This is a genomic window from Sphingomonas faeni, assembly GCF_040407505.1.
GTDB classification, from domain to species: Bacteria; Pseudomonadota; Alphaproteobacteria; order Sphingomonadales; family Sphingomonadaceae; genus Sphingomonas; species Sphingomonas faeni_E.
Window position 1 is genome coordinate 679,422 of record NZ_JAPZPQ010000001.1, and the last position, 56,607, is coordinate 736,028.

A 56,607-nucleotide genomic window follows, 5' to 3' on the forward strand; every position below is an offset into this window, starting at 1 on the left:
GCGTTCGACCGCGCCGACGCCTAGGCCGTAGATGACGAGGAAGGCCTCGAACTTGGTCTTGATGATGAAAAGGCGAGCAAACCGGGTCCACATGGCGAGCGTATTAGCAAGGTGCGTGCCAGTGGCTGATATGCGCGGTTCTGACGCCAAAAAGTATGGTTACCTGTAAATTAACCCGACGATCTACGTTGGGTTGCGGCGGTCATATGCGGGCGACGTGCGTGACCCGGTCGGCTTCGACGACGCCCAACGAGCGCGCGCAATCCTCGGCCAGCACGACGCCGTCCTCGGTCTTGCGGACCTTGCCGAACGCGGCGCGGAAGTCGGCAAGGTTGCCCGTCGCGACCAAGGCGTCCTTGCCGTCGTCGCCAACGATCCCGACTACATCGCTCTCGCGAGCGTCGGCGATCGAGCGGACCTGATCGGTGCGGGCGGTCATCGTCGGGCCGCCATCGAAGATGTCGACATAGTTCTCGAACGCAAATCCCTCGTTCTCCAGCATGCGCATCGCGGCGCGCCCCGAAGGATGCGGCAGGCCGATCGCGGCGCGTGCGGTCTCGGTCAGCATCGCCGTATAGATCGGATGCTTGGGCATCAAATCCGCGATGAACTGATGCCCGTTGATGGCATTGAACTGGTCTGCGTCCTGGAAATTCATCCCGAAGAAGCGGCCTGCAAGGCCATCCCAGAACGGCGAGCCGCCCGCTTCGTCGATCACGCCGCGCAGTTCGGCGAGGATCCGGTCGGCAAAACGCGCGCGGTGCATCTTGATGAAGAGGTAGCGGCTGCGCGCGAGCAACAGGCCGAGGCCGCCGGCGCGCTCGCCGGGATGGAGGAACAGCCCGCCGACCTCGCTCGCGCCTTCGAGATCGGTGGCGAGCGTTAGCATGTCGGCGCGGAAGGTGCGGTTCAGCTCGCGGCTGTGCTGGGTGAGCTGGCCGATCCGGTAGCTGTAGAACGGGTAGCTCTGGCCGACCTGCGTGAAGATCTGACAAGTGCCACGAACTTCGCGGGTCTCGATGTTCTCGAGGATCAGCACGAACAGCTCGTCTTGGAGGGGGCCGTCGGTGCGCGCGAAGGCCGCGTGGCTGCGTTCGAGCTTGGCGGTGAGCGCGCGGCGATCGGGTGGCAGATTGGTGAAGCCGCCGCCGGTCAGCTTGGCCATCTCGTAGAGATGCTGAAGGTCGTCGTCGACTGCGGCCCGGATCCTGAAGCTCACAAGCGGCCCTCCGCGATACGCAATATGGTGACCGCCGACAGCGCCCCGCGCTCGGCGAGACTGTCGGGGATCATGAATTCGTCGGTCGAATGGATCGCGCCGCCGCGAACGCCCATTGTGTCGACCACGGGAACACCCGCCGCCGCGATGTTGTTGCCGTCGCAGACGCCGCCGGTGGCTTTCCAGGCGATGTCGAGACCGAGGTCCGCGCCGGATGCCTTGACCAGATCGAACAGCCGCGCAGCGCCGTCGTCGATCGGCTTCGGCGGGCGGTTGAAGCTGCCATGGACCTCGATGCGGACGTCGTGCTCGGCAGCGACCATCGCGACCGCGGAGTCGATATGCGATTGCGCCCGCGCGATGTCGTCGAGCGTGGTGGGGCGGAAGTTGATGCGGAGGATGGCGAGGTCGGGGACGACGTTGTTCGGGCCACCGCCCTCGATCCGCGCCGGGTTCACCGCGAGACGGGGGCCGCGGACCTTCGACAAGCGCACCGCGATGTCGGCGGCTGCGACGAGCGCGTTGCGGCCGTCCTCGGGGTTGCGACCGGCGTGCGCGCTGCGACCGTGGACGATGATCGAGAAATTCCCCGTACCGCCGCGTGCTCCCGCCAGCGTGCCGTCGGCGAGCGCGGGTTCGTAGGTCAGCGCGGCGATCTTTCCGTGCGCCGCGCGGGCGAGTAGCGCGGCGGACGAGAAGGAGCCGGTTTCCTCGTCCGAATTGATGACGACGTCATAGCCGATCCGTGCGGCGAACGGGCTGGCCTCGACCGCCCGAAGCGCGGCAAGCATGACCGCCAGCCCGCCCTTCATGTCCGCGACGCCGGGGCCCTTCAGTCTGCCGTCCTCAAGCCACTTTAAGGTCTGAAAGGCGTGATCGATCGGGTAGACGGTATCCATGTGCCCCGTGAACAGCATGCGGACCGGTGCGTCCGGGCGGACGACAAGGTGCAGGTGCTTGCCGTGCTCGATCGCCGAGACCACGCCGTCCGCGCCGACATTGTCCACCGGCGTCGGCTCGACCAGCGTGATCTCGCCCGGCAGGATCGCGAACGCGTCGCCGAGCAGTCCGGCCATCGTCGCCAGCCCGGCAAGGTTGCGCGTGCCGCTGTTGACGGCTGACCAAGCCTCGACCTGCGCCAGCATCGGTGCCGCGCCCGCCGTGTCGACGGCATCGCGCTCTATCGGTGAAAGTCCCCTCATCGCCTAACCCTAGCGAGGCTGGGCGCGCGTGGGAACAGCGTCAGAAGCTGTAGACCAGCGACGCGCGGCTGGTGGTGTCGGTCGAGACCGAACCGACCGGCGGCTCGCTTTCATACTGGACGCTGTACGAGAGCGCGGCCGAGAGCGGGCCGATCAGCTTCGCGTTGAGCGAGGTCGTGCCGCTGAGCGTGCTGTTGTAGCGCTGGACATAGGCGGACGCGACCTGGCTGACAGACAGGCCGCTCAGGATCCGGACGCTGAAATTCGCGGTACCACGCGCGGCGATGCTACTCTGCTCGGTATCGTCAGTAAATTCGGTGTAGCGATACGCTGGCCCGAGTTCGAGATCGAGCTTGGTCCCCGCGGTCTTGATCACGCTGTAGCCGGCACCGACCGAAGTCGAATAACGGTTGAAATAGCCGAGGAACCGATCGCCTTCATATTGCGCGACGCCGTAGATATAGGCTCGGTCGTCGATCTTGTAGTTAGGTTCGTACGAGGCGAGGTAGTGTTCGCGCGTCGTGATGTTCTGGTTCGACTGATAGTCCGCCTGCGCATGGAATTTCTGGCGCCAGCGGAGACCTTCGCGGTTGAGATCGAGCACGGCCGTGCCGCCGGCAGTGTCGGAATTGCCGGTCGTCAGGTAGCCGCCGACCTCGGCCTTGCCGCTCCACAAGTCGAGGAAGCTGGCCTGACGGATGACCTGCGTGCGCTGCGCTGCGCGGTCGGCTTTCCACTTTTCGGCGATCGCCAGCACGGCATCGCCGCTGAGCGGATCGGCGGCGCGTGCGTATTTGGCGATCGTGTTGACGTCCGCTTCGTTCCCCGCCTCCAGCGCAGCGTCGAGCATCGCGCGGATCGTCTCGGGGATCATCACCGACTGCGGATCGGGCGCGTTCGCCAGCAGCAGCGGGGCGAGCAGAAGAGGGGCTAAGCGGCGCACAGCCGTTCCGTAACGGCAGCGTGACGGAATGGGAACTGTTCAGCGTGTCGAGGTTGCGCCGAGATGTGGCGCGAAGGCGGCGAGTACCTGTTCGTAGAGCGCCTTCTTGAACGGCACGATCATCCGCGGCAGGTCGGCGGGATCACTCCAGCGCCATGCACAGAACTCCTCGTGGTCGGTGGCGATGTTGACGTCCGCGTCGGTGCCGAGGAAGCGGTACAGGAACCAGCGCTGCGTCTGGCCGCGCCATTTGCCTTTCCACACTTTCCCCAACAGTTCGGGGGGCAGGTCGTAGACGAATTCGCCTGGGGCTTCGGCGATCAGTTCGACCTTGTCGGGCATGACGCCGGTCTCCTCGCCGAGTTCGCGCAGTGCGGCGGCTTCGGCGTCCTCGCCGGGATCGATACCACCTTGCGGCATCTGCCAAGCCTCCAGCGGCGAATCGTTGCGCTGACCGACGAAGATCTTGCCGTCCGCGTTCATGAGCATGATGCCGGCGCAGGGTCGGTAGGGCAGGGTCGAAACGTCGGTCAAAATAGTCTCCGCAACGCAGGTGCTTGGGGCTAGGGCAACTTGGGGGTCGGGCCGCGCGCTCCTACCTACGGAGCATGATCCATGTCGTCCACCATCCCGACTATGTCACCCCCGCGCCGGCGCGTTCGACCTATCGCTGGAACAAGAACGGGCTGATCCGCGACCTGCTGCGCGAAAAGGGCAAGGCGATCGTATGGCACCGCGCCGAGGCGACGCCGACTGCGTGGCTGGAGGCGGTGCATGACGAGGATTACGTCGCCGAGGTTCTGGAAGCGCGGGTTCCCAAGGAGAAGGAGCGGCGGATCGGGTTTCCGGTGACGGCGGCGGTGGCTTCGCGCGCGGCGATCGTGCCGCACGGGACGTGGCTCGCGGCGTGCCTCGCGCTGGAGCACGGGTTTGCGGCGAATACGGCGGGCGGGAGCCATCATGCGCTGGCGAACACGGGCGCGGGGTTCTGCGTGTTCAACGATCTCGCGGTGGCGGCGGCTCGACTGATCGACGAGGGGCGCGTGGCGCGCGTTCTCGTAGTCGATTGCGACGTTCACCAGGGGGATGGGACCGCGGCGCTGCTCGCCGGGCGGCCGGAGATTGCGACCTACTCGATCCATGCGGAGAAGAACTTTCCGGTCCGTAAGGCGCGCTCGACGCTCGACGTGCCGTTGCCAGATAAGGTCGGCGACGATGCGTATCTGGCGACGCTGGAGGCGACGCTGGTGCCGTTACTCGACGAGTTTCGGCCGGAGCTGATCCTCTACCAGGCGGGGGTGGACCCGTTCGAGGGCGATCGGCTCGGGCGGTTGGCGCTGACCTTGGATGGTCTAGCGCGGCGGGAACGGCTCGTCGCTAGCCTCGCGATCAGGCGAGGTCTTCCGCTCGCGAGTACGGTCGGCGGGGGCTACGGCGACGATGCGCTGGCGATCGCCGAGCGACACGTGGCGGCGATCATGACGCTGGGGGAAACTTTCGCAGCGCCGTGATGCTGGATCGCGGCTTGCTGCGTTGGGGATGCGATGACGACACCTGTTCTTCTCTGGCTGCGCCAGGACCTCCGCCTTCATGACCAACCCGCGCTGATCGCCGCCGCGCAGGCCGGGCCGGTGATCCCGGTCTACGTGCTCGACGACGATGCACCGGGGAAATGGAAGATGGGCGGGGCGCAGCGATGGTGGCTGCACCACACTCTCGATGCCTTCTCGAAGTCGCTGCAGGAAAAGGGCTCGGAGCTGGTTCTGCGACGCGGGGATGCGGTCAAAGTGCTGACAGCATTGATGGAGGAAACCGGCGCTGCCCAGGTGCACGCGATCCGCCATTACGAGCCATGGTGGCGCATGGCCGAGGCGGCGCTTGGCGATCGACTGTGCCTGCATGACGGCAACCATCTTGCCCGCGTCGAGGATGTGAAGACGGGGTCGGGCGGGCAATTCAAGGTGTATTCCTCGTTCTGGAAGGCGCTGAACCAGATGATGCCGCCGGGTGATCCCGAGCCTGCGCCGCGGACGATCCCGGCGCCGTCTAAATGGCCGAAGAGCGAGACTCTGGCGGAGTGGGACCTGCTGCCGACCAAGCCGGACTGGTCGAAAGGGTTCGACGACTGGACGCCGGGCGAGGCGCAGGCGTTGAAGAACGCGAAGGCGATGGCGCCGATCGTCGAGGCCTATGACGTCGATCGCAACATGCCGTCGATCGAGGGCACCTCGCGCCTGTCGCCGCACCTGCATTTTGGCGAAATCTCGCCACGTACGGTGTGGCATGCCGTTGATGGTCACGGCGATGCGACGACGTTCCGCAAGGAACTGGCGTGGCGCGACTTCACCGATGGCGTCGTGCTGACGATGCCCGATTACGGCGACACGAACGGGCGACCCAAGTTCGACAAGCTACCCTGGCGGGCTGGCAAGGAGGCCGAGGCGGATCTGAAGGCGTGGCAAGAGGGGAGGACCGGCTATCCGATCGTCGATGCCGGGATGCGACAGCTTTGGGCGACCGGCTGGATGCACAACCGCGTGCGGATGATCACGGCGAGCTTCCTGGTGAAGCATCTGCTGATCGACTGGCGCGAGGGCGAGCGCTGGTTCTGGGACTGCCTGGTCGATGCGGATTACGGGAATAATTCGGTTAATTGGCAGTGGGTTGCCGGGACCGGGGTGGATTCGAACATGTTCGGGCGGATCATGGCCCCGCTGACGCAGTCGGAGAAGTTCGATGCGGGGGACTATATTCGCGAATGGGTGCCGGAACTGGCGAAGGTGACCGGCGAAGCGATCCATGATCCGGAGGAGTCCGGCTGCCGGCCAAAGGCGTATCCGGCGAAGATCGTCGGCCACCGCGAAGGCCGTGAGCGGGCTCTCGAGGCTGGGCGGCACGCACGCTGAGTAGCGGCCACCATCGCACTTCGTCATCCTGACGAAAGTCAGGACCCAGGGTAAATTGGGGTGACGATTGTGGCTCTGGGTCCTGACTTTCGTCAAGATGACGGTTTGGGAGGGGTGAGCGGCTGGCCTCATGTTCGAGTGTTTGACGCCTGCCTCTTTCCTAGCCGCGGCCCCTGTTGCATGGAGCGCCGCGATGACTGCCGTTCCAGCTTTCGATGATGTGCCCGCCGCGCAAGGTTCCACGGTCGCGCGCCTCGTCGCGCCGATGTTTCACCGTTTGCTCGACCGGATAGATGCAGGGCTGGAGAGCGGCGGCATAGATGCATACTTGCCCGACGGCACCCGTCGGCTGATCGGCGGTCGGGCTCCGGGGCCTTTCCCCATCGTGACCGTGCACCGCTGGCGCGCGTTGGTGCGGCTCGCAACGGCGGGATCGGTCGGCTGGTATGAAGGCTGGGCGGCAGGCGACTGGTCGAGCCCAGACCCGGTACCGCTGTTCGACCTGTTCATGCGCAACCGCCGCTCGCTCGGGAGTTCGGCGCGGTCTGGGGGCGTAGTGCGGCTCGCCGCGCGCGCGTGGCACCGGATGCGGCGCAACGACCCGACTGGCTCGCGAAAAAATATCGCGGCGCATTATGACCTCGGCAACGACTTCTACGAGACGTGGCTCGATCCAAGCCTGACCTATTCCAGCGCGATCTTCGCCGAGCCGTTCGACGATGCCGAACCGCATGAGGCTGCGCAGGCGACCAAGCTGCGTGCGATCCTCGATCGGACCGGCGCGCGGGCTGGCGATACGATCTTGGAGATCGGCTGCGGCTGGGGATCGTTCGCCGAAATGGCGGCGCGCGCGGGGGTTGGCGTGCACGCACTCACCCTCTCGACGGAGCAGAAGCGGCAGGTCGACGACCGGATCGAAGCGGCGGGGCTTGACGGCGTGCGCGTGGCGCTGACCGATTACCGCGACGTTATCGGGACTTATGATGCGGTGGCGAGCATCGAGATGGTCGAGGCGGTCGGCGAGGAATATTGGCCGGTGTATCTCGACGCGATCGCGCGCGCCTTGGAGCCGGGTGGGCGAGCGGCGTTGCAGTATATCTCGATCGATGATGCGATCTTCGACTCTTATTCGCGGAGTGTCGACTTCATCCAGCGCTACGTGTTTCCGGGCGGGATGCTTCTGTCCGAACCGCGGTTTCGCGCGTTGGCGGAGGCGCGAGGTTTGGCGTGGGAGGACCGGCGCGGGTTCGGGCTGCACTATGCCGAGACGTTGCGGCGGTGGCGGGTCGCGTTCGATGCCGCGGTTGCTGATGGGCGGTTGCCGACACGGTTCGACGCCCGGTTTATGGCGTTGTGGCGCTATTACCTAATGTACTGCGAGGGCGGGTTTCTCGGCGGCGGGATCGACGTCGCGCAGGTTACGCTAGTGAAGCGGTAGTGTTTTCCTGCGAACGCAGGAACCCAGGGTAACGGGCGGTGGCGATTGTGATCCTAGGCTCCTGCGTTCGCAGGAGAACGGTTAGCCGACCCGCTCGAAGTGGCCGGGTTCGAAGCCTTCGATCGCGAGAGCCACGATGCGGTCAGCGACCACTGTCGGTTCCTTGACCGAGTTCGGATCCTCGCCCGGATACGCTCGCGCGCGCATCTTCGTCCGCGTTGCGCCGGGATCTACGATCGCGGTACGGATTGCGCTGATTTCGGCCATCTCGTCGCCATACGCGCCGAGGAGCGTTTCGAATGCAGCCTTCGACGCGCCGTAGAGGCCCCAATAGGCGCGGGGTTTGCGGCCGACGCTGGAGGTCACGCCGATCACTCTGGCCGACTTGGCCTTCTTCAGCATCGTGTCGAACGCGGCGATCATGGCCGCCTGCGCGCTGACGTTGAGCGTCAGAACCTGCGCCATTTCCTTCGGATCGATCGCGGGGACCGACGACAGCGAACCGAGCATGCCCGCGTTGAGGACGAGGATGTCGAGCGCATCCCAGCGATCGCCGATCGCCGTCGCCAGCCGGGCGATGGCTTCGCTCTCGGCAAGATCCAGCGGGGCGATCGTCGCCGACCCGCCAGCCGCGTGGATCGTTGCCTCGACCTCTTCGAGACCGCCGGGGGTCCGCGCCGTCAGGACGACATGCGCGCCCTTCGCCGCCAGCGCGATCGCCGTCGCAGCGCCGATGCCGCGGCTAGCACCGGTGACCAGGGCCAGCCGGCCTTCGAGAGGCTTGTCCGTCATATCAGCTCCGCGAGTATCAGATGACGCGTTCGGCGAGCATCGCGAACTGATCGACTTCCGAGCCTTCGTCATGGTCGGTCAGCGTCGTCGGGTAGTCGCCGGTGAAGCACGCGTCGCAATATTTCGGGCGGACATCCGCGCGCTTCGCCTCGCCGAGCGCTTTGTAGAGCCCGTCGATCGAGATGAAGTTGAGACTGTCGGCATGGATGAACCCGGTCATGCCGCCAAGATCAAGCTTGGCCGCGAGCAGCTTCTCGCGCTCGGGTGTGTCGACGCCGTAGAAGCACGAATGCCGGGTCGGTGGGCTGGCGATCCGCATATGGACTTCGGCGGCGCCTGCCTCGCGCATCATTTCGACGATTTTGAGCGAAGTCGTGCCGCGGACGATCGAATCGTCGACGAGGATGACCCGCTTGCCCTTGATCAGCGCACGGTTGGCGTTGTGCTTCAGCTTCACGCCGAGGTGTCGGACCTTGTCGCCCGGCGAGATGAACGTGCGGCCGACATAATGCGAGCGGATTATGCCGAGTTCGAACGGGATACCCGACTGCTGCGCATAGCCGATCGCGGCCGGCGTGCCCGAATCGGGAACCGGGATGACGAGATCGGCATCGACCGGCGACTCGATCGCGAGCTGCGCGCCAATGGCTTTGCGGACCGAATAGATCGAGTGATCGTCGACGATCGAATCGGGGCGCGAGAAATACACCCATTCGAAGATGCACGGCCGCGCCGCCATCGGCGCGAACGGGCGGATCGAACGGATCTCGGAGCCCTGGACGATGACCAGCTCGCCCGGCTCGATCGCGCGGACGAAGGTAGCGCCGACGACGTCGAGCGCGACCGTCTCGGAGGCGAAGATCACCGCGTCGCCGAGCTTACCCATCACCAGCGGGCGAATACCAAGCGGATCGCGGCAGGCGATCATACCCTCCGGCGTCATCACGATCAGCGAGTACGCGCCTTCGATCTGCTTCAGCGCATCGATGAAGCGATCAAGCAGCGTGCGGTAGTTCGAGGTCGCGACGAGGTGGATGATCGTCTCGGTATCGCTGGTCGACTGGAAGATCGAACCGCGGCGGACGAGTTCGCGCCGCAGTCGCATCGCGTTCGAGATGTTGCCGTTGTGCGCGATCGCGAAGCCACCGGTCGACAGCTCGGCATAGAGCGGCTGGACGTTGCGCAAGGCCGTCTCGCCGGTCGTCGAATAGCGGACATGACCGCAGGCGACGGTGCCCGGCAGCGACCGGATCACGTCGTCGCGGTCGAAGTTGCCGGCGACGTGGCCCATCGCGCGGTGCGTATGGAAATGCGCGCCGTCGAAGGTCGTGATGCCGGCGGCTTCCTGGCCGCGGTGCTGCAACGCGTGCAGCCCGAGCGCCACGAGTGCGGCCGCGCCATCGGTGGCCGAAACGCCAAACACCCCGCATTCTTCGCGGAGTTTGTCGTCATCATAAGGGTTTGTCGTCAGCATGCCGGTTCTCACGTCGTGCGGAAGCTGCCCTATACGAGCGGATCGCCGTCTTGTCGCCTGTTTGTAATAACATTGCGCGTCGCCCGTCGCATCGGGCCAGCTTTGGGGTATATCGAAGTGATGACACACAGCCGCGACACGGGCTTGACGCTCGATCCGAAATTCGATTCCGCCGGGCTCCTGACCGCGGTCGTCACCGATCGCGTATCGGGCGACGTACTGATGGTCGCGCACATGAATGCGGAGGCGCTGGGAGAAACGCAGGCGACCGGCGAGGCGCATTTCTGGTCGCGCAGCCGCGAAAAGCTCTGGAAGAAGGGCGAGACGTCGGGGAACGTGCTGCGTGTCGCCGAGCTGCGGATCGATTGCGATCAGGACGCGGTATGGGTGATCGTCGATGCCGCGGGCCCGGCGTGCCATACCGGCGAGCGCACCTGCTTCTTCCGTCGGATCGAAGGGGGCAGACTGGTGCCGGCCGAATGAAGCGCGTGCTGCTGCTTGCGCTGTTGCTCGGTGGGTGTGGGCGGGAGCCGGCGACCGCGGCGGCGGACAGCGCGGGGGCTCGGCTCGAAGCCGCGGCCGAGACGGCGGGAATCGTGCCCGACCCGAACGCGCCGCTGCAAGGATCATGGGCGCGAGATACGGACCGCGTCTGCGTCGTCGGCACCGCCAAAACCGCGCGCATTGGCGTCAGCGTCGACTATGGCGAGGATCAGGCGTGCGCCGCGTCGGGAACCGTCGAACGGTCGGGTGATGCGCTGAAATTCGCGTTCGGCGCCTGCAAGTTCGACGCGCGCTTCGACGGCGATCGGATCGTGTTTCCCGCGGAGGTGCCGCAAGCCTGCGAGTCCCTCTGCACCGGCCGCGCCTCGCTCGCGGCACTGACTGTCGATCGGCTCAGCGAGTCGCGATCGGAGGCTGCGACGCTACGGTCGACGAAGGGAAAGTTGCTTTGCGGCAATTGACGTTGACGTAAACGAGAGTTATTTCTCCGGGGATGGCGACACAAGCATCCCCTCGATTGCAGGCGACCCCGCAATCCTACGCGGTGATCGAGCCGCGGCACGATCGCGAAAGCTTCACGATCTCCGACCTTTCCGCCGAATTCGACGTCACCGCGCGGGCGCTCCGGTTCTACGAGGACGAGGGCCTGATCGCGCCGGAGCGTCGTGGCACGCAGCGTATCTATTCGCACCGCGACCGCGCGCGCCTCGCTTGAATCCTTCGCGGCAAGCGCGTCGGGTTCAGCCTCGGCGAAATCCGCGAGATGATCGACCTTTACGATCTCGGCGACGGTCGCCGTGCGCAGCGCCAGGTCGTGATCGAGCGCAGCCAGGCGCGGATCGCGCTGCTGACCGCGCAGAAGCGCGACATCGATCTCGCCATCGACGAACTCACCAGTTTCGTGGCCCTCCTCGAAGTGAGCCGCGCCCAGGACAACCAAGGATAAACCATGCCCCAGTATACGCCCCCAGTCCGCGACACGCGTTTCGTCCTCGAGCATGTCGTCGGCCTCGATCGCTACAATAATCTCCCCGGCTTCGATGCGGCCTCGCCCGACGTCGTCGACGCAGTGCTCGAGGAAGGCGGCAAGTTCGTCGCCGAAGTCCTGTTCCCGCTCAACTTGTCGGGCGATCAGCAGGGCTGCACGCGGCATGAGGACGGTTCGGTGACGACGCCGGACGGCTTCAAGGAAGCGTACAAGCAGTATGTCGAGAGCGGCTGGGCGACGCTCGGCAACCAGCCCGAATATGGCGGGCAGGGCATGCCGCACGTCGTTTCGACCGCGTTCCAGGAATACATGATCTCATCGAACATGGCGTTCGCGATGTATCCCGGCCTAACCCACGGAGCGATCGCCGCGTTGATCGCCAAGGGTTCGGACGCGCAAAAGGCGATGTACGTGCCGAAGATGGTCTCGGGCGAATGGGGCGGGACGATGAACCTGACCGAGCCGCAGTGCGGCACCGATCTGGGCCTGATCCGTACCAAGGCCGAGCCGCAGGCGGACGGCTCGTACGCGATCACCGGCACCAAGATCTTCATCTCGTCGGGCGAGCATGACCTGACCGAGAACATCATCCACCTCGTGCTGGCCAAGACGCCGGGCGCGCCGGACAGTTCGAAGGGCATCTCGCTGTTCGTGGTGCCGAAGTTCATCGTCGAGGAAGACGGGTCGCTTGGCGCGCGCAATGGCGTCACCTGTGGCTCGATCGAGCACAAGATGGGCATCCACGCGAACTCGACCTGCGTGATGAACTATGACTCGGCGACCGGCTGGCTGGTCGGCGAGGAGATGAAGGGCCTCGCGGCGATGTTCATCATGATGAACGCAGCGCGTCTCGGCGTCGGCCTCCAGGGTCTCGGCGTGGCGGAAGTCGCGTACCAGAACGCCGTGCAGTACGCGCAGGACCGTCGCCAGGGTCGCGCGCTGACCGGGCCGAAGGAGCCGCAGGAGAAGGCGGACACGCTGTTCGTCCATCCCGACATCCGCCGCATGCTGATGGAGGGCAAGTCGCTGACCGAGGGCCTGCGCGCGCTGATCCTGTGGACCGCGCTCCAGGCCGATCTCGAGCATCATGCCGAGACCGAGGAAGAGCGCCAGCTCGCGGGCGACATCATCAGCCTGCTGACCCCGGTCATCAAGGGCTATGGCACCGACATGGGCTATGCGATCGCGACCAACGCGCAGCAGGTCTATGGCGGCCACGGCTACATCGCCGAATGGGGCATGGAGCAGTATGTCCGCGATGCGCGGATCGCGATGATCTACGAGGGCACCAACGGCGTGCAGGCGATGGATCTGGTCGGGCGGAAACTCGCGCAGAATGGCGGGCGTGGGATCCAAGCGTTCTTCAAGCTGGTGGCGGACGACGTCGCGGCGGCTAAGGGTGATCCGGCGACGGCATCGTTTGCCGAGGCTCTGGAGAAGGCGAACGGCCAGCTGCAGGCGGCGACGATGTGGTTCATGGCGAACGGCATGAAGAACCCCGAGAACGTCGGCGCGGGTGCGGTCAGCTACATGCACCTGATGGGAATCGTCGCGGTCGGCACGATGTGGCTGCGAATGGCGGTCGCTGCGACAAAGCTGAAGGCGGCGGGCGAGGGCGAAGCCGCGTTCCTCGACGCCAAGCTGGTGACCGCGCGCTTCTATGCCGAGCGGATCTTGCCGGATGCGGGCGCGCTGCGTCGGAAGATCGAGGGTGGTGCGGAGTCGCTGATGGCGCTGCCGCCCGAGATGTTCATGGCTGCCTGATTGGAAGCGGAGGCGGATTGCTGAAGCGGTCCGCCCCTCGTTCGTCATTCACCGGCCCACACCAACCCGTTCGCGCTGAGCGAAGTCGAAGCACCTGCGCGCGAGCCATGCCCTTCGACTTCGCTCACGGGTGGGGGGAGGGAAGCCTCGTTAAAACCACCTGCTAACGGTCGGCAGAGCGGATGCGAGAACGGTTATTTCGGTGCAGATGGTACAGGCGTGGGGCCAGGGACCGGCACCGCGGTCGCCGGCTTGCGACGTACGCCGTTCAGTTCAATCGTTGCGGGTACCGAGGTCGACTCAGCAACCACCGGCGGCGGCACCGCGGTCATCGTCACCTGGACCTTCATGCACTGCGCCGGGTCCGCGCGCTTGAACTGGCGGCAGTTCCACAGCGACTTCTCATACCGGCTCGCCCGATCCCTCAGATAGCTGAAACTGAGCGAGGCGGTCTGTGTAGGGTCGAGCGGCAGCGAGGGCGCCACCTTCGTACCGTCCGTCCACGCCATGTACCGGCAGAACGCCTTGTCGCCGCAAGCTTGAGCCGCAAGGGTCGTGAGTCCATCGGCCGTCTGGTTGCGAGGTAGCGTCACGAGCAGCGTGTCACTGTCGACCGGAGCCGCGGCGGGCGTGGGCGCCGTCTCCGTTGCAGCACCGAACCCCATTGCGATCGACGCCTCCGCCAAGGCCGCATCCGCTTCGACAAGCGCTGCGCCCGTTTTGTGAGCATCCGACAGCTCGGCAAGTTGCGCGATGACCGGCTCGACGGTCTCCGGATGACGCCCGAAAGCAGGCGGCGTGCCCCACCAGCCCGACCAGCGGAAGAACAGATGCGTGTTCACCGCAGTGATCTTGTCGAGGCTCGACTGCCAGTACGGCACCACCCAGTCGGTATGGTAGTGCGTCGCATAGCCAACCTGCTTGAACACCGCGCCCGACAATGACGCCGCAGCAACTTCACGCGCCCGACGCCAAGCGTCGTCGGTGGGATGCCAGCGGGTAAGCGCGCCGTCGCAGCTGAAGCTGAACTGGCAGCCGGTCGAACGGTCCTGCCCTTCGAAAACGACCCCGCACACGGTCTTCGGGAAGGCCGGATGGCGCAGCCGGTTGAGCACGACCTGCGCAACCGCGCGTTCGCCGAGCGTGTCGTCGCCGGCCTCGTAGAGAATACCCGCCGCCATGCAGTCCGTCGCGCGCGCCAGATCCTCCGGCCCACCGGCGAAGCGGAACGGCCGCGCCGCCGGATTCGGATCGGTCGAGAACGGCACGGTCGCGTTGAACGCACGCGCGTCCTCGGGGCTGAGATCGACGAACTTGACCGGCTCGACCTCAGGCACTTCGGCTTGCGGCACGACCCGGCCCGCGGGCAGCTTCACCCGCTTCGAGGCGTGGACGATCGTGGGCGGGTTGGCGACGACCAGCGCAGGCCCGACGATCGCCAGCGCGGAGACGCCGACGAGGATGGCGCGCAGCACCGTCGTGCCGCGCGCGGAAAGCTCTGCTGTCACTGTTCGGGCAGGAAGTCCGGGACCGACAGATAGCGCTCGCCGGTGTCGTAGTTGAACCCAAGAACCCGAACGTTGTCAGGCAGATCGGGGAGCTTCTGAAGGATCGCTGCGAGCGTCGCGCCCGAGCTGATGCCGACCAGCATGCCCTCTTCGGTCGCCGAACGACGCGCCATGTCCTTGGCCACCGCGGCGTCGACCTCGATCACGCCGTCGAGCGCCTGGGTATGGAGGTTCACTGGGATGAAGCCGGCGCCGATGCCCTGGATCGGGTGAGGCCCTGGCTGGCCACCGGCGATCACCGGCGACGCGGCGGGCTCGACCGCGTAGACCTTGAGCGACGGCCATTCCTTCTTCAGCGCCTCGGCGACGCCGGTGATGTGGCCACCAGTGCCGACGCCGGTGATGATCACGTCGATCGGCGTGTCACGGAAGTCGGCGAGGATTTCCTGTGCGGTTGTCGCGACATGCACGGCGATGTTCGCAGGGTTTTCGAACTGCTGCGGCATCCACGAGCCGGGCGTCTGCTCGACGAGTTCCTTCGCGCGCTCGATCGCGCCCTTCATGCCCTTTTCCCGCGGAGTCAGGTCGAACGTCGCGCCGTATGCGAGCATCAGGCGACGGCGTTCGATCGACATGCTCTCGGGCATGACGAGGACGATCTTGTATCCCTTCACCGCCGCAACGAGCGCCAGGCCGATGCCTGTGTTGCCGCTGGTCGGCTCGATGATCGTGCCGCCGGGCTGAAGATGGCCGTCCTTCTCCGCTGCCTCGATCATCGCGAGCGCGATACGGTCCTTGATCGAGCCGCCGGGGTTCGAACGCTCGGACTTCACCCAGACTTCGGATTCGGGGAACAGCTTCGACAGGCGGACGTGCGGCGTGTTGCCGATCGTATCGAGGATCGAGTTGGCCTTCATGGCTTGGCTTCTCCGTGTTCGGGTTCGGTCTCTAGGATCTCTAGGATCTCTGGGGGATCAAAGGTTTTCGCGCGGCCTAGTTCCGGGAACAGTCGTGCCCAGCCGATCGTGATCGCAATAGCACCGACGCCGCCGAACACCACCGCGCCGACCGGACCGAGCAGCGACGCCATCACGCCGCTCTCGAATTCGCCGAGTTCGTTCGAAGCGGAGATGGTGAGCTGCGACACCGCACTGACGCGGCCGCGCATCGCGTCGGGGGTGTGGAGCTGGATAAGCGACTGGCGGACATACACCGAGATCATGTCCGCGCCGCCCGCGACGATCAGCGCGACGAGGCTGAGGACGAAGGCGGGCTGGACGGGGATGCCGCCGATCGTACCGGGCGCGATGCCGAGCAGGTCTACGATCGGCGTGGCGACGCCGAAGGTCAGGATCGCGAGGCCGAACACGACGACGGCGATCAGCATCTTCACGCCGACATTGGTGCTCATGGGGCGGACCGAGAACCAGATCGCCGTCACCGCCGCGCCGATCCCCATGCCCGCTGCGAGCACGCCAAGCCCCTGAGACCCGACGTGTAGGATGTCGCGCGAATAGACCGGGAGCAACGAGGTCGCGCCGGCGAGCAGCACCGCGAACAGATCGAGCGTGATCGTCGCGAGAACGAGACGGTTGCGGCGGACGTAGGTGAAGCCCTCGATGATGCGGGCGAGGGGGCGGTGGTCGGTCTGCGCGGCGGGCTGCGGCACCGGGCCGATCAGGAACATGAAGAGGAGCGCGACGACGAACAGGATCGTCGCGACGCCGTAGGCGACCTCCGGGTGGATCGCGTAGAGGAGACCGCCGACGCTGGGGCCCGCGATGGTGCCGACCTGCCAGGCGATCGAACTGATCGCGATCGCGGTCGGGAGGACGGCGCGAGGGACGAGGTTGGGGGCGAGCGCGGAATAGGCCGGGCCGGAGAAGGCTCGGGCGACGCCAAAAGCGACCGCGGCGACGAACAGGACGCCGAGCGTGAGGTGGCCGGTCCAGGTCAGCAACCACAACGTCGCGGCGGTTAGCACCAGCAGCGCGGTCGTGCCGCGTACGATCCAGCGGCGGTCGAAGCTGTCCGCGACAAGGCCGGTGATCGGGGTGAGGAGGAACAACGGCACGAACTGTGCGAACCCTATCATGCCGAGCATGAAGGCGGCCTGGCGGATGTCCATCGTCTCTCGGGCGATGTTGTAGACCTGCCACCCGATCACGATCGACATCGCGCTGACGGCTATGGTGCCGGTGAAGCGGGACAGCCAATAGGCGCGGAAATTGGCGATCCGTAAGGGATGCTGGTGGGGGTCTGCGGTGGAGTCCATTGCTGTTGGCTTTAGGCGGTGGTGCGAGGGGAGGGCAACCGGAGCTTTGCTTGGGGTAGGGATAGTGACTCGGTCGGACTTAGCATGTTCTCCCGCGAAGGCGGGAGCCCAGTCTGGGCTCCCGCCTTCGCGGGAGAACAAGGAGGCGGGGGTGTCCTATCTGAGCAACCGGCTCGTCGCTACCGTTCCCCCGTCACATAACACCACCCCGGCGAAGGCCGGGGCCCAATTGGGGGACGGCGCCAACTGAGCGATGCACGTCGTTACTGCGACCTCTTCAATTGGGCCCCGGCCTTCGCCGGGGTGGTTTGCTCGCGCGGTAGGGCTCGCGCGACCTGTCGAGCGCCCCATCCCACACCCCGCAAACCAACATACCCCAGACGGGAATTGATGTTCCGCCCCGTCCGCGCCTATAGGCTCCCTCAACTCCCCTACGGAAAACGAGGTTTCCCACATCGTGGCCAAGACCCCCCCACCAGCACGCGCAATCGCCGAACCGCCGATTACGAACCGCGAACGACCGGCCGAACCAAAGCCGTACGAGGCGTCGAAGGACGAACTGCTCGAAATGTATCGGCAGATGCTGCTGATCCGCCGTTTCGAGGAAAAAGCGGGCCAGCTCTATGGCTTGGGCCTGATCGGTGGCTTTTGCCATCTGTATATCGGCCAGGAAGCCGTCGCTGTCGGGCTTCAGTCCGCGCTGAACGGCGAGACCGATTCGGTGATCACCGGCTACCGCGATCACGGCCACATGCTTGCCTACGGGATCGACCCCAAGGTGATCATGGCCGAGCTGACCGGGCGCAATTCGGGTATCTCGAAGGGCAAGGGCGGGTCGATGCACATGTTCTCGACCGAGCATAAATTCTACGGCGGCCACGGCATCGTCGGTGCGCAGGTCTCGCTCGGCACCGGCCTCGCGTTCAAGCACAAATACTCGAACGACGGCGGCATCTGCATGGCCTATTTCGGCGATGGCGCCGCGAACCAGGGTCAGGTGTACGAGAGCTTCAACATGGCCGAGCTGTGGAAGCTCCCGATCATCTTCGTGATCGAGAACAACCAGTACGCGATGGGCACCAGCGTCAACCGCGCGTCGGCCGAAGACCAGCTGTACCGCCGCGGCGAGAGCTTCCGCATTCCCGGTATCCAGGTCGACGGCATGGATGTGCTCGCCTGCCGCGGTGCTGCCGAGGAAGCGCTGGCGTGGGTCCGCGCGGGCAAGGGCCCCGTCATCCTCGAGATGAAGACCTATCGCTATCGTGGCCACTCGATGTCCGATCCGGCCAAGTACCGCACGCGGGACGAAGTCCAGGCGGTCCGCGACAAGTCGGATCCGATCGATCACATGAAGAAGCTGCTCGACGCGCAGGGCGTGACCGAGGCGGACCTCAAGTCCCTTGAACAGGAAATCAGGAAAATCGTGAACGAAGCCGCCGATTTCGCCGAGCAGACCCCGGAGCCGGATGCTGCCGAGCTCTACACCGACGTTCTGGTGGAGAAGTACTGATGGCGATCGAGATCAAGATGCCCGCGCTCTCCCCGACGATGGAAGAGGGCACGCTGGCCAAGTGGCTCGTCAAGGAAGGCGACAGCGTCAAGTCGGGCGATATCCTCGCCGAGATCGAGACCGACAAGGCGACGATGGAGTTCGAGGCGATCGACGAAGGCACGATCGGTTCGATCGCCGTCGCCGAGGGCACCGACAACGTGAAGGTCGGCACCGTCATCGCGACGATCCTCGAAGAGGGCGAGAGCGCGAGCGACCAGAAGCCTGCGGAAGCACGCTCGGGCGATGCGGCAAACGCCGCGCCGAAGGAGACGCCTTCGGACGACAAGGCTCCCCCGGTTCCCGAAGGCGCTTCGCCCGCCAAGGCCGAGAGCGGCACGCAGCAGCTCGTCGCGTCGGCCGAGAAGGTCGGCATCTCCGACCCCGCGATCCCCGAGGGTACCGAGATGGTCAAGACGACCGTCCGCGAGGCGCTTCGCGACGCGATGGCCGAGGAAATGCGCGAGGACGACCGCGTCTTCGTGATGGGCGAGGAAGTCGCGCAGTATCAGGGCGCGTACAAGGTCACGCAGGGCCTGCTCGACGAGTTCGGCGACCGTCGCGTGATCGATACGCCGATCACCGAATACGGCTTTGCCGGCATCGGTGCGGGCGCGGCGATGGGTGGTCTGCGCCCGATCGTCGAGTTCATGACCTTCAACTTCGCGTTGCAGGCGATCGACCACATCATCAACTCGGCGGCCAAGACCAACTACATGTCGGGCGGCCAGATGCGCTGCCCGATCGTGTTCCGTGGTCCGAACGGCGCGGCGTCGCGCGTGGGTGCCCAGCATTCGCACAACTTCGCGGCGTGGTATGCGAGCGTCCCCGGCCTGATCGTCATCGCGCCGTATGACGCGGCGGACGCGAAAGGCCTGCTGAAAGCCGCGATCCGCACCGAGGATCCGGTCGTGTTCCTCGAGAACGAGCTGATGTACGGCCGCAGCTTCGACGTCCCCAAGCTCGACAACCACGTCCTGCCGATCGGCAAGGCGCGGATCGTCCGCGAGGGCAAGGACGTCACGATCGTCAGCTACTCGATCGGCGTCGGCATCTCGCTCGAAGCCGCCGAGAAGCTCGCCGAAGAGGGCATCGACGCGGAGGTCATCGACCTGCGCACGCTGCGCCCGCTCGACACCGAGACGGTGCTGAAGAGCCTCGCCAAGACCAACCGCATGATCATCGTCGAGGAAAATTGGGCGACCTGCTCGATCGCCTCGGAGATCGTGTCGGTGGTGATGGAGCACGGCTTCGACGACCTCGACGCACCGGTGCTCCGCGTGACGAACGAAGACGTGCCTATGCCCTACGCGGCGAACCTCGAAAAGCTGATGCTGGTCGACGTCGCGAAGGTCGTAAAGGCAGTGAAGAAGGTCACGTACAAGTAAGTCGACGGGTGGGGCGAGCGATCGCCCCACCCCAAGAAAAGCGCGCCCGTTGCTTCAGCAGGAAGCGACGGGCGCCTTTTCGTCGTTGTAGATCTTGGTAAGGTCGCGTCGGTCCCTGACCGCCATCGACGCGATCTCGTGGATCGCCGCGCTGGGCATCCATTCGGATCCGACCAGCGGCGTATAGACATAGTGGACTTCGACGAACATCGTGGCGTTGTCGTCAATCGCGGTGGCCATCTGTCCCGCTGGTCCCATGCCCGCCATGTTGGTTGCACCAGCCTTTCCGTATGTCGATGCCAGCGGTTGGTCTCCGTAGCAGCGTTGCCAGCCGATCTTGTACTTCTTGGACGTGTTCGGCGTCGCCATCGGTTCGAGGTCGGATATGATGATCCGGCCGTTCTTTTTCAGATCGAGCGTTCCCGACGACAGCTGCGCGCCAGTCATGACGTCGTTTATATCGGTTTCGCTGACGGTCTTTGCCGCGAGTTGCGCGCCGACCCCGATCCGCGCCGCATTGTCCGCGAGCTGCAGCGCCAATTGGCTGATCCGCATCTTGGTCGTGATGTAGTTGGTCATCTCCGCGCCGCCCAGGCACAGCAAAATTAGGAACGGCAGCACGAGTGCGAACTCCAGCAGGGCGACGCCGCTCTTGTCCGTGACAAGATTTCGATCCCGACGGATACTCACTTGCAGTTCCGAACTATGCTCGAGTTGGCCGCTGCGCTCTGCGTCGTGTAAGGCTGGTTTTGCAGAACCGTTCGCGCTGTCAGCGTCACGTTCGGTCCTTGCCCCAGAAAGCCACCGACCGGCAGTAGGTGAGGGTAGGTGACGGTCACCGTGTAGACCGTGCGATCCTTCGCCCCGCCCTGGCCGTTTTCCGCACCATCGGCGTCCCACACGCCGTTCGCGTTCGAGTCTGTATACGGCTCCCCGTTATCGCAGGTGAGGTCGTGATCGGTATCGCTCCACGTCTCGGCCTTTGCCGCGGCGGCATCCGAGAACGTCTTGTAGAACCGGCGGGCGAAATGCAGCTGCGCGTCGTTCGCCAGTTCGAGGACCTGGCCCTTCACCCGGTCGTCGATGACCTGTTGCTGGTCGACGCCGGTGTTGGTCTCGATACCCGAATCACGCGCGGTCTTCTGGACGATGCCCTCCAACGCGGCTTGCATGTACAACGTATGCGCGATGTCGAAGCTGCCGACGAGGAACAGGCATAATACTGGAGCCACCAGCGCGAACTCGACGATCGTCGTTCCGCGGTTCTCGGCCGCAAGCCAGGCCAAGCCTGGCGAACGACGCGGTGGCATCAGCCGGGTCAATTGGTTAGCCTCAACTGCGAGATCTGGTTGGCGATGCTCCGGAACGTGTTCTGAAGATCGGCTTGGTTCCTCGCTGCAAAATACCGTCCAGGCGTTGCACAATCCTTCATCTGCTTTTCAATCGTGGCGCTCGATGCACCGAACCAGATCACCCAGAGCGTGATGTTCTTGTTCTTGACAGCCGCACAGACCGCGGCGGTCCGTGCGTTGACCTGCTGGGTCAAGGTGCCCGACGAGCCACAACCCGACGTGGGGACAGCGTCCGGATCGGTCTGGCGTCGGTCGAACCAACCAAAGCCGTAAGCCTGGTAGTTGTTGGCGTCGGTGCATGACTCGCCATCCGTCATGAAGATCATATTGCGTTGGATCTCGCCCCCCTTCGGCGTCAGCGCGTTCTCGCTTGCGAACATGCCCGTCGGCGACATGAGGCGGCCGCCCCAGATCAGACCTATGTCGTGATACGTGTTCCCGCTGGCCTGAAGGCTATCGACATATCCATCGAAAGCGTCCGGCTGCCATTCCTGCAGCTTATGGGCCGGGGTGGGGCAAGCATAACTGTCCCCAGTATAGTTCTGCTGGAAATTTGTAACCGTATCGAGCGTGTAGGCACCCGTATTCGTATAGTTGACCTTCCGAGCAAAGACGGCACCCGGCAGCGCCGGCCCCCATAGACTGTCCTGATCGCTGGATGTCGGAAGCGCATCGATATCGAGGTCGCGAGCTTTGGCGGGGATCGGCGTATAAGACGCCTGCCGTACGGTTGCACGCTCCTCGATGCAGCCGTCCCACATCACTGGAACGGTAGTGTGATCGGTGCCGACTGGCAGGCTGACGGAACTGTTCCAGCCATTGCCGCTCTTCAAGCCGGAAATGTTCTGCGTTACCTGCTTGTAAGACCACGCCGGAAAAGCAAAAGAGCCCGATGCGCCCTTATTCGATCTAGCAAACTGCGTATAGCGCTCAATACTGCGCTCTTGATATTGTAGCGTACACATTTTGGTAGTGGCGTTGTAATCTCGGTTGTAGACTCGCTGCGTATAGGGTGCCCATGCCAGCCAACCTGAATCATTCTCGGTATTGTTAGCCGGCCATGAAGGCATGCCACTAGCGGTGAACGTGTCGTTGGGCAGCGGAACCAAGGTGTTGTTACAGTCGGTATTTTTCGCTGCATTCTTTGAAGTTGATGTGTTCTGGGAGCCAGAGAATGCCGAGGCATTTCTCGCGTTGTTCCCCGAGAAGGCGTAAAACGTTCCATAAAGCTGCGCAGGCTCGCGTGATTGATAGGTCCACGAATCTGCTACAAACTTCGTAGGAAGCAGGCGGCCGACGTTGACGTTCGTCGCATAGGGGACGAAGCCGAAGCGCACCTGAACCTGATCGCTGACCCCGCCGCTCGGGGCTCCGCCTATGCAGTTCTCGTCGGTATCCAGCCGGGCGACGATCTCATAGAAGCATTTGACCGAAGACTTGAGCGCTTCGATCTTGGTTTGCGTGTCGCCGCTGACGGCCCTGCTGCCCATCGACCCGGTCGTGTCCAGAACGAACATCACATCGGTATTCGGCAGGCGCATCTCGGATTGGCACGTTACGTTCAACGTCGATTCGTCGAAATCGAGCACGCGCATCAACGTCATTGGCAGGACCGTACTTACGGTGCCGGTGACTTTGCCGGCGTGCTCCGTGAACGCGGTCTTGAGATCCGTGCTGCCATAAGAACCGCTCGCGAAATTCGCGCTGAAGAACGAGTTGGCGGCGGCAAGGTCGTCGCTGCCCCAGATGCCCCCGCCCATCGCTTTTCGTCCAGCCAATGCGCCCGCGTCGCACGCGTGCTGCATCCGCGTCTTCGTAATATATAGCCTGCTCAGATCAATGCCGCCGCCAACGATTCCGATCAGCGGGATCAACGCGGCTGCGACGATCGCAAGCGTGTTTCCACGGACGTCACGGCGCAACCTGCCGAGAAATGTCGCCGCTTTACGACGTGTTGCATGATTAAGCGGCTTTATCACGGTATGAGCGGTTCCCGTCCTGATGGTGGGATCGCAATGCGCCATACGGTGGTAAGCCGCGCTCAAGAAATATGGATAACGCCGCGTTTACGACTTACCCGGGCGAATGCTGTATTGGGGAAACATGAGCCTATCCGTCACACGTCCGGAACGCGCGCTCGCGTTCAGCTACGCCAACAAATCCGCGCGACCGGCACTCGCGGCGCTGTTCGCGCTCGACGATACGCTTGCTTCGATACTGCGTTCTACGCGCGAGCCCTTGATCGGCCAGATGCGGCTGACATGGTGGTACGAGGCACTGGGACGTCTCGACACCGCGCCCGCACCTGCTGAACCCGTGCTGGTCGCGCTTAAGAAGGAGGTCCTGTCGTCGGGCGTATCGGGCGAGATGCTCGCACGCTTGACCGACGGGTGGGACGCGCTTCTGGAACCGGTGCTCGACGTCAGAGCGATCGAGCGGTTCGCACTAGATCGGGGACGGCGTCTGTTCGAGGTCGCGGCCATCATGCTCGCGGTCAGCGATGACCGGATCGGTCGGGCTGGTGAGGGATGGGCGCTCGCAGACCTCGCGCAGAAACTGACTGATAGCGCGGGACGTGACCTGGCACGTGTCCGGTCGATCGCCGCGCTCGATGGCGCATTGCGCGGCCGGTGGCCGTCTGCGGCGCGCGCGCTGGGCGCACTTGCCGTGTCGGCGCGGTTCGACATGATGCCAGAGCATTCCGCGCCGGGAAGTCCGAAGCGCATCGCGCGGTTGGCGTGGCATAGATTGACCGGATACTGACCAATCGAATGGGGATCGTCTGCGGCGAGGCCTAGCGTGCGAGCTGGGCAATGGGGGCGGCGGCGATGTGGCGGTATCTGGCGGGCGGAGCGGCGGTGATCGCGTTGATCGCGGCAGGAATCATGTTTTTTAGCGGTAAGGCGCGGCCGGGGCCGGTGCTACCACCGCAACCCATGGCACAGGTCGGTAGCGGCGCGGTCACGTCCGATCCGCTACCCGATGCCGCGCCCGAGGCGACCGACAAGACGCGCGAGCAGAAGCGGTTCGATCGCTACGACAAGGACCGCGATGCCAAGATCACGCGCGAGGAATATCTGGTCCAGCGGCGCAAGGCTTACGCGCGGCTGGACGTCGATGGCGATGGCAAGCTGTCGTTCGACGAATGGGCGGTCAAGGCGACGACCAAGTTCGCGGACGCCGACCGCGACAAATCCGGCGCGATGACCGCCCCGGAATTTGCCACGACGGCGGTCAAGCGGAAGGGGCCAGCTCGGGTGAATTGTCCGCCGGTTCAGCCTGTTGCCGAGGAGAGTTGAGCCACTCTGCGAGCGCCGCGCGGCCACGGTCGGTATACATCCGCTTGCGATCCGCCTTCTTGGTCCGGCCCGTGATCGGCGGGAACAGCCCGAAGTTGACGTTCATCGGCTGATACGTCTCGACCTTTGCGCCGCCAGTGATGTGGCCGAGCAACGCACCGAGTGCCGTCGAATAGGGTGGTGGCGTCAGTGTCTTGCCGGTCAGTTCTGCTGCGGCGAACAGTCCGGCGAGCATGCCGATCCCGCAGCTCTCGATATATCCTTCGCACCCGGTGATCTGGCCTGCGAAACGAATGTTCGGGCGCGACTTTAACCGCAGCGTCTCATCGAGCAGTTCGGGCGAGCGGATGAAGGTGTTGCGATGCAGCCCGCCCAACCGCGCGAACTCGGCATTTTCTAGGCCGGGGATCGTCCGGAAAAGGCGGACCTGGTCGGCGTGCTTCATCTTGGTCTGGAAGCCGACGATGTTCCACAGCGTACCCTGCGCATTGTCCTGGCGGAGCTGGACGACGGCGTGCGGCCAGCGCCCCGTCTTCGGGTTGTCGAGCCCGACCGGCTTCATCGGGCCATAGCGCAGCGTATCGACGCCGCGCTCCGCCATCACCTCGATCGGCATGCAGCCGTCGAAATAGGGCGTGTCCTTCTCCCATTCCTTGAACGGGGTCTTCTCGCCATCGATCAGGCCCTGGTGGAAGGCCAGATACTGGTCCTTGTCCATCGGGCAGTTGATGTAATCCTTGCCCTCACCCTTGTCCCAGCGCGATGCGAACCAGGCCGTGCCCATGTCGATCGAGTCGCGGTGGACGATCGGCGCCAGCGCGTCGAAGAAGGCGAGCGCCTCGCGGCCGGTCTCTGCGCCGATGCCCGCAGCGAGCGAGGCGGCGGTGAGCGGACCTGTGGCGATGATCGTCGGGCCGTCGGGTAGTGCGTCGATGCGTTCGCGAACGAGCGTGATGTTCGGGTGCTGGTCGATCGCCTCCGTCACGCTGGCCGAGAAATTGTCGCGGTCGACGGCGAGCGCGGAGCCGGCGGGAACGCGGTGGATGTCCGCCTGGCGCATAATCAGCGAGCCGAGCGTGCGCAGTTCCTGATGGAGCAGCCCGACCGCGTTGGCTTCGGCATCGTCCGACCGAAAACTGTTCGAGCAGACGAGTTCGGCGAGGCCGTCAGTCTGGTGCGCGGGCGTCTCTTCGCCGCTGCCGCGCATTTCGGACAGGCGGACCTTAAGGCCGGCTTCGGCGAGTTGCCAGGCAGCTTCGGAACCGGCGAGCCCGCCGCCGATGACATGGATATCGTGGGTCATTCGCGTCAGATAGCGTCGGACGCTTGCCGTGTCAGGTCCGCAATACCACTTCGCCTGCATGACGGACCCGACGAAGATCTTCACGATCGGCTATGAAGCCACGACGATGGCCGATTTCCTCGCGGCCTTAAAGGCGGCGGGGGTGAAGCGGGTGATCGACGTCCGCGCTCTCCCGCTGTCGCGGCGACCAGGGTTTTCGAAGACCTCGCTCGCCGCGTCGCTGCGCGAGGTCGAGATCGATTACGTGCACCTGAAGGCTCTGGGAACGCCGAAGCGTGGGCGCGATGCGGCCAAGAAGGGCGACGTCGCGACGCTGACCGCGGTGTATGACGAACAGCTCGAGCTTCCCGAGGCGCAGGCGGCGGCAGCGATCATGCTCGGGCTGGCGGCCGAGAAGCCGAGCGCGCTGCTGTGTTATGAGCGGGATCCTTGTCATTGCCACCGGACGCTGCTGCTGCGCGCCGTAGGTGAGGGGACGGAAGTCGAGGATTTGTACACGTAATCTGGATGAAGGGCAGCGTTTCTGGACCGAACGTTGCTTTCAGCCTCACGCGCCGCTAACGACCACCCATTCGCCCTGGACCCGGTGCAATTCCGGGTGGCTATTCCGGCCGCCGATCCGCCGGACAACGCAACGACGCCTCTGAAGTGAACCGCCTGCCAAGACAGCGCCGCGGTTCGTGCGTCCTATGCGGATACATCCATGACATCCTTATCTCTTTCCCGTTACCGCGCCGAATGGTTCAGCGGCCCGACCGCCGCACGCCGCGATGTGCTCGCCGGCATGGTCGGCACCTTCGCGTTGATCCCCGAGGTCATCGCCTTCTCGTTCGTCGCCGGAATCGATCCCGAAGTCGGCTTGTTCGCGTCGTTCGTGATCGGCATCGTCATCGCCTTTGCGGGCGGGCGCCCCGCGATGATCTCCGGCGCGGCCGGCTCCGTTGCGCTCGTCGCGGCCGCCTTGGTCTACGCCCATGGCCTACAATTCCTGCTGGTCGCGACGATGCTCGCAGGTGCACTCCAGATCGCGTTCGGGCTCGCCAAGCTCGACGTGCTGATGCGGTTCGTCTCGAAGTCGGTCCGCACCGGATTCGTCAATGCGCTCGCGATCCTGATCTTCTCCGCGCAGGTGCCGCAGATGGTCGGCGTCAGTTGGCAGGCCTATGCGATGATCGCCGGTGGTCTCGCGATCATCTACCTCATGCCGCGCATCTCGAACGCCATCCCGTCGCCGCTGATCTGCATCGTCGTGCTGACCGCGATCGCGATGTGGGTGCCGATGCCCCTCAAGACGGTCGGCGATCTCGGCAAGCTGCCCTCCACGCTGCCGTCGTTCGGGATGCCCGACGTGCCGTTCAACTGGGACATGCTGCGGATCGTTGCTCCCTATGCGTTGGCGATGGCCGCCGTCGGGTTACTGGAGTCGATGATGACGGCGAGCGTAGTCGACGACCTGACGGAAACCACCAGTTCGAAGGCGCGCGAGTGCACCGGGCTCGGGCTCGCCAACATCGCCGCGGGTGCGTTCGGTGGGATCGCCGGGTGCGGGATGATCGGGCAGACCGTCGGGAACGTCCGCTATGGCGGGCGAGGGCGGCTGTCGACGCTGGTCGCAGGCGTGTTCCTGCTCGTGGTCATGGTGCCGCTGAGGCCGTGGGTGGCGCAGGTGCCGGTCGCGGCGCTGGTCGCGATCATGATCATGGTGTCGATCAGCACCTTCTCCTGGGGCTCGATCCGCGAACTTGCGCGGCATCCCAAGATGTCGAGCGTGGTGATGGCCGCGACCGTGATCGTCACCGTCGCGACGCACGACCTGTCATTGGGCGTCGGTGTCGGCGTGCTGCTCAGCGGCGTGTTCTTCGCATGGAAGGTCACGCGGCTGATGGACATCACGGTCGAGCACGACACGGCCAGCGACACGCGAATCTACCGTGTCGGCGGTCAGGTGTTCTTCGCTAGCGCCGATATCTTCGCGGACCGCTTCGATCTTCGCGAGACTGCACGCGCAGTGCGGATCGACCTGACGCGCGCGCATCTTTGGGATGTCACCGCCGTCGCCGCGCTGGAAGACGTGGTGGCCAAGCTGCGGCGTCACGGCACGATGGTCGAAGTCGTCGGGCTCAATACGGCGAGCGAGACGCTGGTCGATCGCCACGCGCCCCTGCTGCTCGACTAACGTCTGGCAGATACAAAATTGGCAGCGCTACCGAAGTAGCGCTGCCAAATCTATGTTGTAGAACGGTTTTGCCTACTGCTGAGGGACGGTGTCGTTCTCGACCGGCGCTTCGTCGCGCGTCACGCGAGCGGTCATGCCTGTCGCATCGGCATCGTCGCGCATCTGCTCGTCGGGCGCGACTGGCGGTTCGCGTTCCGGCTCGACCGCGTTCACCGTCGGGGGAGCCTCGACCGGTGCCGTCTCGACCGGTGCCGGAGCGGGCGTCGGCGCTGCTTCGGACTCGGTCACGCCGGTATCTTCGACCATGTTGGTATCGGTCGGCGGCTGGTCGGGCTCCGAGCGTGAGCAGCCGGCCATGGCCATTGCGGCAAGCAGGCCGCCGGCAATGGCGGTACGCGTGCGGATGGAAATCGTCATGTATGGTCCTCTCAACGAGCGGCGATCGTCTGGCGTGCGGTGCGCGCCTCGATCTTGGAAGCGAGGGTGCCGTCCCAGTTATAAGGGTCGGCGCGGAAGTTCATCTGGCCGTTGCCGCTGGCAAATGCGGTCCAGTAGAGCAAATACACCGACACAGGCTTGGTCAGGCGGGCACGGACCGTGTCACCCTTGGCGACCGCGGCGACGACCATCTCGGGTGTCCATGACGGATCGCCCTTGAGCAGCAGGTCGGCAAGTTCGGCAGGCTTTTCAAGGCGAACGCAGCCGTGGCTCGCAAGCCGGCTGAAGCTTGCGAACTTCGCACGGCTGGGCGTATCGTGGAGATAGACCGAATAGTCGTTGGCAAAATCGAACTTGAACCGCCCCAGCGCGCTCTGGTCGCCAGCCTGCTGCTGCAGCCGCGTACCGTCGATCACCTTGATGCCGTTGCGCTTGAAATAGCCCGGGTTGGCCCGCTCCTTCGGCCACAGCTCCTTCGTCGCGATCGACGTCGGGACGTTCCACGGCGGATTGATGACGATGCTGTGGATCGTCGAGGACAGCATCGGCGTCTCGTCCCCGGGCCGGCCCGTCACCGCGCGCATCGACTGCACGGGCGTATCGCCGTCGAACACCGTCAGCACGGCCGCGGCGATATTCACCTGGATACGATCGCGCGGCAGGTCCTGCGGCAGCCAGCGCCAGCGCTCCATGTTCGCCATGATCTGGCGTACGCGGTCGCCTGCGGTGACATTGAGCGCGGCGAGGGTCTGCGTCGAGACGATCCCGCTCGGGTTGAGGCCATAGCGACGCTGCGCGCGGCGTACCGCTTCCACCAGCGGCGCGTCGAACCGGTCGCCGCTCGTTGCAACGTCCTTGTCCTCCGCCACGAGACGCTTACGCAGCGCGATCACGCGAGGACCGGTCGCGCCGATCGTGAAGTCGGGACCGGAGGCAAGCGGTGCCCAGCCGCCCGCAGACGCGATCGAACGATAATTCTGGAGGCCCTTCCGCAGGCCGTCATACCCTGCATAAGGCGGTGGCAATGATGCGAACCACGCCGCGATCCGGTCGAGCCGCACGGCGTCGGCAAAGGCAGGTGTCGGGTCATAGGCCGGCGGACGCAGGCCCCAATCCTTCTGGAAGTCGGCTTCGTTCAGCCGCCCGGCATGCACCGCGCGCGCATGATCGAGTGCAGCGCGGACCAGTTCGTCCTTGCTCGGCGCGGTAGTCGACGCGGTTGCGGCCGACTTCAGGCCCTGCGCGACGATGTCGCCATTGAGCAGTCTGTCGAGCAGCGCGGCCTGCGCGTCGCTCAGCGGCGGCACGGTGATTACCGGCGGCGCGAGCGTCGGCGTCGGCATGGCGGCGGGCGCGGTCGGGACGACCGGTGGCGGCGTAACCTGCGCGAACGACGCGGTTGCCATCAACAGCGGTGTTGCCGCGAGCACCGACCGGATCACGCCGGTCTTCATTCGTCCATCATCGAAACCGCGAGCCATAATCGTCCTGTCTTGTATCCGGTCGATGCTTTCGCACGACGTAGCTCTCCCTTAGCTGAACCGGACTCGCTAAGCATCGCCAATCGGGCAAAATTAACGGTTCAGGCCAAGGGAGCGGCATTTTCCTGCCGGGCGAGCACTTCGTAGGCCATCACGGCGGTCGCAACGGCGGCATTGAGGCTGTCTGCCTTGCCGAGCATCGGGATCTTGACCAGCACGTCGCACGCCTCGGCCATCTCGGGCGGCATGCCCTGCGCTTCGTTGCCGGTCAGCAGGAAGGTCGGGCCGGTATAGGTCGCCGCCCGGTAATCCGTTTCGGTATCGAGGCTGAGACCCACGAGCTGGCCGGGTCCGCTCCGAAGCCAGGCCTGGAACGGCTCCCACTCGGTCTTCACGACGGGGATCGTGAACAGCGCGCCCATGCTCGCGCGGACCGCCTCGACCGAGAACGGATCGACCGACTCACCGATCAGGATCAGCCCGCCCGCGCCGACGGCATCGCCGGTGCGCAGGATCGTGCCGAGATTGCCCGGATCGCGCAGCCGTTCGGCGACCAGCCAGATGCCGGAGGTGGTGCGATCGAGGTCTTCGAGCGTCGCGTCGAACTCGTCGAAAACACCGACGACCGCCTGCGGGTTATCCTTGCCCGACAGCTTCGAAAGAATGTCCGGCGTGGTCTGGATCGAATCACCACCGGCATCCTCGACGTCCATCGACAGCGCGTGGACCAGCGGATGGTTCGCGCTTGCCGCCGCGTAGAATAGAGTACGGGGCAGGCGTCCTGTCTCGCGCGCCTCGGTAAGGATGCGCAGTCCCTCGGCGAGGAACTGCTTGGCCGCACGCCGATGCCGCTTGTCGCGCAAGTCGCGGACATACTTGATCAGCGGGTTCGAAAAGGCGGTTATCTCGCGGGGCATCTAGCGCCCCTTCCGCTTGCGGGAGGGGTGGGGGAGGGGTTTGTAAACACGCCGTCGCTCATGCCCTCCCCCGACCCCTCCCGCAAGCGGGAGGGGAGAAAGACGGTCAATCCTCGCCGAACTTCGCCTCGACCAGTTCGGCGAGCGCGGCCACCGTATGCTCCGCGCCATCGCCGCTCGCGCTGATCGTGATCGCGTCGCCCCTGGCAGCACCTAGCATCATCAATCCCATGATCGACGTGCCGGTGACGTGATCCGACCCGTCCTTGGTCACGCTGACCTCGACCGGGTGCGACGATGCCAGCGTCACGAACTTGGCACTCGCGCGCGCGTGGAGCCCACGACGGTTGGTGATCTGGACCGTGCGCGAGACCTCGCTCACGCGGCTGCCTCGCCGAGAACCTCGGAGGCTACCGAAATGTATTTGCGCCCGGCCTCGCGCGCCGCAGCAACCGCCGCAACGACCGTCATGGACTTGCGCGCCGAGCCCAGCCGGATCAGCATCGGCAGGTTCATCCCCGCGATCACCTCGATCCGGCCGCGTTCCATTAGCGAGATGGCGAGATTGGAAGGGGTGCCCCCGAACAGGTCGGTCAGCACGATCACGCCGCGCCCGACATCGACCGCCTGGATCGCGGCGGCGATATCCGCGCGACGCTCCTCCATGTCGTCGTCGGGACCGATCGCGATCGGCGCGACGCGTTCCTGCGGGCCGACGACGTGGATCATCGCGCGAACGAATTCCTCGGCCAATCGACCGTGCGTTACCAGAACAAGGCCGATCATGTCAGCGTTTCATACTCATAAGACGACCGGTGATCCTTCGAGCGCATCTTGTGGAGCGGCCCCCAGGTCGCGGTGCGCGATACTGGGCGAAAATCCCGCGTCGCGCAACCGTCGCGCCACGCGGTCAGCGACGTGGACCGACCGGTGTCTCCCTCCGGTACACCCGAACGCGACCGTGACATACGACTTGCCTTCCGCCCTGTAGCGCGGGAGCAACAGAATCAGCAGCTCCTCGATCCGACTCACCGCAGCTTCGTAGGCGGAATCGTCCATGATGTAGGCGGAGACGTCGGCGTCGAGACCGGTGCCGGGGCGCAACTCCGGGTCCCAGTGCGGATTGCGGAGGAAGCGCATGTCGAACACGAGGTCGGCGTTACGGAGCAGGCCGCGTGCGAAACCGAACGATCGGATCGACAGCGTAGGCTCGCCGCGCTCACCGCCTGCAAAGCTAGCACGGATCTGTTGCGCGAGTTCGTTGGCGGTCATGTCGGTGGTGTCGATCAGGCGGTTCGCCCAATCGCGCAAGGGCGCGAGCAGTTCGCGTTCACGGCTGATCCCGTCGTTCGCGGGACGGTCCAGCGCCAGCGGGTGGCGACGGCGAGTCTCGGAATAGCGGCGTTCGAGTTCGGCACCCGAGCAGTCGAGGAAAAGCATTCCGACCTCGAGCCCATGCTGGTCGCGGAGATCGCGGATGCGGCTGACGATCCGTTCGGGATCGAAGTCGCGCGTGCGGGCGCCGATACCTATCGCGAGCGGCTGCGAATCGGCAGTCGATCCTTCGGGAAGCGGCGTTTCCAGCAACCGGTCGAGCAGCAGTAGCGGCAGGTTGTCGACCACCTCCCAGCCGAGATCCTCCAGCGTCTTGAGCACGGTCGACTTGCCCGCGCCCGACATGCCGGTGACGAGCAAGATGTCCTTGGGCCGGGTCATCGTGAATGCATCATTCTAAAGGCTCCGGATTGCGCACTGCGAGTTCGATCTTGATCGGGGCGGAGGCTTCGAACGGATCGACCGCGACCTGGCGAACATCGATGCCGACGATCGTTCGCAGCCGACGTTCGGGCATGCGTTCGACCGGGCTGTCGACACGGACGACCAGACCGACCGGAACGTCCCCGACATACGGCACGGCGATAATGCCGATCCCGCGCACCTCGATGCGGCCGACGATCGTCGTCGGTGCGCGCGCGAGCAAGATCTCACCCGAGCGGACCACCAGCGTCTGGTCATCGCTGACGAGGGTCGCACCGCGGTCGATCAGACGTAGCGCGAGGTCGGATTTGCCGGAGCCGGAAACGCCTTCGATCATCACCGCGACGCCGTCGATCGCGACCGTCGTGGCGTGGAGCCTGTCGGATTGGGTGGCGATCACGACGCTCCCTTACTCCGGCATGTCGGCAAGCGGTAGCCTTACCACGAACCGCGCGCCATCGAGCCTGTCCTCGCGCGCTTCGACGAAGATCGCGCCCTGGTGGCCGTCGACGATCGTGCGCGCGATCGCGAGGCCCAGTCCGGAATGCTGGCCGAACGTCTCGCTGTCGGGGCGGACCGAGTGGAAGCGCTTGAACACGTCCTCGCGCGCCTCCTCTGGCACGCCGGGACCTTCGTCCTCGACCCGGATGACGAGGTCTTCGCCCTCGCGGATTGCGGAGATCGCGATCAGGCCGGCGTTGGGCGAGAAGGAAAGCGCGTTGTCGATGAGGTTCTCGAACACGCGTTCGAGCCGCGCGCCTTCGCCCAGGATAATCAAGCGGTCGTCCGGGTTACGATCGAACCGGAGGCGGATGCCGCGCTCGACCCCACGCGCGTCGCGTTGCGCGACCAGCCCGTCGATCATCGCGGCGATATCGACAGGCTCGAACTTCGCACGGCTGAGCTGGGCATCGAGTCGCGAGGCTTCGGAGATATCCGAGAGTAGCCGGTCGAGCCGGTGCACGTCGTCGCGGACGATCGCAAGCAACTGCGCCTGAAGCGCCGGGTCTTTCACGCGCGACAATCCCTCCACCGCGGACCGAAGCGAGGCGAGGGGGTTCTTCATCTCGTGCGTAACGTCGGCGGCGAATGCCTCGGTCGCGTCGATGCGAGCGCGGAGTGCGAGACTCATGTCCGAAAGCGCGCGCGCGAGCATGCCGAGTTCGTCACGGCGCGAGGGGAGGCGCGGCACGACGACTTCACGTGCACGACCTAACCTGACTCGCACCGCCGCCCGGGCGAGACGACGAAGCGGACGGACGATCGTGCGGGCGAGGAACAGCGACAGCAGGACCGAGACGATCGACACGCCGAGCAGCACCATGCTGAGCCGGAACCGCTCGATCCGCACCGTCTTGGTAATGTCCCGCGCATTGACCGTTGTCATCACGACCCCGCCAGCGCGGAGCGGCGCGGCGGCGGTCAGCACGGGCGTGCGGTCGGGCGCGCGCCAGACCGTCGTGGAGACGGCGCTGCGGCCGCGGACTGCGCTCACGTCGGGCCATTGCTGCGTACCGCTGCGCTCGCGGTAGAGCGGCGGGCGGGGCGCCATTACGATCACGTCGATCGACGCGTCGAGAAAACGGGCGATCGTCTGGTCCCAGTCTTCCTTGTCCGGATCCATCAGCACGAAGTTGCGCAAGCCCAGAGCGCGACTGTCGGCGATCGTGCGCCCTGCCGCATCGAACAGCCGAATCCGTGACCCCGTATCGCGGGCAAGCCGCAGTACCAGCGGATCGCGCAACGCCGGATCGACCGCGGCAATCGCCTCGCCGATCAGCCGTGCTTCGCGCGCCGTCTGCGCAACCCGGTTGTCGACCACCCGGCTGCGATACGAATCGAGATAGAAGAACCCGCCCGCAAGCAGCAGCAGAGCGAAGATGTTGACGGCCAGGATACGCCGCGTGAGCGAAATCTGTCCCGACCACCGCAGCGTGAGGTCGCGGCCGTCGACGCCCAGCTCATTCCTCAGAAAATCGATACCCGGCACCATATAATGTCTCGATCGCGTCGAAGGCTGGGTCGACCTGCCGGAACTTGCGGCGAAGTCGTTTTATGTGGCTGTCGATGGTCCGGTCGTCGACATAGATATCGTCCTGGTACGCCGCATCCATCAACTGGTTGCGCGTCTTCACGATGCCGGGCCGCTGCGCGAGCGTCTCGAGGATCATGAACTCGGTAACCGTCAGCGTCACCGGCTCGCCGCCCCACAGCGTGCGATGCCGCGCCGGATCCATGCTCAGACGCCCGCGATCGAGCGGCCCGGCGGCTTCCGCCTCGGTCTCGGTACCCGGCGACTGCGTCAGCTCGGTACGGCGCAGGATCGCACGGATGCGGGCGATCAGCAGCCGCTGCGAGAACGGCTTGGCGATATAGTCGTCCGCGCCCATCGCGAGCCCGAGCGCCTCGTCGAGCTCGTCGTCCTTGCTGGTCAGGAAGATCACCGGGATCTGGCTCTTCTCGCGCAGCCGCCGCAGCAGTTCGAGCCCATCCATCCGCGGCATCTTGATGTCGAACACCGCGAGATCGGGCGGGTTGTCGGTCAGCGCCTTCAACGCCGTCTCGCCGTCCGAATAGACGCGCGTGACGAAGCCCTCGGTCTGCAGCGCGATCGACACAGATGTCAGGATGTTGCGGTCGTCGTCGACCAGCGCGATCGTTGCCGTCATCTGGGGTCGTTTGCCTCGGTCGTTGGCATGCGGGCGTAGGCCAAACCGCGCCGCCACTCAACTAAGACCGTATCGGCCCGCCCCGCCCGCCCGTATTCGACCGAGGTTACGGCATCGTCAGACACTCAAGGCGTATCGGCGACAGTGATCGAGATATCCCGCTTCATGACTGCCCGCGAGGGAAACGACGCTTTCCCACAGCCAGTTCGGCGCGTCGATGGCGCCGCGGCGGTCCGCATCCAGGACTTTGGCCCAGCCGTGGCGCGTGTCCGCATCCATCTGACGCGCATGCGCCTTGCCGACGACGAAGGCGAGATACCGTGCCGCTTTGACGGCCTGTCCCGCGCTGAACTGCTCGACCTCCAGCTTCAGATCCTGTGGCGACAGTTCGCGGACGAATACCGAACGATCGAGAGCCCGCGCCGCCACCATGCGACTACCGAGATGGGGAGACAGCGCCCGCGCGGCCTCGACCACCCGTGCCGCCTGATCGACCGGCATCTTCGCACCTTTCGCCGCAGGCGCAATCGAAGTGGTCGCTTCCTTCAGGTCGATCAGCGCATAATCCGATCGCCCCTTCGCGTTCTTCAGCCCGACCAGCGCTGCAAAGCGTAACAGCCCAAGCGAACTGCACCCCTTCATCCAATAGGCTGCGTCGACCAGCCTCACGGTTCGATCCCGGTCCTTTTCGTCGAGCGAAAGGACCAGAGCGGCGACGTCCGGCTCCGTGACCAGCGCGGCGAGAGCGTCGCGTTCGGCCTGGTCCAGCGGCCAGAACTTGTCGCCGAGTGGGATCATCGGTTCGCGGCTGGCGAACCGCTCCTTGGCGAGGTGACGCCAGCGCCGTCCCAATGCCCGGCGCTTTACACTGCGAACCGCGTGGGGTTCGGGACCCGCATCGTCACTCGCCGGATCGACCATCGCACTGGCATAGCCGCTCACCATCTCTTCGATCATGTGCGCCGTCGTCACGCCCGGCAGGTCAGAGCCGCGGGCCGCGGTTGCGAGCGACAGGCCGAGGCGGATCAGATCGTGCGCCGGGTTGCCGATGACAGCTTGGTCCAGATCACGAATCTGGATCGCGATCCGTCCGCCGCCGTCGTTGATCGGACCAAGATTGCCGAGATGGCAGTCGCCGCAGATCCAGATTGCAGGCCCTTGCGGAACGCGACGCGACGCCGGCGACTCATCGAGCCATTCGTAGAATTTCGCCGTGTTGCCTCTGACATACGCATGGGTCGATCTTGCCATCTTGAGCTGTCGCTTGGCGGCGAGGATCGCAGGCCGTTCGGCCAGTGTCGGTTTCGTCATGTCGTTCCTTTTCGCCACGACGGAAAGGCACGCCGACGTTCATCATCGACGTACGTCAGTCGATCATACCGGAGAGCCATGTTGTAGCGTTGAAGATCCAAACGTCCGTTCACCCTACTCGTTCAGCACGCCGACCCCGGACCTCGGCTTTTTCTCACTGATCTACGTTGCCATGATCGCATGCGTTAGGCTCTGCTCGCCGCGGGCGTCGATGGCGCAAGCGTTCCGAACACGCACGATCACCGCTAGCATGCGGGCTTTGCTCTATATTGTTTGTGCCGCTACCCAAGACGGCCAGATTAAAAGGATATGCGGTGGCGAGCGTCGAAATATGCGGACTGTCGAAGCGTTTCGGCGACGTGACGGTGCTCCAGCCCAGCGACCTGACGATCGAGCAGGGCGAATTCGTCGTGCTCGTCGGGCCGTCGGGATGCGGTAAGTCGACGTTGCTGCGGATGATCGCGGGGCTCGAGGTGCCGAGCGCGGGGAGGGTGGTGATCGGTGGGCGTGACGTGACCGAGGCGGCACCATCGGATCGGGGGCTGGCGATGGTGTTCCAATCCTACGCGCTCTACCCGCATCTGACTGTGGCGGAGAACATCGCCTTTCCACTCAAGGTCGCAAAGGTCGCCAAGCGCGAGATCGCCGAGCGGGTCGCAGAGGTCGCGGCGATGCTCGACTTGTCGGCCCTGCTCGATCGGCGGCCGCGTGCGCTTTCCGGTGGGCAGCGCCAGCGGGTTTCGATTGCGCGCGCGGTCGTCCGTCGGCCAAAGGTGCTGCTGCTGGACGAGCCGTTGTCGAACCTCGACGCCAATCTCCGAGCGCGTATGCGGCATGAGTTCGCCCGGCTTCACCAGCAACTCGGCGCGACGATGATTTACGTCACGCATGACCAGCTGGAGGCAATGACGCTTGCCAACCGGATCGTCGTGATGAGCGAAGGGCGTGTCGAACAGGTCGGAGAGCCGCTCGATGTCTATCGTCGACCGGCCAGTCTCGCGGTTGCAGCAGCGATCGGGTCGCCGGGCATGAACCTGCTCGCGGGGACTGTGGTTTCCGCCGACGAGACCGGCACGATCGTGCGGCTGGCAGGAGGCGACGCGGTCCGAACCAGCGCGGTCGTTCCTGCAAACGCAGTCGGGGCGGCGGTCACGCTCGGCGTCAGGCCGGAGCATCTCCATGTCGACGACGCAGGGGTGTTCGTCGGTGCGGTCGAGTTGTTCGAGCGGCTGGGGCCCTTATCGTTCGCGCATCTCGGGGCACGCGGGGCGGCGGACACGATCGTCGCGCAATTGCCGGGTGACCGGTCCGTGACGCTCGGCGAGACGTTACGCGTCGGCGTGGCGCCGGAGGACGCGCATGTGTTTGCTGCAGACGGTCGCGCCTATCCCTTCACGCTGCCGCCGAGCAGCCCGGTCAGGTAATAACGCTGCATCGCGAGGAAGAGCAGCAGCACGGGCATCGTCGTGACGACCGCCGCGGCCATCATCAGTTCGCCGTCCGCCGAATGCTCGCGCGCGATCGCCGCGACCGCGACCGGCAGCGTGTAGAGATGCTGGTCGGCCAGCACGATCAGCGGCCACAGGAAGTCGTTCCACGAGCCGAGGAACATGAACAGCGCCAGCGTGACGACGATCGGGGTGAGTAGGGGCAGGACGATCGTCACGAAGATCCGCGCCTCGCTCGCGCCGTCGATCCGCGCCGCGGCGATCATCTCGTCGGGGATCGCGAGCGTCGCCTGCCGCACGAACAGAATCGCGAAGATGCCCGCCAGGCTCGGCAGGATCACGCCGGCATAGCTGTTGACCAACCCGAGTTGCTTGAAGATCAGGAATAGCGGCAGCATCGCGACCTGTCCGGGTACGACCAGCGACGCGATCAGGATCTTGAGCAGTCGCTCGCGTCCGCGGAAGCGGAGCTTGGCGAAAGCGTAGCCGGCGGGCACCGTCAGCAGCAATCCGAACAGGGTCGAGATCGCGGCGATCGCGACGCTGTTGAACAATGCGGGGACGATCCGGTAGTCGAACCACGCGCCGTCGATCAGCCGCCGGACGAGCAACTCGTGGTAGTTCTCCAGCGACCAGTGCGTTGGCCATAGCGGGGTTGGCAGGTTGCTCGACTCGCCGCGCGGCATGAACGAGACGATCACCATGTAAACGAGCGGCGCGATCGTCAGCGCGGTCAGGGCTACCACCGCCGTGTTGGCGAAAATCGTACGGGGTTTTATAGCCATTCGTAGCGCCTTCCGATTCGCGTCTGGACCATCGTCAGCGCGAGGATCATCAGGAACAGCACGAACGCGACCGCGCTCGCCTGGCCGAGGTTCCACCATTTGAAGCCTTCGTCGAACATGAAATACAGGATCGTCGTGGTGCTCTGCGCAGGGCCGCCGAGCGTCATGACATAGGGCTCGGCGAAGATCTGGAGGAAGCCCGCGACGCTCATCACCGCGGCGAGCAGCAACGTCGGTCCGATCGCGGGAAGGGTGACGTGGCGGAAGCGGCCCCAGCGACCGGCGCCGTCGAGCCGCGCGGCTTCCATCAGGTCCTGCGGCACCGCGGACAGCGCGGCGGTGAAGACGATCATGTTGTAGCCGAAGATCTTCCAGGTGACGAAGATCAGGATCGCCGGAATCGAGGTATGCGGGTTGCCCAGCCAGTCGACCGGCGCTGCCCCGACCGTCGCCAGCGCGCGGTTGATGAGGCCCGAGCGTTCGTTGAACAGGAACCGCCACACCACCGCGGTCGCGACGATGCTGGTGACGTAGGGCGCGAACAGCAACACGCGCCACAGCGGCTTCCACCGCACGGTCGCATCGTTCAGCAGCAGTGCGACCGCCAACGACGTACCGATTGCCATCGGCACGCCGAGCACCGCGAACACTGCGGTGTTCGCCAATGCGCGCCAGAACAGCGGCGTCGAGAACAGGTCGACGAAATTCCCAAACCCGACGAAGCGCAGGTTCGCCCAGTCGGCGAGCGCGTAGATCGAGTAGTCGGTGACGGACAACGCCATCGCCAGTGCGGTCGGGACGACGAAGACCAGCGCGATGATCGCGAGCACCGGCGCCGAGAATAGCCAGGCGGCGCGTTCCTGTCGGGTCATGCGAGCGTCCCCGCCTCGACCAGCGCGCGGCGCTTCGCGAGCAGCTGATCAACGCGCGTGTCGAGCCCGGCCAACGCTTCGGGGATTGTCTGGACGCCCCGCACGACGCGCTCGGCGGCGAACTGGATCTCCAGCTTGATCCGCTCCCACTCGATCACTTTCGGCGCGGCGGTGGGAAAGCGCATCTGTTCCTTGAACGGCGCGAGTATCGGCGCGCTGAGTTGCGGCGACGACCACGCGCTCAGGCGGGCCGGAAGATTGCCGATCAGGCGCTGGTAGCGGAGTTCGCTCGCCGGGGAACTGAGGTGACGGACCAGCGCCCAGGCTTCGGCCGGGCGCGACGTCGAGGCGGAAACGCACAGGCTGGTACTCAGCCCCGATACCGCGCCGAGCCCATGCGGACCGGCGAGCCGTGCCGTCCCCCAGCGCTCGGCGGGGATCTCCGCGGCGCGACGGTGAAGATCGAGCAACGTCGTCGGCCCGGTCGGCCAGATCGCGAAATAGCCCTGTGCAAAGGCCGCGACCGGATCCTGGATCTCGGTCGATAGTGCTTTCGGCGCGAGCCCCTCGGCGAAGATCTGGGCGTAGTAGGTGAACGCGGCACGTGCCTCTGGCGTCTGGAAATTCCCCCGCGTATCGTGGTCACGGAGCATCGTCGCGCCGGTCTGACCAAGCATCGTGATGAGCGTGTCCGGCCAGTTGAGCAGCAGCATGAACACGAAATCGTCCGGTCGCTGTCGCTTGATCGCGCGGCCCATGCGGAACCAGCCGTCCCAGTCTTCGGCAGGTGAGGCATAGCCTGCCTTGGCGAGGATATCCCGACGGTAGAACTGGACCTGCGGGGCGACCGACCACGGCACGGCAAAGTCGCGGCCACCGACCCTCGTCGCATCGAGCACGCCGGGAAACATGTCGCCGACCAGCGCTGGCGAGGGGATTTGAGCAATCGCGCCGATCGTCGCGAACTCCTGCACCCAACCGTTATACAGCATCAGCACGTCGGGCATCGCACCGCCGGCTTGCGCAGTCAGCAGTTTCTCATGGCTCGCGGTCGCGGGCAGCGATTGCACGTCGACCGCGATCCCCGTCGCCGCAGTGAAGGCGGGCATCAGCATCGGCGAATAATCGCCTTCGTAGCTCATAGCCCAGAACTTCAGCGGTTCCCCGCGGTGCGTACCGGCGCAGCTTGCGAGACCGAGCGTGGGCAGGAGCCTAAGCGCAGCCCTTCGCGTCCAGTCCTGCGCCTGCTCCCCCATGGCGGGATGGTGGCGCATCCCGGCGTTTCGCGCCACCCCCTTCACGAGCCGATAACGGGCGAAAAATTGCGCTAGGTTAATACCTTGCCGGCAGTTGCTGGGGCGAGATGCTTGCTCCCCGACACGCGATGCGCCTAAGCGAGATGCAACGAATGCCGGCGGGGGCCAATGCCGGCATACAGGGAGAGAAGTCATGCGTAGCGTTCGCCGCCGTTACCTGTTGTCCAGCGTCGCGCTGCTCGCTGCGTCTGCCGCACACGCGCAAACCACGCCCCGCGCGACCGACACGTCCGCCGCGGTACCCGATACCAGTACCGAGATCGTCGTCACCGGATCACGCATCGCCCGGCCAGATTACGAAGCGCCGAACCCGATCGTATCGTTCAGCGCGGCCGACCTCCAGCAGTCGGGCAATACCAACGTCACGACCTTCCTCCAGCGCGTGCCGGCGCTCACGAATTCGCTCGACAGTACGCGCACCGCGGGCAGCAACCAGGCCGACGGCAGCTTCGGGCAGGTCGGCCTCAACCTGCTCGACCTGCGTGGGCTCGGTCCGAACCGCACGCTCGTCCTCGTAAACGGCCGCCGCCACGTGGCAGGCCAGCCCGATACTGCGGCGGTCGACATCAACGCGATTCCAACCGACCTGATCGAGCGCGTCGACGTCCTGACCGGCGCCACCTCCGCGGTGTACGGCGCCGACGGCGTATCGGGCGTCGTCAATTTCGTGCTGAAGCGCAATTTCGACGGCGTCGCGGCGCGCAGCCAGTTCGGTATTTCCGACCGCGGCGATGCCGCCAACCGGTTCGCATCGCTGATCGCGGGCCGCAACTTCGCCGATGGCCGCGGCAATCTGACGCTGGCGTATGAGTACAACGCCGACCAGCCGCTCGCGAACGACGATCGCCGCTATCTGGCGCAGGGCGAGCGCCAGTATTTCGTCAACCTGGACGGCTATGACCCCGCGCGGCCCGGCAGCTACAAGATCGGACCGGTGGGTGACCTGCGTTATCCGTACAGCTCGAACCAGGGCATCGTGTACATCGGCGACCAGGTTTTCCGCGGCGATGGTGCGCTCTACACACCAGGTCGTTTCCTGCAGAACGACGGCTATTCGATCGGCGGCGACGATACACCGGTGGCGGGGTACATCGGCGACATCTTCCCGCGCACCCGCCGGCACGCGGTCAATGCGCTGACGCATTACGACGCGTCGGACGCGTTCAAGATCAGCCTGGAGGGCAAGTTCGTCCAGTCGACCGTGACGAGTTTCAGCGGCTATGGCGGTAATTATCCGGCGACGATCGCGCTCGACAATCCGTTCATCCCCGCGAGCATCCTTGCAGCGGCGACCGCAGCCGGCCTCGGCTCGGTCGACGTCAACCGCAACAATTTCGATATCCCGCGGCGTGGCGAAGAGGATCGGCGTCGTACCTATCGCGGTGTCGTCGACGTCACCGGCCGCATCTCGGAGCACGCCAGCTACGACGTGTCCTACACCTACGGGCAGACCGACGTCCGTGCGACCAAGCTCAACGACCGCCTCAACGATCGCTTCCTGAACGCACTCGACGCTGTGCGAGGGCCGGGGGGAACGATCATCTGCCGTTCGGCCGAGGCGCGTGCGGCCGCCTGTGTCCCGGTCAACACGTTCGGCGGCAGCACGGTGGACCCAGCCTCGTTCGGCTATTTCCTCAGCAACCCGGCCAGCGATGCCCGGATCACGCAACACGTCGCCAATGCCTCGCTGACCGGCGATTTCGGACAGGTCTTCACGCTGCCCGGCGGCCCCATCGCGTTCGCGGCAGGCGGCGAATATCGCCGTGAATCGAGCAGCTTCCGCCCCGCGCAGGCGCTTACCGACAATGCGTTCTACCAATATGACGAATACATCATCCCCACCCCGTCGAGCGGTCATTTCGATGTATGGGAAGCGTTCGGCGAACTCAACGCGCCGCTCCTGAAGGACGTGCCCTTCGCCAGCCTGCTTTCGATCGGCGCGGCCGGACGCTATTCCGACTATTCGACGGTCGGCTCGACCCGCGCCTACCAATTCAACGCGATCTACGCGCCGATCCGCGAGATCAGCTTCCGTGGTTCGTACGGTCGCTCGGTCCGCGCGCCCAACATCGGCGAGATCTTCCGCCCGCAGACCGGCACCAGCAACTTCTTCTCCGATCCGTGCTATCTGAGCAATCGCACGCTCGGCGCTCCGTCCCGCGCTGCGAACTGCCAGGCGCTGATCACCGGCGCAGGCGGCAACCCGGCCACCTTCACGGCGCAGAACAACCCGAACGCAACGATCTTCATCCCCGGCACGCAACAGGGCAATCCGGACCTGCGTGCGGAGGTTGCTCGCACATGGACGGCTGGCGTCGTGCTGCGCCCGGTCTCGGGTCTGTCGATCGGCCTCGACTGGTACGACATCCGCCTGCGCGACGCGATCAACACGCCCGATGCCAACGCCATCGCCGAGCTCTGCGTCGACCAGCCGTCGCTCGACAACGCCTATTGCGGCTCGATCAGCCGCCAGCGTGGCACGGGGTTCATCGACGGTTACGTCGTCCAGCCTCAGAACGTCGCCGCATTCCGCACCGCGGGCGCCGAACTCAACATCGCCTATCGATTCCGTACCGCACGGATCGGCGCGTTCGATATCCGTTTCGTCGGTGGTTATCTGAACAAGCTCGAGCAGATCGCCACGCCGGGTGCGGTGGTCGAGAACAATGTCGACCAGATCTTCCGCCCCAAATACAACTTCAACTTCTCGCCGAGCTGGACGGCCGGCGCGCTGACACTGAGCTACAATCTGCGCTGGCAGGACGGCGTTCGCCGCTTCACCCGGATCGACAGCGACGCCAACCCGAGCCTCGTCGACCCGCGATACTTCCGCTACAAGGAACTCTGGCAGCACGACATCCAGGCGAACATCGCGGTCGACGAGCGTTTCTCGTTCTACGGCGGCGTCAACAACCTCGCCGACCAGAAGCCGGACATCGGCTTCCAGACCAACGTGCCGATTTCACCCGTCGGCCGCTATCTCTATGCAGGCGCCAAGCTGCGCTACTGAGATTTCACGTTACCGAACTGAGAAAACACGCCCGTGCTGACAGACCATATGATGAGCCTGATCACGATGGAGGAGGGCGCGTATATCGACCCGAGTTGCACCGTGGTCGATCCTCATCTCCTGACGCTTCGAAAAGGGGCGTTTGTCGGACCCGAAGGGTTGATCGATGCAGGCGGGACCGTCGAGATCGGCGAAGCGGTGCGCATCAGTTATCGGTGCACGATAATATCGCTCACGCATCATATCACCCGCTCGGTTTGGCGGCGCGGCGTGGATGGTGACCGGCTTCGTCCCGTCATGATCGAACGGGGGTGCTGGATCGGCGCCAACGTGACCATCTACCCGGGTGTGACGGTGCGCGAAGGCTGCGTGGTCAACGCGGGGTCAGTGCTTGCCAAATCCACGGAGCCGAACGGACTTTATTGCCCGCCTTACGCTACCCGCATCAAGGACCTCGACGTCGACTGAATCTCTGACGTCACGTGAAGCTGGAGCTGGTGATGATCGTCATCCCGTTCGCGCTCGTGATGCTCAAGAACAGGCGATCACCGCAACCTCCAAGGAGGGTCGCGGTGATGCTGTATTCACATCTGCCAACGTCGAAACTTAGTGAAAAGCTTTTCCGTCAGCTGCCATGTTCACGGCAGTTAACCGATTTCAGGTCGATTAATTGTCGCGCTCTGCACGCTTGCGGTCGGCCTTGCGCGCACGGCTCACGGCAGCAGCGTGCTCACGTGCGCGCTTTTCCGACGGCTTCTCATAATGCCGACGCAGCTTCATCTCACGATAAACACCTTCTCGCTGCAGCTTCTTCTTCAGCGCGCGGAGGGCTTGGTCGACATTGTTGTCACGGACGATGATCTGCATTCGAATTAGGCTCTCGGCTATCATTGTGTTTTGACGGGCAGCGTCGCTTTATGAGGGGGATGCCAAAAAGCCAAGGCGCAAATAACGGCCTTGCCCGCTCCCATGAGAATTCCCCGCCGAATTTCGACGGGGTGAGCGGTCTATACCGCGGTTTTCCCGGGCGCTCGACGGGAAAGATACGCGGCAACGGCATCGCGCAACTTGGCGCCTCCATGGATGCCGAGCTTGGTCCGCCGCCACAAGATATCGTCGACCGATCGCGCCCATTCCGTGTCGATGAGATAGTCCACTTCGCGAGTCGAAAGACCGTGACCGAGGTCGTCGATACTGGTCGCGTCGCCGAGCACGGCATCGATACGTGTGCCATACGCATGCGCCATGCGCAGCGCGGTCGCTGCATCGAGGAACGGCCAGCGTTTCGCCACCGTCTTTACGAACGCGGCGATCCCGCCAGGCGGCAAGTCACCGCCAGGCAGCGGCGCACCGTCCGTCCAGGCCTTGGTCATTGGGGGAAGGAAAGGCGCAAGCTCCTGCAACGCGTGCTCGGAGAGACGGCGATAGGTCGTGATCTTGCCACCGAACGCGGAGAGTATCTGGGGCGCATCGGTGGTGCCGAGCTTCAGGACATAATCGCGTGTGACCTTGGACGCGTTTGCGTTGCCGTCGTCGAACAGCGGGCGAACCCCGGAGTAACTGGTCACGACGTCGGCCGGGGTCGTCTGGCGCGTGAAATACCGGTTCACGCTCGCGCACAGGTATTCGGTTTCGTCGGGGTCGATGGTCGGCGCGGACGGATCGCCATCGAACGGCTTGTCGGTGGTGCCGACAAGCGTGAGATTGTCCTGATAGGGGATCGCGAAGATCACCCGCTTGTCGTCGTTCTGCAAGATGAACGCGTGGTCGCCCTCGAAGAGTTGCGGCACGACGATATGACTACCCTTGACCAACCGGGGCGGCGGCTCGTGATGCGCCGCCGGCATATTGTCGAGGACCTTGCCGACCCAGGGGCCTGACGTGTTGGCGATCGCGCGCGCGCGGACGATGCTGCCGTCGCCGAGCTTGGCGACCCACCGGTCCGCCTCCCGCGTCGCCCCTTCGAACTTCACGTGCGTCCGGATGTCGGCGCCGCGCTCTGCGGCATCAAGCGCGTTCAGCACGACCAGCCGTGCATCGTCGACCCAACCGTCGGAATAGACGAAGCCGCGTTTCACCGGCTTCAGTCCCTTGCCCCATGCCGTTTGGTCGAGCCTCACGCCGATCGACTTGGGCAGGCGGCTGCGCCCGCCGATATGATCGTACAGGAACAGGCCGATCCGGATCAGCCACGCCGGGCGCATGCCATCCGCCAGCGGCATGACGAACCGCATCCCGCGGATCAGGTGCGGCGCGATGTCGAGCAGCTTTTCCCGTTCCTCGAGGGCTTCTCGTACCAGCCGGAACTCGTACATCTCCAGATAGCGCAGGCCACCGTGGATCAGCTTGGAACTCGCGGAGGACGTATGGGCGGCCAGATCGTCCTGCTCGACCAGCATCACCGATAATCCGCGGCCGGCGGCATCACGGGCGATCCCGGTGCCGTTCACCCCGCCGCCGATGACGAGGAGATCGACCTCGTTCGATCCGCTGCTGTCCGGTCCGCTACTGCTACTCATGCCTTGGTCCTCGAACGTGTTCGATCGACCGCGTCCTGCCACCCCGCCATCAGGGCCGTCCGCTCGTCGGTCTTCATCTTCGGGGTGAACGTCCGATCCTCCTTCCAGGCTCCGGCGATATCGTCCGGACCGCTCCAGATGCCGACCGCCATGCCGGCGAGGAACGCGGCACCTGCGGCCGTCGTCTCGATATTGGCCGGGCGGACCACGTCGGTATCGAGCATGTTGGCGAGAAACTGGCAGAACCAGTCGTTCGCCGCCATGCCACCATCGACGCGGATCTGACGGGCATCGCGCGCACCGTCGGCGACCATCGCGTTCATCAGGTCGGTGGTCTGGTAGGCGACCGACTCCAGCGCGGCGCGGGCGATATGCGATCCGGTCGCGGCAAAGGTGAGGCCCGTGATGCTCGCGCGTGCATCCGGATCCCAGTGCGGCGCGCCGAGCCCGACGAAGGCAGGCACCATGTAGACCCCGCCATTGCCGTCGAGCTTGGTCGCCATGTCGTTGGTATCGGCGGCCCGATTGATCAGCCCGAGCCCGTCACGCAGCCACTTGATCGCGGCACCCGCGACGAAGATCGATCCTTCGAGCGCGTAGGTGATCTCCCCGTCGAGCTGATAGGCGATCGTCGTCAGCATGCCGTTCTTGCTCGTCACGGCCTCCTTGCCGGTATTCAGCAGGACAAAGCAGCCGGTGCCGTAGGTCGACTTGGCGTCCCCCCGCTGGAAGCACGCCTGGCCGACCACCGCGGCCTGCTGATCGCCCGCCATCCCACCGATCGGCACAGCCTTGCCGAGCAGGTCCGAGGTGGTCTCGCCGAAGATCGTACTGTTGTTCTTGACCTCGGGCAGCAGACTCTCGGGAATGTCGAGCATCCGGAGCATGTCCAAATCCCACGCGCCCTTGTGAATGTCGAACAGCAAGGTGCGCGATGCATTCGACGCGTCGGTCGCGTGGACCTTGCCGCCGGTCAGTCGCCAGAGCAGGAAGCTGTCGATCGTCCCGAACGCCAATTCGCCCCGGTCGGCGCGGGCGCGGACGCCATCGACATTGTCGAGGATCCATTTGAGCTTCGTTCCCGAGAAATACGGATCGAGGATCAGCCCGGTCCGCTCACGAACCAGCGGCTCGTTGCCGTCAGCCTTCAATTCCGCGCACAGCTTGGCGGTACGGCGATCCTGCCAGACGATCGCGTTGTGGACGGGTTTCCCGGTCTTGCGGTCCCAGACAACCACCGTCTCGCGCTGGTTGGTGATGCCGATCGCCGCGACCTCGCCGCCGTCGGCGTCGGATGCCTCTTTCAGCGTGGCGACCGTATCATGCCAGATATCCTCGGCATCATGCTCGACCCAGCCGGACTGCGGGTAATGCTGCGCGAATTCGCGTCGCACCGTCTGGCGGGGGACGCCGTCGGTGCCGAACGTCATGCTCCGGGTCGAAGTCGTGCCCTGGTCGATCGCCAGGATGATAGTGTCGGTCACGCCTTGCACTCCTTGGTCGGTACGGAAATCATTGCGGGCCGGCGGCGACGGGCTTGTCGCGCGGGAGGAAGGGCCGGATCAACAGATGCTGGAGCCCGCCACCGATGACAGCGCCGATCAGTGGACCCGCAATCGGCGCCCACCAATAGTTGCCGACCCCCGGAAACGCCGATTTGTCCCACCCCATCAGCCAGGCGAAGGTGCGTGGCCCGAGATCACGGGCGGGATTGATCGCCCAAGCCTCCAGATAGCCCATCGACGCACCGATCACCGCAACCAGCAGGCCAATCACGATCGCGCCAAAATTCGCCTGCGGGGCCATGGTGTTGAACTCGTCGGTGATCGCGAAGATCCCGAAGATCAGGATCGCGGTCAGGATGATCTCGTCGATAAAGCCCTTCATCGTCGTCACCGCGACGCCCGGCGCGGTGAAGAACACGCCTGCACCGCCGCCGCCCGCACGGGTCAACTGCTGCGTCGCGTTGAAGTGATCGATGACATTGTAATACAGCGCATAGACGATCGCCGCGCCGAGGAACGCGCCGACCAGCTGCGCACACCAATAGGGCAGGACCTTCTTCCATGGGAAGCCGCGGTACAGCGCCAGCGCGAGCGTCACGCCGGGGTTGGCATGCGTTCCGGAGACCGCGCCGGTGACGTAGATCGAGATCGAGACCGCCATGCCCCAGGTGATGCAGACCCCCCAATAGGCCGTCTTGTACGGGCTGGGATCATAGAGCGTGTACATCGCCGCGACCGAAAGACCGAACGTCATGACGATGCAGATCGCGACCGCTTCGGAGATGAGTTCGCCAAGATAGGCCTTTGATTCCGGGGTCATCGGCATGGCCCGATCTCCGCAATCGACGTCCGATCGCTCCGATCCGGGCTCGCATGTTCGATTGCCATCCTGCTCTCCTGGTTGGAGGCCGAATCGGTCTAGCCGTCGACCTCTCAAGTTCGTCGCGGACATACTTGCATCAGGCGGCGGCGAGGTAACGTGAATTCATACGCTGCCGGCGCTGGTCGTTCGTCGAACACCGACTGTCATGCGTTGTCTGCAGCCGACACAGTGGCATTGTGAAGTAACAGGAACAACGACGCAGATGGCCGAAACCGATGCCCGCGATGCCACGCTCGCGCTACTCGCCGCGCGAGCCCCTGATGCGTCGGTTTGCCCGAGTGAAGTCGCGCGGGCTCTCGCTACTGCTAGCTCCATCGATGGACGGAAAACAGATTGGCGAGACATGATGCCGACGGTTCACTCCGCGATCGATCAACTGATGATCGACGGTCATCTCCGACTCAGCTGGAAAGGGCAGGCGCTCGAGTCTCGCGCCGGACCCTATCGGATAAGACGCCCGCTCCAGGCATGAGTGGCAGTCGATAGCTGCATTGCGGCGGTCGAACCCCGCCGCCGTGCAACCACCGTCCGATGCGTCAGCTGATGTGAACGGCCTTTGTGATCAGATGCGCGGCAACGCCTTCGGGGCCGTCTTCCGATCCGTGGCCGCTGTCCTTCACCCCCCCGAACGGGCTATCGGGATAGCTGAGGCGGACGTTGTTAATCGCGATCATCCCCGCTTCGATCGCGTCGCCGAGCATGTTCTGGCGTCGACCATTCTCGGTAAAGCAATAGGCGGCCAGCCCGAACGGCAGGCGGTTCGCCTCGGCGACCGCGTCCTCGTCGGTCGTGAAGCGGCTGAGCAGCGCCACCGGGCCGAAGGGTTCCTCGTTCATCGCCCGCGCCGACAGCGGCACATCCGACAACACGGTCGGCTGGAAGAAGAACCCTCCTACGCCACCGTAATCGCCACCCGCGAGCAGCTTGGCGCCGTGGCTCGTCGCGTCGCCGACCAGTTCGGCGATTGCCTCCGGGCGCCGCGCGTTGGCCATCGGTCCCATCTGGCTCGTCGAATCCATACCATCGCCGATCTTCAGCGCACGGGTGCGCTCCGCGAACCCGGCGGCGAAGCGGTCGTAGATGCCGTCCTGCACCTGGAAGCGGGTCGGTGCGACGCACACCTGTCCCGCGTTGCGAAACTTGTGCGCAACCAGCGTGTCGAGCGTCTTATCGAGGTCGCAATCGTCGAACACCAGCACCGGCCCGTGCCCGCCAAGCTCCATCGTCGTCCGCATCATCGTGTCGGCCGCGAGCTTCATCAGCGCCTTTCCGACCGGGACCGACCCGGTGAAGCTCAGTTTCCGCGTGATCGGCGAGGCGAGCAAATGGCGCGAGACCATGTCTGGCACACCGAACACGCACTGTGCGACATCGCCCGGAAGCCCGGCATCCTGGAAGCACCGCAGCACTTCGACCGCGCTACCGGCGGTTTCCTCGGACGGCTTGATGATGATCGAGCAGCCTGCCGCCAGCGCCGGCGCGATTTTTCGCACGACGTTCATGATTGGGAAGTTCCACGCGCAGAATGCTGCGACCGGGCCGACCGGCTGATGCAGGACCATGCTGCGAGTTCCCGACGGACGCGGCAGGACGCGCCCATAGATGCGCTGCGCCTCGGCGGCATGGAAATCGAGCAGCGCCGCCGCGAATGCGACCTCGCCCTTCGCCTCGGCCTGAATCTTGCCCTGTTCGAGCGTGGTGATCCGCGCGATATGATCGGCCCGTTCGCGTAGCAGCTGCGCCGTCCGGATGAGGATGGCGGCGCGCTTTTCCGGCGGAGTGGCACGCCACGCGATGAACCCGCGCTGTGTCGCTTCCAGTGCCCGATCGAGATCGGCGGCATTGGCCAGCGGTAATGCCGCTTGGCCGGCACCAGTCGCTGGATTGAGCACGTCGCGCGTCTCGCGGCCTTCGCCGCCGAGCCATTCGCCGGCGATGTAGAGCCCGAGTTTCGTGTCGTAGGCGGTAGTCATAGATCGTCTCCGTCGATGGCGGGTAGCAGAGCGCACGTCCAACGCGCGCTTCGCCCGGCCGGCACGACGTCCGCACCGCACCGATACGCACCGGATGCCACGGGGCGACCGATCAGCGCGATACCGTATGACCGGCGGGCACGGTGTACACGCTATGTCATGCCTTGGGATCAGTCCTTCAAGCGAATTCCTGCCACGACGGTCGAAGGCTGGGCCCTGCCGAGGCGCTCAGGGGCGCGCACCGTATCTGGCGCGCTCGGCGACGCTGGAGCGGTCCCACCAGGCACGCGCGAGCAGTCGTTCGATACGGTCGGTCGCAGGAGTCCCATACCGGACGAGGACGGCGGGCCAGCCACGATAATGATCGGCTTCCCAGAACGTCACCGGGTCGGTTTCGATCAGGATGGCCTTTTCATCGACCGAAGCATGCAAGACGAAGCTGCCGGGATCCGGTGCAGTCGTCGCGGCAATCATCTTGCCGCGGACCTTCAGCGCCGGCTTGCCGTACGTCGTGCCGAGTTCGACGCCCGAAAATGCAAGACCCGCCGCGACGACGGCGCCCCAATCCTTCATCACGCTCCCTCGTCGTCGCCCATGACGGGTATATCCGCTTGCCGGATCCCGGCAATCATTGGCGCTGTTGAAACGATACCGGATAAGTCACGGTACGGATGGCGAGCATCGGATCCGCGGCGGCGATCCCTGCGGGCATCCGGCCGGGCGAGAATGTCAGCGCACGGTCCGCGGCGGCGCTATTGCCGGCGAGCGCCGCGATCGTGACCGTACCCAGCTTGACCAGTTCGCGCGTCGACGGCCAAGCAATCGACGGATCGTCGACCAGGTCGCCAGCCTCGCCGAGTTGGGCGTACCAGTCGAATCGTATCGGCCCGGCGGCGATGCGCTTCGTGATCTCCGGTTGCAGATACTCGGCCGATGGCCCGGGCCCGGCCGCAAAATACCGTTCGCCGGCCGTCGGGACGAACCGGTAGCGAACAGGATGCGTGCGCCCTTTGCTGTCTGTGAAGGTGACCGCGTTGACGCCGAAATAGGCGGTCGTGGCGTAGCTGATCGGGGCAGGGTGCTGAGTCGTCAGGAACGTCTTGGCGATCGGATGGCTCGTCAGGAACAGATCGAGCGGCGTTGGCGCTGCAACACCTGCACCGCTCGTGCCGATCGCCCGCAGCAGCGCGCCGAACTCGCCGGCGGTCCGCGTCTGGAACCCATCGAAATTGTGCGTGACGATGTCGAGCACGGGGGCGGTATCCGAGCCGAACCGGATCGCCATGCCGCGTGGGTTCGCATTCGGATCATTGTCGGGAATTGCGGGGAAGCCCGTGAAGTTCGAAAAGCGGATGGTGACGTCGCTGGTCCTGGTGAACACGCTGGCATGCGAAATCGAACGTGCGTCTGGGCTGGGATCGAAACGGCCCGTCAGGATGATCCCCTTGGCGTGCACCGCGCGGGCATGGTGCACGCCGAACGCGGTGTGCAGATCGTCGACCAGATGCGTGTCGTCTTGAGGACCCGCATCTGTCGCCATTGCCGAAGCAGGGACCAGGAGCAGCGCGCACGCAGTGGTGAACCGGGCTTGTGTCATGTCATGTTCCTGAAGGCGAGAGATGCGGGCTTGGGATGCGGGCGTACGGCGCGAATGGGCCTCCGATGAGGACTGCGCACCGATCGAGGTAGCTGACACACCCGTCTCTGCCAGTCCCGAGATCTGCGAAAACGACTACACCGTCGTGGTACCTTCGAGCCGACGCTACGCCCTCGATCCGCCGTCGAATGGGGCCGAATGGTATAGCCGTTTCGTCGAGGTTTGGGTCTGGCGCGGTTTCACCCTGCTACTAGGACCCGAGTCTTGAAACGGAGTTGTTGTCGATGACGAGTGCAGAACCGGGTAACCCGACCGTGTCCCGGCACGCGCAGGCCGCACGCGACGCGAAGCGTTCGCACGCTGCCTCGCTGGGTATCGACGATGCCTTCGTCGCGCGGATGATCGACGAATTCTATGCCAGGATCCGCGACGATGACGTCCTGGGGCCGATCTTCGCGGCGCATGTCGTCGACTGGCTTCCGCACCTCGCGCAGATGAACCGGTTCTGGCGATCCGTGCTGTTCAGTTCGGGCGAGTTCGCCGGCAATCCGATGGCGAAACACGTCGTGATCCCTGATCTCACGCGCGTCGAATTCGCGCGCTGGCTCGCACTTTTCGATCAGACCCTGAGTGCGATAGGACCGGAAACCACCCGCGCGCATGTCTACGACCGGGCGCGGATGATCGCCAACAGCCTGCTCAGCGCAGCGATCGTGCACCGGGACGGCGGGCTCGGGCTCGGCAAGGCCGACGGTCTCTGAGCGGGAGCGTTGGGTTTGTCAGCGGCGCGTTGTCCCGCTTTGCTGTGTCCTGAGCGCATCCACCAGCGACCGAACCTGTCGGCGCACGCGCGCGACGATAGCCGGATCGCTATCCAGTCGGGTATCGAAAGTCTCGCCGGCGAAAGCCAACGCGTCGGGCAGCACGATCACGCCGATCTCTTCCAGGACCGCGCGCAGGTCGTGCAACGCCGCGAGTGCGTCGTCGAGGTCATCGGATACCGACATGATCGCCGCGATCTTGCCGCGAAACGGCGTCGGCCGCGCCACGCGGAGCGGGGGCAGGGATCCCCAATCCAGAGCGTTCCTGAGCGGCAACGGCAGCGAGCCTGCATATCCAGGCGTGGCGATCAGCAGGCCGTCATGCGCGCACAGGATCTGGCGGATCACCAGCCCGCCTTGCGGCATTGGCGCTGTGCCAAGAACCGTAGCGTAGATCGGCAGGTCCAGGTCGCGGACGTCCAGGACCGACACGTCTGCGGGAATCGCCAATGCGGCTTTGACAGCCACGTCGAGCAGCCGCGCGTTCCGTGAGCCGGTCCGCGAACTTCCGGAGATCGCCAACAGTCCGACCCGGCCCGTCCAGGGCGCGTCTTCGGAGGGTGTCGTGCGGTCGTTCACGAGGCGACCACATCAGCATGAACGGCCGTGCGTAAGGCCCAAGAGATGGCACAGGGACTGTACCAACATAGCTGACCCGGCTTGGTACACTGGCTTTGGCAAGTCTCGGTGCTCGTGTGCAGTCCGACGCGAGGTTAACACAGATCAGCAGGACGTCATCGGCGTCATGGCCTCACGAGAACGAGCAAAGGGTTGTATCATGAAGATCGTCGTGATCGGAGGAACCGGGCTGATCGGTTCAAAAGTCGTCGCGAAACTGTCCACGCTGGGGCACGACGCACACGCCGCGGCGCCGAATACCGGTGTGAACACCATCACCGGCGAGGGGTTGGCGGCGGCGCTGCGTCCTGTGCAGGCACGCCCATCTGGAACGGCAACGGCTTCAGATAGAAGCCACGCTCGATCCCTTGCATCGGACGCGGGATGTCGACCGCAATGGCGGCCGGCAGGCTGATCGGCTTTTCCGCAACCCGCGTGCCCGCCGCGCCGGACGACACCACGAGTGCCTCGTCGGTCAGCCGTTCATACGCCGTCTTCACCGTGCCGCGTGCCACGCCCAATTGGGTCGCCATGTCGAGCCACGACGGCAGTCGTGCGCCCGGCTCCAGCCGCCCCTCGACGATCGCGTCGCGCAGGTTGACGGTGATCTGTTCGGCGAGCGGCATCGGCCGATCGCGATCGATGACGATCGACGGGGGCGAAGCAGCCGATGGCATGCTCATGTTCGTCTCCCTGAGGTTCGGGTGCAGCTGATGACGCAAACCCGCTATGCGCGCCGCTCGTCCGAATGTCCCGCGATCATTCAGCGACCTCAAGTTACTCCTGGGCAAAACTCAGTAAAAAACCCATGAACACAGTTAGGTTTTGATTTCGAGTTCGATGTAGTGCGCTGCGCCTAAGATAACATTCGCACTTAAAGCCACAGGTGTACTCAATCGGAATTTGAATTTACAGGTAAGCCTGTGCGACCGATCACTAAAGTGCCGAATTTTAATCTAGGGTTCAGATAGGAAGCTGACTTTGCGCGCTTCTCGCCTTACGTTGCCGCCGCCACGCGAGTGACCGGCGATTCAAGTCGGCGAGGTCTGCCTCGCCGGCCAACGCCGCTTCGGCAAGTGCAAGAGCTTGGTCGAGAATTACTCGGTCGGCATGGGCGTAGGCGGGTCGGAGCGATATGCGATCGTACCATACGCCCTCGCATGCATTGTCCAGAAAGATCCGCTGGAAACAATGATCGGCCTGCACCGGCCAGCGGCGTGCTGATGCGGCCGCCGGCAAAATCTCGCGCGTCAGCGTCAGCCAGCGGGCTTCGGTTGCAAGGCGGTCGGCTGTATCCATTCCTGTCGAACGATCGAAACCGCGGAAGGTATCTCTTACCGGGCGGGTGTTGCCACTGTCGCGGCTCCCCGATCGAACACGATCAGCGTCGGCGCGTCGGCAACAAACGTGTCGAGCACACCGTCAGCGATCTTGATCGCCCCGTCGAACCGCGTTGCGCCGGGAATGCTCTGGATCGCCGCGGCTTCGGCGGCCATCCGCTGGGCATCCGTGAAATACCGTCCCGCGGCGCTGCTGCCTTGGTCGGCCGCGTCAAGGCCCGCCGCCGTCAACTGGAGCGCACGCCCCCAATGCTGCATCGCGTCCAGCCACGGCCGCGACTGTGCCGCGAAACCGGGGTCGTTGGTCCCGGACCGGATGATGTCGGGCGCATTCGCGATCTCGTCGGCACGCGCGGTCAGGTCCGCGATCGCTTCACGCCGCGCCGTCGCATCGCCACCGGCCAGCGCCTCCCGAACGCCGTCCAGCACCGCCTTCAATCGCGGCGCCTGCTCCTGCCAGGGCTGGCTGCCGAAGGTCGGTGCCATGTGCTGCGTATCGAAGAACGTCAGCAGCGCGGCGGTAGCGCGCGCGTCACCGCCTGCCAGTTCCCGCGCGGAGAAATGCCACGTCCGTTGCGCATCATACGCCTTGTCGTTCCAGCCGAACGCGGCGACGCCGGTCACCGCCGGGCGGCTGGGGGCCTCCTGGTTCATCGGGTTCGACAGGATGCCAGTCAGCTCGCCCGACAGCCCTGCCTCGCGCCGCGTATACGGCGCCATCAGCAGCCGGCCGGTGGTCTGCGCATAGTCGTTGACCGGATAATTGTCCCATAGCAGCGTCTTGCGACCGAACGCCTTGGTCGCTGCCTTGGCGTCGGGGATCGAGATCGCCGGCGGCACGACGTCGGTACCGGTCCACTGCACGACGATCCGCGGATCGAGATGCTTGCGCAGTGCCGCCTTGTACGGCGTCTCCTTCGCGTCGTAATATTCAGTCGGCACCATGATCAGCGCCCGCGCCGAAGGATCCTTGGCCGCAAGGTTGGCCTGCACCGCGTTCAGCAATTGCGACTGCGCGATGCCTGCCGCCTCTGCACCCGACGGACCGAACGCCGCCTTGTCCTTCTCGCAGTTCCACTTGGTGTATTCGATGTCGTCGAGCGCGACATAGAAGCTGCCGACGCCGATCGAGCGCATCGCGTCGAACTTGCGCTCCAGCGCCTGCACGTCCGCGGGATCGGAGAAGCAGACCGATGGCCCCGGCGAGACCGCGTAGACGAAGTCGACATGGTTCCGCCGCGCCGCCGTCGCGAGCGTCCCCAGCGC

The 56,607-nt window shown here is 64.9% G+C and carries 55 protein-coding genes, 1 pseudogene and 1 other annotated feature (2 of these 57 running past the window's edge); of the genes and pseudogenes, 18 read left to right on the forward strand and 38 right to left on the reverse strand.

The window, feature by feature from the left end:
• The 5 genes from O6X71_RS03200 to O6X71_RS03220 form a co-directional block, all read right to left on the reverse strand.
• Positions 1-93, reverse strand: partial view of a hypothetical protein gene (locus O6X71_RS03200; protein ID WP_056058579.1) — the beginning only. 126 nt of this gene lie to the left of the window's left edge; 93 of the gene's 219 nt are visible here — the first part of the coding sequence; it begins with the start codon at positions 91-93; the stop codon falls past the left edge of the window.
• Between the two features lie 109 nt (positions 94-202).
• Positions 203-1,219: an arginine N-succinyltransferase gene (locus O6X71_RS03205; RefSeq protein ID WP_353464405.1), complete on the reverse strand. Its 1,017-nt coding sequence runs from the start codon at positions 1,217-1,219 to the stop codon at positions 203-205.
• Entirely contained in the window at positions 1,216-2,421 is a 1,206-nt protein-coding gene (locus O6X71_RS03210; protein WP_353464406.1) for a hydrolase, read from the reverse strand. Before O6X71_RS03210 ends, O6X71_RS03205 begins: the two co-directional genes overlap by 4 nt.
• 40 nt (positions 2,422-2,461) lie before the next feature.
• Entirely contained in the window at positions 2,462-3,364 is a 903-nt protein-coding gene (locus O6X71_RS03215; protein ID WP_056481996.1) for a DUF481 domain-containing protein, read from the reverse strand.
• A gap of 39 nt (positions 3,365-3,403) precedes the next feature.
• On the reverse strand, positions 3,404-3,898 hold the full coding sequence (locus O6X71_RS03220; protein WP_353464407.1) for an RNA pyrophosphohydrolase: 495 nt from the start codon (positions 3,896-3,898) through the stop codon (positions 3,404-3,406).
• Positions 3,899-3,972: 74 nt separating this feature from the next.
• Between O6X71_RS03220 and O6X71_RS03225 the strand changes: the two genes are divergently transcribed.
• From O6X71_RS03225 to O6X71_RS03235, 3 genes are all read left to right on the forward strand, one after another.
• The gene (locus O6X71_RS03225; protein ID WP_353464408.1) at positions 3,973-4,875 is read left to right on the forward strand and encodes a histone deacetylase family protein; all 903 of its coding nucleotides are present in this window, start codon (positions 3,973-3,975) and stop codon (positions 4,873-4,875) included.
• A gap of 33 nt (positions 4,876-4,908) precedes the next feature.
• Complete coding sequence (locus O6X71_RS03230; RefSeq protein ID WP_353464409.1) at positions 4,909-6,270, forward strand: cryptochrome/photolyase family protein; 1,362 nt, start codon at positions 4,909-4,911, stop codon at positions 6,268-6,270.
• 193 nt (positions 6,271-6,463) lie between these two features.
• The gene (locus O6X71_RS03235) at positions 6,464-7,708 is read left to right on the forward strand and encodes a class I SAM-dependent methyltransferase (protein WP_435368437.1); all 1,245 of its coding nucleotides are present in this window, start codon (positions 6,464-6,466) and stop codon (positions 7,706-7,708) included.
• Between the two features lie 81 nt (positions 7,709-7,789).
• On the opposite strand, the gene O6X71_RS03240 is transcribed toward O6X71_RS03235, so the two are convergent.
• Both O6X71_RS03240 and purF read right to left on the reverse strand, forming a co-directional pair.
• The gene (locus O6X71_RS03240; protein ID WP_353464410.1) at positions 7,790-8,500 is read right to left on the reverse strand and encodes an SDR family NAD(P)-dependent oxidoreductase; all 711 of its coding nucleotides are present in this window, start codon (positions 8,498-8,500) and stop codon (positions 7,790-7,792) included.
• Positions 8,501-8,516: 16 nt separating this feature from the next.
• A complete protein-coding gene (gene purF / locus O6X71_RS03245) occupies positions 8,517-9,974 on the reverse strand; it encodes an amidophosphoribosyltransferase (protein ID WP_056058607.1) in 1,458 nt (485 codons plus the stop codon).
• Positions 9,975-10,094: 120 nt separating this feature from the next.
• Here purF and hisI point away from each other — a divergent pair, with 120 nt between their 5' ends.
• The 4 genes and pseudogenes from hisI to O6X71_RS03265 all read left to right on the forward strand — a co-directional run bounded on the left by hisI (position 10,095) and on the right by O6X71_RS03265 (position 13,230).
• Positions 10,095-10,457, forward strand: a complete 363-nt coding sequence (gene hisI / locus O6X71_RS03250) for a phosphoribosyl-AMP cyclohydrolase (RefSeq protein ID WP_353464411.1) — start codon at positions 10,095-10,097, stop codon at positions 10,455-10,457.
• A complete protein-coding gene (locus tag O6X71_RS03255; RefSeq protein ID WP_353464412.1) occupies positions 10,454-10,939 on the forward strand; it encodes a hypothetical protein in 486 nt (161 codons plus the stop codon). The genes hisI and O6X71_RS03255 overlap by 4 nt, the downstream gene beginning before the upstream one ends.
• Positions 10,940-10,971: 32 nt before the next feature.
• Positions 10,972-11,424 (forward strand): annotated as a pseudogene (locus O6X71_RS03260) (MerR family transcriptional regulator).
• A gap of 3 nt (positions 11,425-11,427) precedes the next feature.
• Positions 11,428-13,230 (forward strand): acyl-CoA dehydrogenase C-terminal domain-containing protein, encoded by a 1,803-nt coding sequence (locus O6X71_RS03265; protein ID WP_353464413.1) that lies wholly within the window; start codon positions 11,428-11,430, stop codon positions 13,228-13,230.
• A 194-nt stretch (positions 13,231-13,424) separates the two neighbouring features.
• Here O6X71_RS03265 and O6X71_RS03270 read toward each other — a convergent pair whose 3' ends face one another.
• From O6X71_RS03270 to O6X71_RS03280, 3 genes are read right to left on the reverse strand one after another with little or no spacing between them, the layout of a single operon-like run.
• Entirely contained in the window at positions 13,425-14,738 is a 1,314-nt protein-coding gene (locus tag O6X71_RS03270) for a cell wall hydrolase (protein ID WP_353464414.1), read from the reverse strand.
• Positions 14,735-15,655: a cysteine synthase A gene (gene cysK / locus O6X71_RS03275; protein ID WP_056048760.1), complete on the reverse strand. Its 921-nt coding sequence runs from the start codon at positions 15,653-15,655 to the stop codon at positions 14,735-14,737. Before cysK ends, O6X71_RS03270 begins: the two co-directional genes overlap by 4 nt.
• The gene (locus tag O6X71_RS03280) at positions 15,652-17,013 is read right to left on the reverse strand and encodes an MFS transporter (protein ID WP_353464415.1); all 1,362 of its coding nucleotides are present in this window, start codon (positions 17,011-17,013) and stop codon (positions 15,652-15,654) included. Before O6X71_RS03280 ends, cysK begins: the two co-directional genes overlap by 4 nt.
• Before the next feature lie 457 nt (positions 17,014-17,470).
• Here O6X71_RS03280 and pdhA point away from each other — a divergent pair, with 457 nt between their 5' ends.
• The gene (gene pdhA, locus O6X71_RS03285; RefSeq protein WP_056048766.1) at positions 17,471-18,523 is read left to right on the forward strand and encodes a pyruvate dehydrogenase (acetyl-transferring) E1 component subunit alpha; all 1,053 of its coding nucleotides are present in this window, start codon (positions 17,471-17,473) and stop codon (positions 18,521-18,523) included.
• Positions 18,523-19,950, forward strand: coding sequence for a pyruvate dehydrogenase complex E1 component subunit beta (locus O6X71_RS03290; protein ID WP_353464417.1), 1,428 nt, complete (start codon positions 18,523-18,525; stop codon positions 19,948-19,950). The genes pdhA and O6X71_RS03290 overlap by 1 nt, the downstream gene beginning before the upstream one ends.
• Positions 19,951-20,004: 54 nt before the next feature.
• On the opposite strand, the gene O6X71_RS03295 is transcribed toward O6X71_RS03290, so the two are convergent.
• The 3 genes from O6X71_RS03295 to O6X71_RS03305 are packed head-to-tail and all read right to left on the reverse strand — an operon-like array spanning position 20,005 to position 23,347.
• Positions 20,005-20,640: a TadE/TadG family type IV pilus assembly protein gene (locus O6X71_RS03295; RefSeq protein ID WP_353464418.1), complete on the reverse strand. Its 636-nt coding sequence runs from the start codon at positions 20,638-20,640 to the stop codon at positions 20,005-20,007.
• Positions 20,637-21,272, reverse strand: coding sequence for a TadE/TadG family type IV pilus assembly protein (locus O6X71_RS03300; RefSeq protein WP_353464419.1), 636 nt, complete (start codon positions 21,270-21,272; stop codon positions 20,637-20,639). Before O6X71_RS03300 ends, O6X71_RS03295 begins: the two co-directional genes overlap by 4 nt.
• On the reverse strand, positions 21,269-23,347 hold the full coding sequence (locus tag O6X71_RS03305) for a pilus assembly protein (RefSeq protein ID WP_353464420.1): 2,079 nt from the start codon (positions 23,345-23,347) through the stop codon (positions 21,269-21,271). The genes O6X71_RS03300 and O6X71_RS03305 overlap by 4 nt, the downstream gene beginning before the upstream one ends.
• 58 nt (positions 23,348-23,405) lie before the next feature.
• Between O6X71_RS03305 and O6X71_RS03310 the strand changes: the two genes are divergently transcribed.
• Complete coding sequence (locus O6X71_RS03310; RefSeq protein ID WP_353464422.1) at positions 23,406-24,065, forward strand: squalene/phytoene synthase family protein; 660 nt, start codon at positions 23,406-23,408, stop codon at positions 24,063-24,065.
• Between the two features lie 65 nt (positions 24,066-24,130).
• Positions 24,131-24,601, forward strand: a complete 471-nt coding sequence (locus O6X71_RS03315; RefSeq protein WP_353464423.1) for an EF-hand domain-containing protein — start codon at positions 24,131-24,133, stop codon at positions 24,599-24,601.
• Here the strand turns inward: O6X71_RS03315 and trmFO are convergent.
• Positions 24,537-25,904, reverse strand: a complete 1,368-nt coding sequence (gene trmFO, locus O6X71_RS03320) for a methylenetetrahydrofolate--tRNA-(uracil(54)-C(5))-methyltransferase (FADH(2)-oxidizing) TrmFO (RefSeq protein ID WP_353464424.1) — start codon at positions 25,902-25,904, stop codon at positions 24,537-24,539. The two genes, O6X71_RS03315 and trmFO, sit on opposite strands and share 65 nt — an antisense overlap.
• 58 nt (positions 25,905-25,962) lie before the next feature.
• Between trmFO and O6X71_RS03325 the strand changes: the two genes are divergently transcribed.
• Positions 25,963-26,406, forward strand: coding sequence for a DUF488 domain-containing protein (locus O6X71_RS03325; RefSeq protein WP_353464425.1), 444 nt, complete (start codon positions 25,963-25,965; stop codon positions 26,404-26,406).
• A gap of 74 nt (positions 26,407-26,480) precedes the next feature.
• Positions 26,481-26,536: a sequence feature (sul1 is cis-regulatory element that is thought to sense ions involved in sulfur or methionine metabolism; They are found in Alphaproteobacteria), on the forward strand.
• A 71-nt stretch (positions 26,537-26,607) separates the two neighbouring features.
• On the forward strand, positions 26,608-28,080 hold the full coding sequence (locus O6X71_RS03330; protein ID WP_353464426.1) for a SulP family inorganic anion transporter: 1,473 nt from the start codon (positions 26,608-26,610) through the stop codon (positions 28,078-28,080).
• A gap of 72 nt (positions 28,081-28,152) precedes the next feature.
• Here O6X71_RS03330 and O6X71_RS03335 read toward each other — a convergent pair whose 3' ends face one another.
• The 10 genes from O6X71_RS03335 to O6X71_RS03380 form a co-directional block, all read right to left on the reverse strand.
• Positions 28,153-28,497: a hypothetical protein gene (locus tag O6X71_RS03335; RefSeq protein WP_353464427.1), complete on the reverse strand. Its 345-nt coding sequence runs from the start codon at positions 28,495-28,497 to the stop codon at positions 28,153-28,155.
• Between the two features lie 11 nt (positions 28,498-28,508).
• Positions 28,509-29,972: a L,D-transpeptidase family protein gene (locus tag O6X71_RS03340; protein WP_353464428.1), complete on the reverse strand. Its 1,464-nt coding sequence runs from the start codon at positions 29,970-29,972 to the stop codon at positions 28,509-28,511.
• A gap of 128 nt (positions 29,973-30,100) precedes the next feature.
• Positions 30,101-30,916 carry a TrmH family RNA methyltransferase gene (locus O6X71_RS03345; RefSeq protein ID WP_353464429.1) on the reverse strand — a complete coding sequence of 272 codons (816 nt, stop codon included), beginning with the start codon at positions 30,914-30,916 and terminating at the stop codon, positions 30,101-30,103.
• Positions 30,917-31,022: 106 nt separating this feature from the next.
• Positions 31,023-31,298: an HPr family phosphocarrier protein gene (locus tag O6X71_RS03350; protein WP_353464430.1), complete on the reverse strand. Its 276-nt coding sequence runs from the start codon at positions 31,296-31,298 to the stop codon at positions 31,023-31,025.
• A complete protein-coding gene (locus O6X71_RS03355) occupies positions 31,295-31,702 on the reverse strand; it encodes a PTS sugar transporter subunit IIA (RefSeq protein ID WP_056058662.1) in 408 nt (135 codons plus the stop codon). The genes O6X71_RS03350 and O6X71_RS03355 overlap by 4 nt, the downstream gene beginning before the upstream one ends.
• A gap of 15 nt (positions 31,703-31,717) precedes the next feature.
• Positions 31,718-32,632 (reverse strand): RNase adapter RapZ, encoded by a 915-nt coding sequence (gene rapZ, locus O6X71_RS03360; RefSeq protein ID WP_353464431.1) that lies wholly within the window; start codon positions 32,630-32,632, stop codon positions 31,718-31,720.
• A gap of 10 nt (positions 32,633-32,642) precedes the next feature.
• Positions 32,643-33,074: an HPr kinase/phosphorylase gene (locus tag O6X71_RS03365; protein WP_353464432.1), complete on the reverse strand. Its 432-nt coding sequence runs from the start codon at positions 33,072-33,074 to the stop codon at positions 32,643-32,645.
• Positions 33,075-33,083: 9 nt separating this feature from the next.
• Positions 33,084-34,667: a sensor histidine kinase gene (locus O6X71_RS03370; RefSeq protein WP_353464433.1), complete on the reverse strand. Its 1,584-nt coding sequence runs from the start codon at positions 34,665-34,667 to the stop codon at positions 33,084-33,086.
• Positions 34,636-35,343, reverse strand: coding sequence for a response regulator transcription factor (locus O6X71_RS03375; protein WP_056058673.1), 708 nt, complete (start codon positions 35,341-35,343; stop codon positions 34,636-34,638). The genes O6X71_RS03370 and O6X71_RS03375 overlap by 32 nt, the downstream gene beginning before the upstream one ends.
• Before the next feature lie 117 nt (positions 35,344-35,460).
• A complete protein-coding gene (locus O6X71_RS03380; RefSeq protein ID WP_353464434.1) occupies positions 35,461-36,654 on the reverse strand; it encodes a DUF2252 family protein in 1,194 nt (397 codons plus the stop codon).
• A 314-nt stretch (positions 36,655-36,968) separates the two neighbouring features.
• Here O6X71_RS03380 and O6X71_RS03385 point away from each other — a divergent pair, with 314 nt between their 5' ends.
• On the forward strand, positions 36,969-38,078 hold the full coding sequence (locus tag O6X71_RS03385; RefSeq protein ID WP_353464435.1) for an ABC transporter ATP-binding protein: 1,110 nt from the start codon (positions 36,969-36,971) through the stop codon (positions 38,076-38,078).
• Here O6X71_RS03385 and O6X71_RS03390 read toward each other — a convergent pair.
• From O6X71_RS03390 to O6X71_RS03400, 3 genes are read right to left on the reverse strand one after another with little or no spacing between them, the layout of a single operon-like run.
• The gene (locus O6X71_RS03390; RefSeq protein ID WP_353464436.1) at positions 38,039-38,887 is read right to left on the reverse strand and encodes a carbohydrate ABC transporter permease; all 849 of its coding nucleotides are present in this window, start codon (positions 38,885-38,887) and stop codon (positions 38,039-38,041) included. The genes O6X71_RS03385 and O6X71_RS03390 overlap by 40 nt on opposite strands.
• Positions 38,878-39,759: a carbohydrate ABC transporter permease gene (locus tag O6X71_RS03395; protein ID WP_353464437.1), complete on the reverse strand. Its 882-nt coding sequence runs from the start codon at positions 39,757-39,759 to the stop codon at positions 38,878-38,880. The genes O6X71_RS03390 and O6X71_RS03395 overlap by 10 nt, the downstream gene beginning before the upstream one ends.
• The gene (locus tag O6X71_RS03400; RefSeq protein ID WP_353464438.1) at positions 39,756-40,901 is read right to left on the reverse strand and encodes an extracellular solute-binding protein; all 1,146 of its coding nucleotides are present in this window, start codon (positions 40,899-40,901) and stop codon (positions 39,756-39,758) included. Before O6X71_RS03400 ends, O6X71_RS03395 begins: the two co-directional genes overlap by 4 nt.
• Before the next feature lie 307 nt (positions 40,902-41,208).
• Between O6X71_RS03400 and O6X71_RS03405 the strand changes: the two genes are divergently transcribed.
• Complete coding sequence (locus O6X71_RS03405; protein ID WP_353464439.1) at positions 41,209-44,085, forward strand: TonB-dependent receptor plug domain-containing protein; 2,877 nt, start codon at positions 41,209-41,211, stop codon at positions 44,083-44,085.
• Positions 44,086-44,136: 51 nt separating this feature from the next.
• Positions 44,137-44,553 carry an acyltransferase gene (locus O6X71_RS03410; RefSeq protein ID WP_353464440.1) on the forward strand — a complete coding sequence of 139 codons (417 nt, stop codon included), beginning with the start codon at positions 44,137-44,139 and terminating at the stop codon, positions 44,551-44,553.
• 198 nt (positions 44,554-44,751) lie between these two features.
• On the opposite strand, the gene rpsU is transcribed toward O6X71_RS03410, so the two are convergent.
• The 4 genes from rpsU to O6X71_RS03430 form a co-directional block, all read right to left on the reverse strand.
• The gene (rpsU, locus tag O6X71_RS03415) at positions 44,752-44,952 is read right to left on the reverse strand and encodes a 30S ribosomal protein S21 (RefSeq protein WP_031393196.1); all 201 of its coding nucleotides are present in this window, start codon (positions 44,950-44,952) and stop codon (positions 44,752-44,754) included.
• 140 nt (positions 44,953-45,092) lie between these two features.
• Complete coding sequence (glpD, locus tag O6X71_RS03420) at positions 45,093-46,604, reverse strand: glycerol-3-phosphate dehydrogenase (protein ID WP_353464441.1); 1,512 nt, start codon at positions 46,602-46,604, stop codon at positions 45,093-45,095.
• Complete coding sequence (gene glpK / locus O6X71_RS03425; protein ID WP_353464442.1) at positions 46,601-48,088, reverse strand: glycerol kinase GlpK; 1,488 nt, start codon at positions 48,086-48,088, stop codon at positions 46,601-46,603. The genes glpD and glpK overlap by 4 nt, the downstream gene beginning before the upstream one ends.
• A gap of 28 nt (positions 48,089-48,116) precedes the next feature.
• The gene (locus O6X71_RS03430) at positions 48,117-48,929 is read right to left on the reverse strand and encodes an MIP/aquaporin family protein (protein WP_353464443.1); all 813 of its coding nucleotides are present in this window, start codon (positions 48,927-48,929) and stop codon (positions 48,117-48,119) included.
• Positions 48,930-49,194: 265 nt separating this feature from the next.
• On the opposite strand from O6X71_RS03430, the gene O6X71_RS03435 reads away from it, so the two are divergent.
• Positions 49,195-49,464 carry a DUF3253 domain-containing protein gene (locus O6X71_RS03435; RefSeq protein ID WP_353464444.1) on the forward strand — a complete coding sequence of 90 codons (270 nt, stop codon included), beginning with the start codon at positions 49,195-49,197 and terminating at the stop codon, positions 49,462-49,464.
• Between the two features lie 64 nt (positions 49,465-49,528).
• On the opposite strand, the gene O6X71_RS03440 is transcribed toward O6X71_RS03435, so the two are convergent.
• From O6X71_RS03440 to O6X71_RS03450, 3 genes are all read right to left on the reverse strand, one after another.
• A complete protein-coding gene (locus O6X71_RS03440; RefSeq protein ID WP_353464445.1) occupies positions 49,529-50,965 on the reverse strand; it encodes an NAD-dependent succinate-semialdehyde dehydrogenase in 1,437 nt (478 codons plus the stop codon).
• A 228-nt stretch (positions 50,966-51,193) separates the two neighbouring features.
• Complete coding sequence (locus O6X71_RS03445) at positions 51,194-51,538, reverse strand: MmcQ/YjbR family DNA-binding protein (RefSeq protein ID WP_353464446.1); 345 nt, start codon at positions 51,536-51,538, stop codon at positions 51,194-51,196.
• Between the two features lie 55 nt (positions 51,539-51,593).
• Positions 51,594-52,562, reverse strand: coding sequence for a catalase (locus tag O6X71_RS03450; RefSeq protein ID WP_353464447.1), 969 nt, complete (start codon positions 52,560-52,562; stop codon positions 51,594-51,596).
• Between the two features lie 284 nt (positions 52,563-52,846).
• Between O6X71_RS03450 and O6X71_RS03455 the strand changes: the two genes are divergently transcribed.
• The gene (locus tag O6X71_RS03455; protein WP_353464449.1) at positions 52,847-53,323 is read left to right on the forward strand and encodes a group III truncated hemoglobin; all 477 of its coding nucleotides are present in this window, start codon (positions 52,847-52,849) and stop codon (positions 53,321-53,323) included.
• Positions 53,324-53,341: 18 nt separating this feature from the next.
• On the opposite strand, the gene O6X71_RS03460 is transcribed toward O6X71_RS03455, so the two are convergent.
• From O6X71_RS03460 to O6X71_RS03475, 4 genes are all read right to left on the reverse strand, one after another.
• Positions 53,342-53,962: an NADPH-dependent FMN reductase gene (locus tag O6X71_RS03460; RefSeq protein ID WP_353464450.1), complete on the reverse strand. Its 621-nt coding sequence runs from the start codon at positions 53,960-53,962 to the stop codon at positions 53,342-53,344.
• Positions 53,963-54,276: 314 nt separating this feature from the next.
• The gene (locus O6X71_RS03465) at positions 54,277-54,684 is read right to left on the reverse strand and encodes a winged helix-turn-helix domain-containing protein (RefSeq protein ID WP_353464451.1); all 408 of its coding nucleotides are present in this window, start codon (positions 54,682-54,684) and stop codon (positions 54,277-54,279) included.
• A gap of 280 nt (positions 54,685-54,964) precedes the next feature.
• Complete coding sequence (locus O6X71_RS03470; RefSeq protein WP_353464452.1) at positions 54,965-55,300, reverse strand: GCN5-related N-acetyltransferase; 336 nt, start codon at positions 55,298-55,300, stop codon at positions 54,965-54,967.
• A 35-nt stretch (positions 55,301-55,335) separates the two neighbouring features.
• A protein-coding gene (locus O6X71_RS03475) for a beta-N-acetylhexosaminidase family protein (protein ID WP_353464453.1) crosses the window boundary here: on the reverse strand, positions 55,336-56,607 show its 3' portion. 717 nt of this gene lie beyond the right edge of the window; 1,272 of the gene's 1,989 nt are visible here — the last part of the coding sequence; its start codon lies beyond the right edge, outside the window; the stop codon is at positions 55,336-55,338.

Coding starts and splice junctions, on each gene's coding strand:
- O6X71_RS03210 (WP_353464406.1), bottom strand. CDS start 2,421: ATGAGGGGACTTTCACCGATAGAGCGCGATGCCGTCGACACGGCGGGC.
- O6X71_RS03225 (WP_353464408.1), top strand. CDS start 3,973: ATGATCCATGTCGTCCACCATCCCGACTATGTCACCCCCGCGCCGGCG.
- O6X71_RS03230 (WP_353464409.1), top strand. CDS start 4,909: ATGACGACACCTGTTCTTCTCTGGCTGCGCCAGGACCTCCGCCTTCAT.
- O6X71_RS03235 (WP_435368437.1), top strand. CDS start 6,464: ATGACTGCCGTTCCAGCTTTCGATGATGTGCCCGCCGCGCAAGGTTCC.
- O6X71_RS03240 (WP_353464410.1), bottom strand. CDS start 8,500: ATGACGGACAAGCCTCTCGAAGGCCGGCTGGCCCTGGTCACCGGTGCT.
- purF (WP_056058607.1), bottom strand. CDS start 9,974: ATGCTGACGACAAACCCTTATGATGACGACAAACTCCGCGAAGAATGC.
- hisI (WP_353464411.1), top strand. CDS start 10,095: ATGACACACAGCCGCGACACGGGCTTGACGCTCGATCCGAAATTCGAT.
- O6X71_RS03255 (WP_353464412.1), top strand. CDS start 10,454: ATGAAGCGCGTGCTGCTGCTTGCGCTGTTGCTCGGTGGGTGTGGGCGG.
- O6X71_RS03265 (WP_353464413.1), top strand. CDS start 11,428: ATGCCCCAGTATACGCCCCCAGTCCGCGACACGCGTTTCGTCCTCGAG.
- cysK (WP_056048760.1), bottom strand. CDS start 15,655: ATGAAGGCCAACTCGATCCTCGATACGATCGGCAACACGCCGCACGTC.
- O6X71_RS03280 (WP_353464415.1), bottom strand. CDS start 17,013: ATGGACTCCACCGCAGACCCCCACCAGCATCCCTTACGGATCGCCAAT.
- O6X71_RS03290 (WP_353464417.1), top strand. CDS start 18,523: ATGGCGATCGAGATCAAGATGCCCGCGCTCTCCCCGACGATGGAAGAG.
- O6X71_RS03310 (WP_353464422.1), top strand. CDS start 23,406: ATGAGCCTATCCGTCACACGTCCGGAACGCGCGCTCGCGTTCAGCTAC.
- O6X71_RS03315 (WP_353464423.1), top strand. CDS start 24,131: ATGTGGCGGTATCTGGCGGGCGGAGCGGCGGTGATCGCGTTGATCGCG.
- trmFO (WP_353464424.1), bottom strand. CDS start 25,904: ATGACCCACGATATCCATGTCATCGGCGGCGGGCTCGCCGGTTCCGAA.
- O6X71_RS03325 (WP_353464425.1), top strand. CDS start 25,963: ATGACGGACCCGACGAAGATCTTCACGATCGGCTATGAAGCCACGACG.
- O6X71_RS03330 (WP_353464426.1), top strand. CDS start 26,608: ATGACATCCTTATCTCTTTCCCGTTACCGCGCCGAATGGTTCAGCGGC.
- O6X71_RS03335 (WP_353464427.1), bottom strand. CDS start 28,497: ATGACGATTTCCATCCGCACGCGTACCGCCATTGCCGGCGGCCTGCTT.
- O6X71_RS03340 (WP_353464428.1), bottom strand. CDS start 29,972: ATGAAGACCGGCGTGATCCGGTCGGTGCTCGCGGCAACACCGCTGTTG.
- O6X71_RS03345 (WP_353464429.1), bottom strand. CDS start 30,916: ATGCCCCGCGAGATAACCGCCTTTTCGAACCCGCTGATCAAGTATGTC.
- O6X71_RS03355 (WP_056058662.1), bottom strand. CDS start 31,702: ATGATCGGCCTTGTTCTGGTAACGCACGGTCGATTGGCCGAGGAATTC.
- rapZ (WP_353464431.1), bottom strand. CDS start 32,632: ATGACCCGGCCCAAGGACATCTTGCTCGTCACCGGCATGTCGGGCGCG.
- O6X71_RS03370 (WP_353464433.1), bottom strand. CDS start 34,667: ATGGTGCCGGGTATCGATTTTCTGAGGAATGAGCTGGGCGTCGACGGC.
- O6X71_RS03375 (WP_056058673.1), bottom strand. CDS start 35,343: ATGACGGCAACGATCGCGCTGGTCGACGACGACCGCAACATCCTGACA.
- O6X71_RS03380 (WP_353464434.1), bottom strand. CDS start 36,654: ATGACGAAACCGACACTGGCCGAACGGCCTGCGATCCTCGCCGCCAAG.
- O6X71_RS03390 (WP_353464436.1), bottom strand. CDS start 38,887: ATGGCTATAAAACCCCGTACGATTTTCGCCAACACGGCGGTGGTAGCC.
- O6X71_RS03395 (WP_353464437.1), bottom strand. CDS start 39,759: ATGACCCGACAGGAACGCGCCGCCTGGCTATTCTCGGCGCCGGTGCTC.
- O6X71_RS03400 (WP_353464438.1), bottom strand. CDS start 40,901: ATGAGCTACGAAGGCGATTATTCGCCGATGCTGATGCCCGCCTTCACT.
- O6X71_RS03405 (WP_353464439.1), top strand. CDS start 41,209: ATGCGTAGCGTTCGCCGCCGTTACCTGTTGTCCAGCGTCGCGCTGCTC.
- O6X71_RS03410 (WP_353464440.1), top strand. CDS start 44,137: ATGAGCCTGATCACGATGGAGGAGGGCGCGTATATCGACCCGAGTTGC.
- rpsU (WP_031393196.1), bottom strand. CDS start 44,952: ATGCAGATCATCGTCCGTGACAACAATGTCGACCAAGCCCTCCGCGCG.
- glpD (WP_353464441.1), bottom strand. CDS start 46,604: ATGAGTAGCAGTAGCGGACCGGACAGCAGCGGATCGAACGAGGTCGAT.
- O6X71_RS03430 (WP_353464443.1), bottom strand. CDS start 48,929: ATGACCCCGGAATCAAAGGCCTATCTTGGCGAACTCATCTCCGAAGCG.
- O6X71_RS03435 (WP_353464444.1), top strand. CDS start 49,195: ATGGCCGAAACCGATGCCCGCGATGCCACGCTCGCGCTACTCGCCGCG.
- O6X71_RS03440 (WP_353464445.1), bottom strand. CDS start 50,965: ATGACTACCGCCTACGACACGAAACTCGGGCTCTACATCGCCGGCGAA.
- O6X71_RS03445 (WP_353464446.1), bottom strand. CDS start 51,538: ATGAAGGATTGGGGCGCCGTCGTCGCGGCGGGTCTTGCATTTTCGGGC.
- O6X71_RS03450 (WP_353464447.1), bottom strand. CDS start 52,562: ATGACACAAGCCCGGTTCACCACTGCGTGCGCGCTGCTCCTGGTCCCT.
- O6X71_RS03455 (WP_353464449.1), top strand. CDS start 52,847: ATGACGAGTGCAGAACCGGGTAACCCGACCGTGTCCCGGCACGCGCAG.
- O6X71_RS03465 (WP_353464451.1), bottom strand. CDS start 54,684: ATGAGCATGCCATCGGCTGCTTCGCCCCCGTCGATCGTCATCGATCGC.
- O6X71_RS03470 (WP_353464452.1), bottom strand. CDS start 55,300: ATGGATACAGCCGACCGCCTTGCAACCGAAGCCCGCTGGCTGACGCTG.